The sequence below is a fragment of the Actinoplanes subtropicus genome, from assembly GCF_000721705.1.
In the GTDB taxonomy this organism is placed as follows: domain Bacteria; phylum Actinomycetota; class Actinomycetes; order Mycobacteriales; family Micromonosporaceae; genus Actinoplanes; species Actinoplanes subtropicus.
The window spans coordinates 461,372-516,196 of record NZ_JOJL01000002.1 but is presented as its reverse complement, the minus strand read 5'-3'; the positions used below and the strand labels follow the sequence as shown (position 1 = coordinate 516,196).

The 54,825-nt window shown below is 69.4% G+C and carries 62 protein-coding genes and 2 pseudogenes (1 of these 64 running past the window's edge); 30 read left to right on the top strand and 34 right to left on the bottom strand.

The genetic code is table 11. The annotated features are described in order from the left end of the window. Positions 1-353: 353 nt before the first annotated feature. From IH26_RS0104340 to IH26_RS0104325, 4 genes are all read left to right on the top strand, one after another. Positions 354-1,232 (top strand): nitroreductase, encoded by an 879-nt coding sequence (locus tag IH26_RS0104340; protein ID WP_157437041.1) that lies wholly within the window; start codon positions 354-356, stop codon positions 1,230-1,232. 317 nt (positions 1,233-1,549) lie between these two features. Then, a complete protein-coding gene (locus tag IH26_RS0104335; RefSeq protein WP_051807465.1) occupies positions 1,550-2,479 on the top strand; it encodes an acyl-CoA desaturase in 930 nt (309 codons plus the stop codon). A 413-nt stretch (positions 2,480-2,892) separates the two neighbouring features. Further along, positions 2,893-3,093 carry a cold-shock protein gene (locus tag IH26_RS0104330; protein ID WP_030434780.1) on the top strand — a complete coding sequence of 67 codons (201 nt, stop codon included), beginning with the start codon at positions 2,893-2,895 and terminating at the stop codon, positions 3,091-3,093. Between the two features lie 158 nt (positions 3,094-3,251). Beyond that, on the top strand, positions 3,252-3,764 hold the full coding sequence (locus IH26_RS0104325) for a hypothetical protein (protein WP_030434779.1): 513 nt from the start codon (positions 3,252-3,254) through the stop codon (positions 3,762-3,764). 13 nt (positions 3,765-3,777) lie between these two features. On the opposite strand, the gene IH26_RS0104320 is transcribed toward IH26_RS0104325, so the two are convergent. Beyond that, positions 3,778-4,728 carry an RNA polymerase sigma factor gene (locus tag IH26_RS0104320; RefSeq protein ID WP_030434778.1) on the bottom strand — a complete coding sequence of 317 codons (951 nt, stop codon included), beginning with the start codon at positions 4,726-4,728 and terminating at the stop codon, positions 3,778-3,780. A 518-nt stretch (positions 4,729-5,246) separates the two neighbouring features. Here IH26_RS0104320 and cspE point away from each other — a divergent pair. Continuing rightward, positions 5,247-5,450, top strand: coding sequence for a transcription antiterminator/RNA stability regulator CspE (cspE, locus tag IH26_RS0104315; protein WP_030434777.1), 204 nt, complete (start codon positions 5,247-5,249; stop codon positions 5,448-5,450). Between the two features lie 90 nt (positions 5,451-5,540). On the opposite strand, the gene IH26_RS0104310 is transcribed toward cspE, so the two are convergent. Continuing rightward, positions 5,541-6,719, bottom strand: coding sequence for a SpoIIE family protein phosphatase (locus IH26_RS0104310; RefSeq protein WP_245664901.1), 1,179 nt, complete (start codon positions 6,717-6,719; stop codon positions 5,541-5,543). A gap of 445 nt (positions 6,720-7,164) precedes the next feature. Here IH26_RS0104310 and IH26_RS0104305 point away from each other — a divergent pair, with 445 nt between their 5' ends. From IH26_RS0104305 to IH26_RS0104295, 3 genes are all read left to right on the top strand, one after another. Beyond that, a complete protein-coding gene (locus IH26_RS0104305; protein WP_030434775.1) occupies positions 7,165-7,890 on the top strand; it encodes a GAF and ANTAR domain-containing protein in 726 nt (241 codons plus the stop codon). A 1,014-nt stretch (positions 7,891-8,904) separates the two neighbouring features. Beyond that, on the top strand, positions 8,905-10,041 hold the full coding sequence (locus tag IH26_RS0104300; RefSeq protein ID WP_030434774.1) for a glycosyltransferase: 1,137 nt from the start codon (positions 8,905-8,907) through the stop codon (positions 10,039-10,041). Then, positions 10,038-11,105 carry a hypothetical protein gene (locus tag IH26_RS0104295; protein ID WP_051807463.1) on the top strand — a complete coding sequence of 356 codons (1,068 nt, stop codon included), beginning with the start codon at positions 10,038-10,040 and terminating at the stop codon, positions 11,103-11,105. The genes IH26_RS0104300 and IH26_RS0104295 overlap by 4 nt, the downstream gene beginning before the upstream one ends. A gap of 268 nt (positions 11,106-11,373) precedes the next feature. Here the strand turns inward: IH26_RS0104295 and IH26_RS0104290 are convergent, their stop codons facing one another. The 5 genes from IH26_RS0104290 to groL form a co-directional block, all read right to left on the bottom strand. Further along, positions 11,374-11,598: a hypothetical protein gene (locus tag IH26_RS0104290; protein ID WP_030434772.1), complete on the bottom strand. Its 225-nt coding sequence runs from the start codon at positions 11,596-11,598 to the stop codon at positions 11,374-11,376. 85 nt (positions 11,599-11,683) lie between these two features. Beyond that, positions 11,684-12,481: a SigB/SigF/SigG family RNA polymerase sigma factor gene (locus tag IH26_RS0104285; protein ID WP_030434771.1), complete on the bottom strand. Its 798-nt coding sequence runs from the start codon at positions 12,479-12,481 to the stop codon at positions 11,684-11,686. A gap of 184 nt (positions 12,482-12,665) precedes the next feature. Continuing rightward, the gene (locus IH26_RS0104280; RefSeq protein ID WP_051807462.1) at positions 12,666-13,106 is read right to left on the bottom strand and encodes a DUF5994 family protein; all 441 of its coding nucleotides are present in this window, start codon (positions 13,104-13,106) and stop codon (positions 12,666-12,668) included. Positions 13,107-13,138: 32 nt separating this feature from the next. Then, positions 13,139-13,417 carry a hypothetical protein gene (locus IH26_RS0104275; RefSeq protein ID WP_030434769.1) on the bottom strand — a complete coding sequence of 93 codons (279 nt, stop codon included), beginning with the start codon at positions 13,415-13,417 and terminating at the stop codon, positions 13,139-13,141. A gap of 301 nt (positions 13,418-13,718) precedes the next feature. Further along, positions 13,719-15,290, bottom strand: a complete 1,572-nt coding sequence (groL, locus tag IH26_RS0104270) for a chaperonin GroEL (RefSeq protein WP_030434768.1) — start codon at positions 15,288-15,290, stop codon at positions 13,719-13,721. Between the two features lie 580 nt (positions 15,291-15,870). On the opposite strand from groL, the gene IH26_RS0104265 reads away from it, so the two are divergent. After that, positions 15,871-16,620, top strand: a complete 750-nt coding sequence (locus tag IH26_RS0104265) for a GAF and ANTAR domain-containing protein (RefSeq protein WP_030434767.1) — start codon at positions 15,871-15,873, stop codon at positions 16,618-16,620. A 37-nt stretch (positions 16,621-16,657) separates the two neighbouring features. Here IH26_RS0104265 and IH26_RS0104260 read toward each other — a convergent pair whose 3' ends face one another. Continuing rightward, a complete protein-coding gene (locus tag IH26_RS0104260) occupies positions 16,658-17,482 on the bottom strand; it encodes an ATP-binding protein (protein WP_051807460.1) in 825 nt (274 codons plus the stop codon). A gap of 336 nt (positions 17,483-17,818) precedes the next feature. Between IH26_RS0104260 and IH26_RS61155 the strand changes: the two genes are divergently transcribed. From IH26_RS61155 to IH26_RS0104220, 7 genes and pseudogenes are all read left to right on the top strand, one after another. Next, a complete protein-coding gene (locus IH26_RS61155; RefSeq protein WP_034213688.1) occupies positions 17,819-17,977 on the top strand; it encodes a hypothetical protein in 159 nt (52 codons plus the stop codon). Positions 17,978-18,258: 281 nt separating this feature from the next. After that, the gene (locus IH26_RS0104250; protein ID WP_051807458.1) at positions 18,259-19,077 is read left to right on the top strand and encodes a SigB/SigF/SigG family RNA polymerase sigma factor; all 819 of its coding nucleotides are present in this window, start codon (positions 18,259-18,261) and stop codon (positions 19,075-19,077) included. Positions 19,078-19,488: 411 nt separating this feature from the next. Further along, positions 19,489-21,600: pseudogene (gene tkt, locus IH26_RS0104245) on the top strand (transketolase); the annotation flags it as partial. A 373-nt stretch (positions 21,601-21,973) separates the two neighbouring features. Next, positions 21,974-22,435: a hemerythrin domain-containing protein gene (locus IH26_RS0104235; protein WP_051807456.1), complete on the top strand. Its 462-nt coding sequence runs from the start codon at positions 21,974-21,976 to the stop codon at positions 22,433-22,435. Positions 22,436-22,562: 127 nt separating this feature from the next. Further along, positions 22,563-22,955 carry a PRC-barrel domain-containing protein gene (locus IH26_RS0104230; protein WP_051807455.1) on the top strand — a complete coding sequence of 131 codons (393 nt, stop codon included), beginning with the start codon at positions 22,563-22,565 and terminating at the stop codon, positions 22,953-22,955. A 76-nt stretch (positions 22,956-23,031) separates the two neighbouring features. Continuing rightward, positions 23,032-23,181 (top strand): hypothetical protein, encoded by a 150-nt coding sequence (locus tag IH26_RS59505; RefSeq protein ID WP_157437040.1) that lies wholly within the window; start codon positions 23,032-23,034, stop codon positions 23,179-23,181. A 555-nt stretch (positions 23,182-23,736) separates the two neighbouring features. Next, positions 23,737-24,183, top strand: a complete 447-nt coding sequence (locus tag IH26_RS0104220; RefSeq protein ID WP_051807453.1) for an STAS domain-containing protein — start codon at positions 23,737-23,739, stop codon at positions 24,181-24,183. Between the two features lie 19 nt (positions 24,184-24,202). Here the strand turns inward: IH26_RS0104220 and IH26_RS0104215 are convergent, their stop codons facing one another. Beyond that, positions 24,203-25,237: a fatty acid desaturase family protein gene (locus IH26_RS0104215; RefSeq protein ID WP_030434760.1), complete on the bottom strand. Its 1,035-nt coding sequence runs from the start codon at positions 25,235-25,237 to the stop codon at positions 24,203-24,205. Between the two features lie 122 nt (positions 25,238-25,359). On the opposite strand from IH26_RS0104215, the gene IH26_RS0104210 reads away from it, so the two are divergent. From IH26_RS0104210 to IH26_RS0104200, 3 genes are all read left to right on the top strand, one after another. Further along, positions 25,360-26,625, top strand: a complete 1,266-nt coding sequence (locus IH26_RS0104210) for a sensor histidine kinase (RefSeq protein WP_030434759.1) — start codon at positions 25,360-25,362, stop codon at positions 26,623-26,625. Next, positions 26,598-27,233, top strand: coding sequence for a LuxR C-terminal-related transcriptional regulator (locus IH26_RS0104205; RefSeq protein WP_030434758.1), 636 nt, complete (start codon positions 26,598-26,600; stop codon positions 27,231-27,233). Before IH26_RS0104210 ends, IH26_RS0104205 begins: the two co-directional genes overlap by 28 nt. A 189-nt stretch (positions 27,234-27,422) precedes the next feature. Further along, complete coding sequence (locus IH26_RS0104200) at positions 27,423-28,007, top strand: GAF domain-containing protein (RefSeq protein ID WP_157437039.1); 585 nt, start codon at positions 27,423-27,425, stop codon at positions 28,005-28,007. 57 nt (positions 28,008-28,064) lie between these two features. Here the strand turns inward: IH26_RS0104200 and IH26_RS53115 are convergent, their stop codons facing one another. The 3 genes from IH26_RS53115 to IH26_RS63795 form a co-directional block, all read right to left on the bottom strand. Beyond that, positions 28,065-29,432: an AI-2E family transporter gene (locus tag IH26_RS53115; RefSeq protein ID WP_084598603.1), complete on the bottom strand. Its 1,368-nt coding sequence runs from the start codon at positions 29,430-29,432 to the stop codon at positions 28,065-28,067. A 185-nt stretch (positions 29,433-29,617) separates the two neighbouring features. Then, complete coding sequence (locus IH26_RS0104190) at positions 29,618-30,526, bottom strand: YihY/virulence factor BrkB family protein (RefSeq protein ID WP_051807451.1); 909 nt, start codon at positions 30,524-30,526, stop codon at positions 29,618-29,620. 156 nt (positions 30,527-30,682) lie between these two features. Further along, entirely contained in the window at positions 30,683-30,817 is a 135-nt protein-coding gene (locus tag IH26_RS63795) for a hypothetical protein (RefSeq protein ID WP_281179683.1), read from the bottom strand. 205 nt (positions 30,818-31,022) lie between these two features. Here IH26_RS63795 and IH26_RS0104180 point away from each other — a divergent pair, with 205 nt between their 5' ends. Next, on the top strand, positions 31,023-31,310 hold the full coding sequence (locus tag IH26_RS0104180) for a hypothetical protein (RefSeq protein ID WP_030434754.1): 288 nt from the start codon (positions 31,023-31,025) through the stop codon (positions 31,308-31,310). Positions 31,311-31,363: 53 nt separating this feature from the next. Here IH26_RS0104180 and IH26_RS55455 read toward each other — a convergent pair whose 3' ends face one another. The 3 genes from IH26_RS55455 to IH26_RS0104165 all read right to left on the bottom strand — a co-directional run bounded on the left by IH26_RS55455 (position 31,364) and on the right by IH26_RS0104165 (position 33,108). Further along, complete coding sequence (locus IH26_RS55455) at positions 31,364-31,804, bottom strand: DUF5994 family protein (protein WP_157437038.1); 441 nt, start codon at positions 31,802-31,804, stop codon at positions 31,364-31,366. 371 nt (positions 31,805-32,175) lie between these two features. Next, complete coding sequence (locus IH26_RS0104170) at positions 32,176-32,367, bottom strand: cold-shock protein (RefSeq protein WP_030434752.1); 192 nt, start codon at positions 32,365-32,367, stop codon at positions 32,176-32,178. Positions 32,368-32,529: 162 nt separating this feature from the next. Further along, positions 32,530-33,108 carry a hypothetical protein gene (locus tag IH26_RS0104165; protein ID WP_157437037.1) on the bottom strand — a complete coding sequence of 193 codons (579 nt, stop codon included), beginning with the start codon at positions 33,106-33,108 and terminating at the stop codon, positions 32,530-32,532. 157 nt (positions 33,109-33,265) lie between these two features. Between IH26_RS0104165 and IH26_RS59500 the strand changes: the two genes are divergently transcribed. Then, the gene (locus tag IH26_RS59500; protein ID WP_157437036.1) at positions 33,266-33,502 is read left to right on the top strand and encodes a hypothetical protein; all 237 of its coding nucleotides are present in this window, start codon (positions 33,266-33,268) and stop codon (positions 33,500-33,502) included. Between the two features lie 105 nt (positions 33,503-33,607). On the opposite strand, the gene IH26_RS0104160 is transcribed toward IH26_RS59500, so the two are convergent. Continuing rightward, on the bottom strand, positions 33,608-34,333 hold the full coding sequence (locus tag IH26_RS0104160) for a GAF and ANTAR domain-containing protein (protein ID WP_030434750.1): 726 nt from the start codon (positions 34,331-34,333) through the stop codon (positions 33,608-33,610). 328 nt (positions 34,334-34,661) lie between these two features. On the opposite strand from IH26_RS0104160, the gene IH26_RS61150 reads away from it, so the two are divergent. After that, positions 34,662-35,297 carry an STAS domain-containing protein gene (locus IH26_RS61150; RefSeq protein WP_030434749.1) on the top strand — a complete coding sequence of 212 codons (636 nt, stop codon included), beginning with the start codon at positions 34,662-34,664 and terminating at the stop codon, positions 35,295-35,297. A gap of 170 nt (positions 35,298-35,467) precedes the next feature. Here the strand turns inward: IH26_RS61150 and IH26_RS0104145 are convergent, their stop codons facing one another. The 4 genes from IH26_RS0104145 to IH26_RS0104125 form a co-directional block, all read right to left on the bottom strand. Continuing rightward, a complete protein-coding gene (locus tag IH26_RS0104145) occupies positions 35,468-35,872 on the bottom strand; it encodes a hypothetical protein (RefSeq protein WP_030434748.1) in 405 nt (134 codons plus the stop codon). Positions 35,873-35,888: 16 nt separating this feature from the next. Next, positions 35,889-37,070 (bottom strand): hypothetical protein, encoded by a 1,182-nt coding sequence (locus IH26_RS0104140; RefSeq protein ID WP_157437033.1) that lies wholly within the window; start codon positions 37,068-37,070, stop codon positions 35,889-35,891. A gap of 96 nt (positions 37,071-37,166) precedes the next feature. Continuing rightward, complete coding sequence (locus tag IH26_RS0104135) at positions 37,167-38,189, bottom strand: helix-turn-helix transcriptional regulator (RefSeq protein ID WP_157437032.1); 1,023 nt, start codon at positions 38,187-38,189, stop codon at positions 37,167-37,169. 108 nt (positions 38,190-38,297) lie between these two features. Continuing rightward, entirely contained in the window at positions 38,298-38,705 is a 408-nt protein-coding gene (locus IH26_RS0104125) for a hypothetical protein (RefSeq protein WP_030434744.1), read from the bottom strand. A 137-nt stretch (positions 38,706-38,842) separates the two neighbouring features. On the opposite strand from IH26_RS0104125, the gene IH26_RS0104120 reads away from it, so the two are divergent. The 3 genes from IH26_RS0104120 to IH26_RS0104110 all read left to right on the top strand — a co-directional run bounded on the left by IH26_RS0104120 (position 38,843) and on the right by IH26_RS0104110 (position 41,343). Continuing rightward, positions 38,843-39,553 carry an NADP-dependent oxidoreductase gene (locus tag IH26_RS0104120; protein ID WP_030434743.1) on the top strand — a complete coding sequence of 237 codons (711 nt, stop codon included), beginning with the start codon at positions 38,843-38,845 and terminating at the stop codon, positions 39,551-39,553. 261 nt (positions 39,554-39,814) lie between these two features. Then, positions 39,815-39,952 (top strand): hypothetical protein, encoded by a 138-nt coding sequence (locus tag IH26_RS59485; protein WP_157437031.1) that lies wholly within the window; start codon positions 39,815-39,817, stop codon positions 39,950-39,952. A gap of 647 nt (positions 39,953-40,599) precedes the next feature. Beyond that, positions 40,600-41,343 (top strand): ATP-binding protein, encoded by a 744-nt coding sequence (locus IH26_RS0104110; protein WP_051807448.1) that lies wholly within the window; start codon positions 40,600-40,602, stop codon positions 41,341-41,343. 28 nt (positions 41,344-41,371) lie between these two features. On the opposite strand, the gene IH26_RS0104105 is transcribed toward IH26_RS0104110, so the two are convergent. The 4 genes from IH26_RS0104105 to IH26_RS53110 all read right to left on the bottom strand — a co-directional run bounded on the left by IH26_RS0104105 (position 41,372) and on the right by IH26_RS53110 (position 44,345). After that, on the bottom strand, positions 41,372-42,115 hold the full coding sequence (locus IH26_RS0104105; RefSeq protein WP_030434741.1) for an ATP-binding protein: 744 nt from the start codon (positions 42,113-42,115) through the stop codon (positions 41,372-41,374). Positions 42,116-42,305: 190 nt separating this feature from the next. Next, a complete protein-coding gene (locus IH26_RS0104100) occupies positions 42,306-42,653 on the bottom strand; it encodes an STAS domain-containing protein (RefSeq protein WP_157437030.1) in 348 nt (115 codons plus the stop codon). A 166-nt stretch (positions 42,654-42,819) separates the two neighbouring features. Further along, on the bottom strand, positions 42,820-43,449 hold the full coding sequence (locus tag IH26_RS0104095; protein WP_030434739.1) for a LuxR C-terminal-related transcriptional regulator: 630 nt from the start codon (positions 43,447-43,449) through the stop codon (positions 42,820-42,822). Then, complete coding sequence (locus IH26_RS53110; RefSeq protein ID WP_051807446.1) at positions 43,434-44,345, bottom strand: sensor histidine kinase; 912 nt, start codon at positions 44,343-44,345, stop codon at positions 43,434-43,436. The genes IH26_RS0104095 and IH26_RS53110 overlap by 16 nt, the downstream gene beginning before the upstream one ends. Positions 44,346-44,460: 115 nt before the next feature. On the opposite strand from IH26_RS53110, the gene IH26_RS0104085 reads away from it, so the two are divergent. Further along, positions 44,461-45,513, top strand: coding sequence for a fatty acid desaturase family protein (locus IH26_RS0104085; protein ID WP_051807445.1), 1,053 nt, complete (start codon positions 44,461-44,463; stop codon positions 45,511-45,513). A gap of 600 nt (positions 45,514-46,113) precedes the next feature. On the opposite strand, the gene IH26_RS0104080 is transcribed toward IH26_RS0104085, so the two are convergent. From IH26_RS0104080 to IH26_RS61140, 8 genes are all read right to left on the bottom strand, one after another. Then, the gene (locus IH26_RS0104080) at positions 46,114-46,317 is read right to left on the bottom strand and encodes a cold-shock protein (RefSeq protein ID WP_030434738.1); all 204 of its coding nucleotides are present in this window, start codon (positions 46,315-46,317) and stop codon (positions 46,114-46,116) included. A 251-nt stretch (positions 46,318-46,568) separates the two neighbouring features. Further along, complete coding sequence (locus tag IH26_RS0104075; RefSeq protein ID WP_051807444.1) at positions 46,569-47,621, bottom strand: glycosyl transferase; 1,053 nt, start codon at positions 47,619-47,621, stop codon at positions 46,569-46,571. Next, positions 47,618-48,760, bottom strand: a complete 1,143-nt coding sequence (locus IH26_RS0104070; RefSeq protein WP_030434736.1) for a glycosyltransferase — start codon at positions 48,758-48,760, stop codon at positions 47,618-47,620. The genes IH26_RS0104075 and IH26_RS0104070 overlap by 4 nt, the downstream gene beginning before the upstream one ends. A gap of 144 nt (positions 48,761-48,904) precedes the next feature. Continuing rightward, positions 48,905-49,312, bottom strand: a complete 408-nt coding sequence (locus tag IH26_RS55450) for a glycosyltransferase (protein ID WP_342668245.1) — start codon at positions 49,310-49,312, stop codon at positions 48,905-48,907. Continuing rightward, positions 49,248-49,421: a hypothetical protein gene (locus tag IH26_RS61145; RefSeq protein WP_169789713.1), complete on the bottom strand. Its 174-nt coding sequence runs from the start codon at positions 49,419-49,421 to the stop codon at positions 49,248-49,250. The genes IH26_RS55450 and IH26_RS61145 overlap by 65 nt, the downstream gene beginning before the upstream one ends. Positions 49,422-49,528: 107 nt before the next feature. Beyond that, positions 49,529-49,915, bottom strand: coding sequence for an RNA polymerase sigma factor (locus IH26_RS53105; protein WP_084598602.1), 387 nt, complete (start codon positions 49,913-49,915; stop codon positions 49,529-49,531). Positions 49,916-50,142: 227 nt separating this feature from the next. After that, the gene (locus IH26_RS0104050; RefSeq protein WP_157437029.1) at positions 50,143-50,547 is read right to left on the bottom strand and encodes an RNA polymerase sigma factor; all 405 of its coding nucleotides are present in this window, start codon (positions 50,545-50,547) and stop codon (positions 50,143-50,145) included. Between the two features lie 139 nt (positions 50,548-50,686). Further along, positions 50,687-50,845, bottom strand: coding sequence for a hypothetical protein (locus tag IH26_RS61140; protein WP_169789703.1), 159 nt, complete (start codon positions 50,843-50,845; stop codon positions 50,687-50,689). A 277-nt stretch (positions 50,846-51,122) separates the two neighbouring features. Here IH26_RS61140 and IH26_RS53100 point away from each other — a divergent pair. Continuing rightward, positions 51,123-52,085, top strand: a pseudogene (locus IH26_RS53100) (RNA polymerase sigma factor); the annotation flags it as partial. Positions 52,086-52,483: 398 nt separating this feature from the next. Here IH26_RS53100 and IH26_RS57550 read toward each other — a convergent pair. After that, positions 52,484-52,762, bottom strand: a complete 279-nt coding sequence (locus tag IH26_RS57550) for a hypothetical protein (protein WP_084598601.1) — start codon at positions 52,760-52,762, stop codon at positions 52,484-52,486. 108 nt (positions 52,763-52,870) lie between these two features. Next, complete coding sequence (locus IH26_RS0104035; RefSeq protein WP_034213453.1) at positions 52,871-53,524, bottom strand: DivIVA domain-containing protein; 654 nt, start codon at positions 53,522-53,524, stop codon at positions 52,871-52,873. A 447-nt stretch (positions 53,525-53,971) separates the two neighbouring features. Between IH26_RS0104035 and IH26_RS59480 the strand changes: the two genes are divergently transcribed. The 3 genes in view from IH26_RS59480 to IH26_RS0104020 are tightly spaced (at most 60 nt apart) and all read left to right on the top strand, a layout consistent with a single transcriptional unit that may run on beyond the window. Continuing rightward, positions 53,972-54,139: a hypothetical protein gene (locus tag IH26_RS59480; protein WP_157437028.1), complete on the top strand. Its 168-nt coding sequence runs from the start codon at positions 53,972-53,974 to the stop codon at positions 54,137-54,139. A gap of 60 nt (positions 54,140-54,199) precedes the next feature. After that, complete coding sequence (locus IH26_RS0104025; protein ID WP_030434729.1) at positions 54,200-54,508, top strand: hypothetical protein; 309 nt, start codon at positions 54,200-54,202, stop codon at positions 54,506-54,508. A gap of 44 nt (positions 54,509-54,552) precedes the next feature. After that, positions 54,553-54,825: the start of a hypothetical protein gene (locus IH26_RS0104020; RefSeq protein ID WP_030434728.1), read on the top strand. Its footprint extends 1,428 nt past the window's final position; only the first 273 of its 1,701 coding nucleotides appear in the window; the start codon lies at positions 54,553-54,555; its stop codon lies beyond the right edge, outside the window.

Sequence of the window (54,825 nt, the reverse complement as noted above, 5' to 3'; positions counted from 1 at the left end):
CCGACCCGTGGCGGCAAAGTGGTCTGGGCCACGCTCACCTGACCACGGAACGCGGACGTTCAGCTCATGCGTTCTCCGTGAGGATCACCTGCCGCGGCCGAACCGGTCGCGGCGCCGACGCGTACGGTGGGGTCGACCCAATGGTGCCGTTCTCGGCGCCAGGCCTCGTCCCCGCCCTCATCGATGGGCTCGGCCCCGCGCCCGCATTGGCCTGACGACGGGAACGACCCATAGCAACCACGAAACCCGGCTCCCGGTCCCCTGCAGCGGTCAACGGCGGCGCGGCCGCGCGGCTGGCCGGTACTGCTCGCCCGATCACTCATCGCATCGCCAATGAGGACTACTACCGGGCCGTGGTCGCGGCCGGACTGGCGCCATCGGCTCACCATTCGCAGCCGTGGCGATGGCAGGTCACCGGTGGAGTTCTGGACCTCTTCGCCGCGCACCAGCGGATGTCCCGGTTCCCCGACCCGGACGGCCGGCTTGTCACGATCAGCTGTGGCGCCGCCCTGCACCACGCACGCCTGACGCTCGCCGCGCGAGCCTGGTCGGTGTCAGTGAGCCGGCGGCCGGTGACCGGCGACCCGGCCCACCTGGCCCGCCTGCTCATCGCGGGAAGGGCGCCGGTGAATCCGGACACCGCCGGCCTGGCCCGCTCCATCGACCTGCCTCGCGCGGACGAGCGGCCGCTCACCGGCGACCCGGTCGAGCCGGCGACTCTGCGGGCCGTCAGCGCGGCCGCCGAGGCTCAGGACGTCCGCGTCGGCGTGCTGACGCCGGCGCAGATTCTCGAACTGCCGGCGGCGACCGGCCACGACGCGGCGACCGGCTCCGGGCGGAGTGCGGAATCGGCATCGTGGTCCGGCCCGGAATCGACCGCGGACCCGCTCGGCCCGCAGCTTCCCGGGACGCTCGGCGTTCACGACGAGACGGCGACCGTCGCTGTGTTGCACGGCCCGCACGATCACGACATCGATTGGTTGCGCGCCGGCGAGGCCCTCTCCGCGGCCTCCCTCGCCGCGGTCCGCGCCGGGTTGTCGCTCCGGCCGATCGGCGCCCCGGTCGAACATGCCGCGACCTGGACGGTCCTCCGGACGATGCCAGAGCTCGGTCATCCGTACCTGATCGTGCGCCTGGGCCGGGAGGTGAACGAGACCGACGTACCGCACCTGTCGCGACCGAAGTCCATCCAGACCATCGACCTCCTGTCGTTGGTGGCGGAGCCGGACTGAGGCGGTCACACAGCGGGCACATCAAGGCTTCGGATTGCCGCCCGACGTTTCAGCGGGCCAGGACCGGGGTATACCGACCCAGGACCGGGGTATACCGACCCAGGACCGGGGTATACCGACCCTTCGAGTTCAAGTCGCTTTCGCCCACGACGGCGCGATCGCGGCAGCCGCCCAGACTCCCGCGGCTCCCTTCCAACGGTGGCCACGCCCGCTCGACGCGATCTTGGATCGGCGTGACCGGGCGGCAAGTTCGAGGAGTCGCTTCCGTGAGCGCTTCCACATCAACACCGCCGGGCGCCCTGCCCGGCCGCCTGCCCATGCTCGAGACAACCCAGCAGCCGACGTACGCCGTGGTGGCGCTGTGGATTTTCGTCGTCGCGCCGTTCCTCGCCCTGCTGGCGGCCATCCCGGTCGCCTGGGGCTGGGGGCTGTCCGCCCTGGACGCCACGATGGCGGTGACCGGCTATCTGATCGCCGGCGCCGGCGTCACGGTCGGCTTCCACCGATACCTCACCCACGGTTCTTTCAAGGCCCGCCGTCCGCTGCGGATCGCGCTGGCGATCGCCGGAACACTCGCGGCCGAAGGTCCGCCGACCGAGTGGGTCGCCGATCACCGTCGGCACCACGCATTCGCCGATCAGGAGGGCGATCCGCACTCCCCCTGGCGCTACGGCACCGGTCTACGTGCCCTGGCCAAGGGCCTGCTGTACGCCCATTGTGGATGGTTTTTCAACAAAGAGGTGACGAACAAGGCCCGCTTCGCGCCGGACCTGGTCGACGACCGCGACATGCAGACCATCGACCGGCTGGCCCTGCCCCTGTTCGCCGTCTCGCTGCTGCTCCCAGCGCTGGTCGGCGGGCTGCTCACGGCCGGCTGGACCGGGGCGCTGACCGCCTTCTTCTGGGCCGGCGTGGTACGCATGGCCCTGCTGCACCACGTCACCTGGTCGGTCAACTCGATCTGCCACGTCGTCGGTGAGCGTCCCTTCCGCAGCCGGGACAAAGCCGCGAACTTCTGGCCGCTGGCGATCCTCTCGTTCGGCGAAAGCTGGCACAACAGTCATCACGCCGACCCGACCGGCGCCCGACACGGCGTCCTACGCGGCCAGATCGACCCCGGCGCCCGCCTCATCTGGGCCTTCGAAAAGCTCGGCTGGGCCCACGACGTACGCTGGCCCGACCCGGTGCGACTCGCCGCAAAACGCCTCGGCGACGCCGCGACGGCGCCGCAAGGTGCCGGCCGCTGACCGCGGTCGCCTTGTCGCCGGAGCTGCTCGGCCCGCGGTTCTCGCTCTGATCGCCGCGGGCCGGCCGCGCGGGTGCCGGCGTCGATCTCCATGGCCCGGCGTTCGAAGGAGGGCGTTCGACCGCGTCAGCCAACCGAATGGCACCGTTGACGCCGGACGGCGATGTTTGTGCATGTCGGCCAATGTCAACGGGATACGCGGGTAGGCCTCGGTATCGCTCGGCGCCGAGCCGGCGAGGCTCGCTTTTGTGCTGCTGCGGGGTTAGGTTGTGGTGGCTACTGTTTGGATTTCTGTCAATGTTCTTGACGTCTGCTGGTTGGGAGATTTCCCGGCAGGCGTTCTCTTTTGGTTCAGTACCCGAGAAGACCGACGCGGCGACGCGAGGTGAACCTCCGATTCGAAGGGGACCAGTCATGGCCACCGGTACCTTCAAATGGTTCAACGGCGCCAAGAGATTCTGTTTCATCACGCGGGACGATGGCGGCGCGGCCGTATTCGTGCATTTCTCCGCCATCACCGCCGGTTTCCGCACTCCCGGCGAAAAACGGCGGGTCGCGTCGGGCGTCCCGCAGGGCGCCGCGGTCGGGCAAGCGGAGAATATTCGTCCGCTGTGACCGGTCGGCAACCGGCCGGCCGCCGGTCCCGCAAGCCTCTCTGCCGCCTGATGCTGCTGGTGGGAGTCGCGGCGGGGTCCGCTTCCGCCGGCCGGGGCAGGGACTCCGGCAGCCGGCCACCTGCCACTGACAGTGCCGTGGCCGTTCCGGATCGAGCGATGCTTCAGACCATCGAACTGCACGCCGCCACGAGGACCACGGTCGGTGACGACAGTTGGGCGTGGTTGCGGCCGCCCGAGCCGTGCGCCGAGGGTGCCTATCCCAGTGCCGGGATGCGTTTGGGCTCGCGCACCATCTCGGCAGTGGTGCGTTCGCCCGGGCCGCCCGCGCTGACCGTGGAGTATGTTGCCCTCTACCTGCCCAACGGGGCCCGCCGATACGTCCGCGACCTGCACCGGGCAATGGACAGGTGTCGCGGTATCGACGCAGAGGGGCGCTGGGACATCCTCGATGCCGGGGTGGCCGGCCGCGATTCGCTGCTGCTGCGGCTCCGCCACGACGTCACGCACGCCGATCGGACCGCCGCCCGGAACACTTACCTCGCGGTAGCGCGGGTTGGGCGCGTGCTTGTGGTGGTAGCCGATGTCGGCGGGGCAGCCGGCGACGGGCGCCGCGAGCTGGTGGAACAGTTGATCAACCCGGCCCTGCGTCGTACGTATTTCCTGCTCTGACCACCGACCGAGCTCACAGAAAGTCGCGCAGCCGCCGCGACCGGGCCGGATGCTGCAACTTCGACAAGGTCCGCGCCTCGATCTGCCGTATTCTCTCGCGGGTGACGCCGTAGACGATACCGATCTCCTCCAGCGTTCGCGGGACACCGCAGTCCAGCCCGAACCGCAGGCGCACCACCCCGGCCTCACGCTCGGTGAGGGTGGCCAGGACCGCGTCGACTTCGTCACGCAGCAGGGCGTGGCTGACAGCTTCGAGCGCCACGATCGCATGTTCGTCCTGAATGAATTCCCCGAGCACCGCCATGTCGCTCCCCGGGCCGGTCGGCTGATCGAGCGACAGCACCTCCCGGCCATGCTGCCGAATCTCCACGACCTTTTCCGGCGCGATGTCCATGCAGCCGGCCAGTTCGGCGACCGTGGGATCCCGGCCGTATTCCAGAATCAAATCGCGCTGGGCCCGCCTCAGCCTGTTGATCAGTTCGACGACGTGCGCCGGGATACGAACGACCCGCGCCTGATCGGCCACCGCGCGCGAGACGGCCTGGCGTATCCACCACGTAGCGTAGGTGGAGAATTTGAAGCCCATGCGATAGTCGAACTTCTCGACGGCCCTGATCAGGCCGACATTGCCCTCCTGGATGAGGTCCAGAAAGGGCAGGTTTCGACCCATATAACGCTTTGCGATGCTGACCACGAGGCGCAGGTTGGCCTCCACCAGATCGGCCTTCGCACACTCACCTTCCCGAGAGATGATCCGCAGGTCGCGCGCCAGTTCCGCGCCGAGCCGCCCCTCCGCCTCGTCGTGGGCGCGCAGAAGCTCGGTCGCGTACAGCCCGGCCTCGATGCGCCTGCCGATGTCAGCCTCCTGCTCGCCGGTGAGCAGCGCCGACCGGGCTATCTGCGCCAGATACGCGCGGACCGGATCCAGAACGGCGGCACGGGTTCCGTCAGCTGTCGCTGTCATCGGCTGATCACTCCCAGGACGGTCTCGCGGGGCACCGGGCGACGTGGCCCGGAGGTGCCGCGGTAGCCGGCGTGACCTCGAATACGACGCGCTGGTTCTCTTCCAGGCTCCGGATAAAACCCCACCGGGCGGAGTCTGAACTGCAGCGTGTCGAACCGTAGCACGGTATCGAGATCACGGCGCCCGGCCCGCGACGGGATTCTGCGCCGCACGATGGGGCGGATTTCGGCCGGCGTCGCGCGGCTCCGAAATTCGGCCCCCCTTTTCGCCGCTCGGGCATTGGCCGACGTTCGCCCCTTCCGGCGGTTGCCGCCAGGACGGCGACCCGGCGGTCTCGCTTTTGCGGGGACGCTGCGTTACGCTTCGTCCGTTGCAGTTTTGATTTCCTTGGACGTTCTTGACGCCTGCCGGGTTATCCGATGCCCGCAGGCGTTCTTTATTTCGTCGGTGTCCGGGATGATCAACGCGGCGACGGCGAGCTCCGTAAGGTGCGGAGCTCCAAGCCGGCAGGGAGAAACATGGCAACCGGTACGGTCAAATGGTTCAACGGGGACAAGGGATTCGGCTTCATCACCCAGGACGACGGCGGCAAGGACGTGTTTGCGCACTTCTCGGCCATCGTCACCTCCGGTTACCGCACCCTCGAGGAAAACCAGCGGGTGGAGTTCGACGTCACCCAAGGCGCCAAGGGCCCACAGGCGGAGAACATCCGCCCGCTGTGACACGCGCTCCCGGCGCCTCGCCTGCGAATCGCCGGGCACTACGGCGGCCGATCGTCCATGGTTGCTGATCCGCACATCCGCGTGCCGGCGTCAGCCCGGCGGCGCGTCGGCGTCGATCTCCCGATTCAGGGTCAGTGCTATCACCGCGACGTCGTCGTCGACCTCGGCGAACGAGGTGAGCAGGCCGGCGAGCGCGTCGACGACCGCCGCGGCGCTGGTCGGACCCAGATCCTGCGCGAACTCACGTAACGCCTCATCGCCGTAGCGCCCACCGGCCCGGGTCTTCGCCTCGGTCAGCCCATCGCTGTACAGGATCAACGTGTCGCCCGCTCGGAGGGATATCGTCCGGGTCACCAAGCGCGGTTCGGCCAGGATGCCGATCAACGTCCCGCCTTCCGTGGGGTGGTAGGCGGCGGAACCGTCGGCGCGGACCACCAGAGCCGGCGGGTGACCACCGGAGGCGACTGTCGCGCGGTAAGTGCTCCCCCGGCGCTCGAGAATGCCGAAGATGACGGTGCAGTGCCGATGCCCCGCCGCTGCGTACTCCTGGTACAGGACGGTATTGAGATTCCGCAGCACGGCACCCGGCTCGGGGTCGTAAACGGCGGCCGCGCGCAACGTGTAGCGGGCGGCAGCGGTCACCGCGGCCGCAGCCACCCCCTTCCCCCGGACGTCGCCGAGGAAGAAGCCCCACCGGCCGGCGGAGAGCGGGAAGAGGTCGTAGAAGTCTCCGCCGACCTCGTCGGCCGAGGCCATGTGGTAGTGCGAAGCCGTGGTCATACCGGGCGGAACCGCCAAGGTGGCGGGCAGCAGGCTGCGCTGGAGACCGCCGACGAGCAGTCGCAGCCGGTCCCGTTCCCGGTCGGCCGCCTGGCGTGCCAGCAGCAGCTTGTTCTCGTACGCGCGTCGCTCGCGGGCGTCGAAGACCGTGGTACGAACCATGGCGGGCACACCGTTGTGGCCGGTCTTGACCGTAGATGTGACGAGGACCGGCAGCACCGGACCGTTGCTGGTGCGCATTTCCAGCGCGACGCCCTTGGCCTCGCCTTCCAGCCGCAGAAGCGGCGCGCAGTGCGACTCGTAGAGGAGGCGGCTGCCCGGTGCGAGCAGATCGACGAAGCGGCGGCCGACCAGGTCCGCGCGGGCGTGTCCCAGCCAGGCGAGGAGGGTGGCGTTGACCTTGGCAATCGTGCCGTCCGGCAGCGTGGAGACGAAGCCGCACGGTGCGTTGTCGTACAGGTCGTCGAGGTCGTCCTCCACCAGATCCACCGGCTCGCTCCGGCGACCGGGCCGCCGCACTAGGCCGGGACGCAGTCGGCCGCCGGACGCTCTGCTCGCTTCACGATCCGAGTCTCTCATCCCCGATGCGAGGCGTCACCGCGGCCAGTTGATCCTGCCCGGACGCGGTGGCTCACCGCCCGAGGGCGCTCACGGACAGGGCAGTTCGACGCGCGGACGCTGCCCGGGGCACCGGCCGACGGGCTGAACGAGGTGATGGGCCGGCGAGCGGAGCTGTTCCAGGCCGAGGGGTTGTTGTCGGTGCAGCTGGGCGTCTCGTGGCCGACGCGCTGGCCCGGCTACGCGCCTACGCCTGCGCCGAGGACAGGGCATTGGGAGAAGTAGCACGCGACGTGGTCGCGCGTAGGCTTTCGTTCGATAGCGGCCGCCCGTGACCGCCGTCGGCCCGGCACCCGGAGAAAGGCGGTAGGCCGCTGTGACCACCGTTTCGGCCGAGCGGCTCGCGACGTTGTTCGTCGAGGTAGCCGATACGCTCGTCGACGAATTCGACGTGGTCGAGTTCCTGCAGATGCTCACACAACGCGTGGCCGATCTGTTCGACACCGGCGAGGTCGGCTTGATGCTCGCCGACCACCGGGGGCGGTTGACGTTCATGGCCGCCTCCAACGAGAGCGCTCGGCTGCTGGAACTGTTCCAGCTGCAATACGGCGACGGTCCCTGTCTCGATGCGTTCCGCACCGCCCGCCCGGTGACCAACGTGAACCTGGACGCCGCAACCGACAAGTGGCCCCGATTCGCACCACAGGCCGCCCGCGCCGGCTTCCAATCCGTGCATGCATTCCCCCTCCGACTGCGCAAGGAGGTGCTCGGCGCCATGGGCGTTTTCGGCAGCACCGCCGAGCTCGACGACTCGGACACCCTCATCGTGCAATCCCTCGCCGACGTCGCCGTGATCGGCCTCCTGCAAGAACGCGCCATCCGGCGCGGCGAAATCCTCACCAGCCAACTACAGGGCGCACTCAACAGCCGCATCATCATCGAACAAGCGAAAGGCATCGTCGCCCAGGCCCGCGGCGTAAGTCCCGACGACGCCTTCACCCTGATCCGCGACTTCGCCCGCCGCCACAACCGGCGCCTCGGCGAAGTCGCCGGCAGCATCGTCACCGGCCTCCCCGCCCTGCCGGACCTGGGAAACCCCTAACCGCGGCGAGGACGGCGCCGATAGGGACCGTGAGTCACGTGGCGCCGGCCACGTGGGCCGCGATCGGTACCCCGCGGTCCGATCCCGCTCAGCGGGCCGGGTATACTCCGACTTGACGGCGATGCTGAGACCAGCTCTGCCCGTCAACGGTCCGAAGCCCGCCCGTCACGCGGCGGCGACGTTCGGGCTACTCCAACGGCCGGCCGGTCGCCCCATCAGTGCGAAGAGTTCGCACCACTGCCGCGACCGCGGATGTAGAACATCGCGCCGTGCCGCTGCCGTTCCACCATTGCCGTTGAACTGTCACCGGCCAACCATGCGACTCGCCAGAGGCCTGTGCCGGGACCATTCAACGAACCGAAATCAAGGACGTTCATGACACCGAACCACGACCATGCCACTTTGTTTGTAGCGCCGCCCGCAACCCCCGGTACCAAAGCCGTCGGCAGACCACAGTCGAGCGTCGATCGCGGAGCCGAGGCGATGCACTGGCTTCGCCACCCGTTCGCGGCTCCCGCAGCCCCGGCGCCCGGCTCGGCCCGCTGAACCGCGGACGTGTCCGGCAAGACCTGACGACCACGGTCACGGCCGGAACAGGTCCGGGAGGCTGACGAAATCGGTGACGACGCCGCAGGCGAGTCGATGAGATACCGCCCCGCGACCGGGTGATCACCCGGCGTCCGATCATCGTGGGCCGCCCGACCGGCGGTCACTTGCGCTGCCCTCCACCGCCGAGGCGGGTATGGTGGGGTCCGCACGGCCGCGCATCGGAGCTGCGCGCCCCGATCAAGCACAGCGGCTGACACCGCGCCGGCTGCACCACATGCGGTCGGCACGTCCAGAACATCGGCTGAGACCCCGCCGTTCGAGCCCGGGTGCGACTTCGCCCGTTTGCGGCATCGTCCGAGGTGCCGGTCCGTTCGCCCGCCATACACGCTGGCCGGCCGACGCTCTCGCCGCGTGAGGTCCGCCGACGCGTCACCCCGGCGAGCCGATGACCGGAAGGCACGGCTCATGACCATCAAATTCGGTTTCCTCAGCACCCACCCGCCCACGCGATGCGGGTTGGCGACCTTCAACTCCGCCCTGGCCGCCCATCTTGGCGAGGCCGGCATCGCGGGCGGCGTGGTCCGGGTGGGCGCGAGCGGCGATGACCCGGCGGCGGAGCCCGGCGTGGTGCACACCTGGGACGCCACGGCGACGGCCGGCTGGCGCGAAAGCGCGGAGGTGCTGAACGGTTTCGACATCGCCGTCATCCAGCACGAGTACGGCATCTACCCCGGCCGCGACGGCGGAGAGGTCCTGGCCCTGCTGCACCGCCTCACCGTGCCGAGCATCGTCGTCCTGCACACCGTGCTGACCCATCCCTCCCCCGGGCAGAAGTCGTTGCTGGAACGGATCGTCGCCGCTGCCGGCGCGGTCGTCACCATCACCGCGGCCGCTCACGACCGCTTGCTCCTCGGCTACGCCGTCGATGCCGGAAAAGTCTCCGTGATACCGCACGGCGCATCCGCCTACGCCGGAGCGCCCTCCCCGCGGCGCCCTCAGCCGCACCTGCTCACCTGGGGTCTGCTCGGACCCGGCAAGGGCATCGAGTGGGCGCTGCGTGGACTCGCCCGGTTGCAGGAGCTCAGACCGGCGCCGGTCTACACCGTCGCCGGCCGGACCCACCCCAAGGTGATCGAGCTCCACGGCGAGGCGTACCGGTCCGGACTGCACCGGCTCGGCGCCACCCTGGGCATCGCGCACCAGGTGAACTATCAGTCGGCCTACCTCGACGACGCGGCTCTCGGGCAGCTGATCCATTCCGCCGATGTCGTCGTGCTGCCGTACGACTCCACCGAACAGGTCACCTCTGGCGTCCTGGTGGAGGCCGTGGCGGCCCGGATCCCCGTCGTCGCCACCACCTTCCCGCACGCGGTGGAACTGCTCACCGACGGCCCCGGCCTGCTCGTGCCGCACAAGAACCCGGCCGCCCTCGCGACAGCCATCAGGCGGATCCTCACCACGCCCGGTCTGGCCGCCACCCTGCGCGGACGCACCAGCCTCGCCGAACCCACCCTGCGATGGCCGGCCGTCGCCCGGCGATACCGGGCACTCGCGGAGTCGCTCCTCGCCGATGTCCGCCCGGTCGCGGCGCTCCGCTCGTGACCGCTGCGGAGGCGACCGTCACCACGCCGGACGCCAATGACGCTCCACCACCCCTCTTCACGCACCTCGCCCGCCTCACCGACGACACCGGGCTGTTCGAGCATGCCCGGCATGCCACCCCCCGCCGCGAGCACGGCTATTGCACGGACGACGTCGCCCGCGGTCTCGTCGTCACCAGCCGTGCGGCCGGGCGGTCGCCGGAGGCGCTCCGGCTGTCCGAGTGCTACCTGGCATTCCTCACCCACGCGCAGGACCGCGACGGCGCGTTCCACAACCGGCTCGGATTCCATCGGAGCTGGACCGACCAGACCGGGCTCGGCGACTGGTGGGGCCGAGCCCTGTGGGCCCTGGGAACCGCCGCCGCTCGCCATCCGGCGCCCTGGATCCGCGCCGACGCCGCCCTGGCCTTCACTCGCGGGGCTACTCGCCGATCCGCCGCTCCACGGGCCATGGCGTTCGCCGCGCTCGGCGCCGGCGAACTACTGCGCGCCGATCCGGGCAACCGGGCGGCCGCCGCTCTGCTCGCCGACGCTGTCACCGCAATCGGGCAACCCGGTGAAGATCCCGGCTGGTGCTGGCCACACGAGCGGCTGACCTATGCCAATGCCGCCCTCGCCGAGGCCCTCATCACCGCCGGCGACCTGCTCGGCGAGGCGGCGACATTCGCCGCCGGCCTCCGGATGCTCCAGTGGCTGCTGGACATCCAGACCACCGGCGACCATTTGTCGGTCGTCCCGTCGGTGGGCTGGCGACGCGGCGGGCCCCGGCCCCGGCACGATCAGCAGCCGATCGAGGTGGCCACGCTGGCCGACGCCTGCGCCACCGCCGCCGCCGTCACCGGTGATCACGTCTGGTGGCGGGGGTTGGAGCGCTGCATCGGCTGGTTCCTCGGCGAGAACGACCTGCGCGCCGTCATGTGGGACCGGGCAACCGGCGGCGGCTACGACGGGCTGACCCCGCGCGGGCCGAACCTGAACCAGGGAGCCGAGTCCACCCTCGCTCTCATCGCCACCCTCCAGCACCGCCGCTCGTCGAGCACCGCACCCCCGGCCGTCGCGGCCTGACCGGGGCCGGCCGTATTTCGCCGTGCGTGGGCCGAACGCCCGGCGTCTCGCGTCTGTCGGGGCGTTCGGGCATCGACTACTGTCGTGGGCAGCAGCCCCCGCTGGACGGGTGGCGCCGCCCTGGACCCCGGCGATCATCGCTACGTGCCGTTGGGCGGGGACTCGATGCCGTCGAGCCGCGGCGATCGGGAAGACTCAGTCCTTCATACGGGAAGGGCGGAACCGGCGCGAACGCGCCTGACTCGATCGGCGGCGGGCGGGTGCTCCGTCACAGCACCGCGCCCCGCGGCGCGACCTCGACGGCGGCGACACCTCGGCCGTAGAGCACCACGAGACGATCACCGTGCTTCCCGCGCAGCACGCCCGTGTCCTGGGCCAGCGTCGAGATGACCTTTTCCACGACTTGGCCCTGGTCGGAAGCGTCCGGTTCATCGTACGAGATATCCATGCGGTCGCCGCCGACGAGCCTGACCCGCAACACCGTAGTCGCCATGTCGTCGAAAGTAGCTCGGCCCGCCGTTTCGCGCAGGTCACCTCGTCCGGATCGGGATGCGGCCGGCTGGACCGGACCGGACGGGTCAGCCGCCACTGTCGATCTTGGCGCGCAGCTTGGCCAGTGATCTGCCGAGCAGCCGGGACACATGCATCTGCGAGACGCCTACCTGCCGGGCGATCTCGGACTGGGTCAGATTGCCGTAAAAACGCAGGCAGACGATCTTCTGTTCGCGTTCGTCCAGGCTGGCGAGCGCGGGTCCGAGCGCGATGCGCAGCTCGGCCAGCTCGAAGCCGGCGTCCTCGCCGCCGAGCGTGTCGCCGAGGGTCGTGCTGCCCTCGTCGTTCGCGGGCGTTGACAGGCTGGTGGCGGTGTAGGCACGAGCACCCTCCAGTCCTTCCAGGACCTCCTCCTCGCTGAGGTTCAGGTGCGCGGCGATGTCCGCCACCGTCGGAGAGCGGCCAAGACTGTGCGTGAGGTGGCTGTTCGCGCCGGTGATGGCCAGCCGCAGTTCCTGCAGGCGGCGAGGAACGCGGATCGACCAGGTGCGGTCGCGGAAGTGCCGCTTGAGCTCGCCGATGACAGTGGGGATGGCGAAGGCGACGAATTCGACGCCACGGCCGACCTCGAAACGGTCGACCGCCTTGATGAGGCCCATCACCGCGACCTGGTACAGGTCGTCGGCGGGCTCGCCACGACCCGCGTACCGCCTGGCGAGATGACCGGCCAGCGGGAACCATGCCGCGATCACCCTGTCCCGCAACGCGGGACGGGACGGGTGCCCCGCGGGCAGGGCTGCCAGCGCGGCGATCAACTCAGCAGCCGTACGGGTCGTGGCAAATGATGCCTTGGCGGCAACGGTGGAATCGGCGACGGCAGTCATCGGGCTCCCTACGTGGCGCCGACGACCGCCGGCTCCGGGTTGAGTGGCACGTCACGCTCGGGCCGGCGCGTCGTGTTCTACCTGCCCGCGTCGCATGCCGGGCAAACGTGGGGATCGGCGGGAACCGCACGCGTCGTGGGCGTCGCAGGTGGACGAACCGCGCGTCCCCAGCGGCGGCAACCGGTCAGACTGCCCGTTCGATCCTGTCCAGGAGCTCGGCGGGACGGTTCCGGTCGTCGGCGTCCGCCGCTGCGGACATCGCCATCTCGGCGGCCGCCGAGGTCGCATCAGGTGGCACCACCAGCAGGTCGAAACGGTCCTCGCCGAACTCGGTCACCAGGGTGAGAAGGCTGGCCGGCTGGGAGGTGAACCAGCCGAGCCGGACCATGGTCGGCCCGGCCGCCAGCCGGCGTGGATGAGGCAGGTCCCAATCGGCGGCGCCGAGCAGCACATGGGTGATCTCGCCGCGGACGCCGCGGAGAACCTCGAGCAACGGTGGGAGCTCCGCGGCGGCGTCCGTCGTCCGGGGCCACCAGGCCCCGTCGAATGCGGCCTTGCGGGACGGGCCGCCGTTCAGCTTCATCCGCACGGCGGACGACGCGGGTCTTTTCGTGGCGACGGTCATGATGACTTCTTCCTCGCCGGCGAGGCCGGCGGTCAGTAGCGTTCGATGATCTGGTCGGTGGGGAGGCGTGGCGCACCAGGGGCGACCGGCTCGGCGCCGCAGCTCACCGTGGCCAACCGGCCGTCGAGATCGGAGACCCGCCGCATCCGGCTGCGGACCAGATGCAGGTCGAGCGTGTCGCCGGTGAGCCGCCAGCGCCAGGGCTGGGTGTTGCCGATCGAGGGGGCGTATCCGGCGGCCTCGGCCGCTGCGACCAGGGCCTCGGCAGCGGCCAGGGAGTCGATGGTGCGGGTCGGAGCCTGGATGTTCATGGTGGCCGTCCTCGCGGTTGTCGGTCATGCCGTCGGCCGGGTTGGTGCCGCGCGCCTCGGGGGCTTCGACGGCTGGCCTGTACGGGCGCACCACTCCATGCGTTCTCGACCGTCAGCCGGCACACCGGCCGGATGGGGCACACCGGCCGGATGGAAAGTAGTGGGCGACACGTCAGATGAAGCGCCGGAGGTCGGGTCATAGCCGCGGGGTCCAGGCGGAAGAGAAATGCGTCAGGATGCACGCTGACCGGCTGTGTGTGCGGACGCCGATCCTCCTCCAGCGTACGCCGATTCGGCTCGATCAGGGCTTTCCGGCGACGAGCACCTCGGTGGTGAGGAACATGGCGGCGATCGAGGCGGCATTCTGCAGCGCGCAGCGGGTCACCTTGGCCGGTTCGACGATCCCGTCCTTGATCATGTCGACGTACTCGCCGGTGGCGGCGTTGAGACCGTGACCGGCAGGGAGAGATTTGACCTTGCCGCTGACGACGCCGCCTTCGAGGCCGGCGTTCTCGGCGATCTGCCGCAACGGCGCGGTCAGCGCGACCCGCACGATGTTCGCACCGGTGGCCTCGTCGCCGGTGAGGTCGAGCTTGTCGAATGCGGTGTCGGCGGCGTTGGCCAGCGCCACGCCGCCCCCGGGCAGCAGACCCTCCTCGATGGCGGCCTTGGCGTTGCGCACGGCGTCCTCGATGCGGTGTTTGCGCTCCTTCAGCTCCACCTCGGTGGACGCCCCGACCTTGATCACCGCGACCCCGCCGGCCAATTTCGCCAGCCGCTCCCGGAGCTTGTCCCGGTCGTAGTCGGAGTCGCTGCCGTCGATCTCGGCACGGAGCTGGGCGACCCGCCCGTTGATCTCGGCGACGACCCCGCCACCGTCCACGATGGTGGTCTCGTCCTCGGTGACCACGATCCTGCGGGCCCGGCCGAGCACATCGAGGCCGGCGTTCTCCAGGGTTATGCCGACCGTTTCACTGACCACCTGGCCTCCGCTGAGCACGGCAAGGTCGGCCAGCATGGCGGTGCGCCGGTCACCGAACCCGGGTGCCTTGATCGCCACCGAAGTGAGGGTGCCCCGGATGTTGTTGACGACCAGGGTCGCCAAGGCCTCGTCCGCCACATCCTCCGCGACGACGGCGAGCGGCCTGCCCGCCCGCACGACCTTCTCCATGATCGGCAGCAGGTCGTTCAGGTTCGCTATCCGGTCGTCGACGATCAGCAGGTACGGCTCTTCGAGGACCGCTTCCGACCGCTCGGCGTCGGTGATGAAGTACGGAGAGATGTAGCCCTTGTCGAAACGCATGCCCTCGGTGAGCTCGAGCTCGAGACCGAAGGTGTTGCCCTCCTCGACGGTGACGACGCCGTCCTTGCCGACCTTGTCCATCGCGTCGGCGATCATCTCGCCGACCGCCGGGTCGGCGGCCGAGATCGACGCGGTGGCCGCTATCTGCGCCCTGGTCTCGACCTCCTGGGCCTGATTGCCCAACGCCTCGGTCACCGCGGCGACGGCCTGCTCGATGCCGCGCTTGAGCGCGATCGGACTGGCCCCGGCCGCGACGTTCCGCAACCCCTCGTGGACCAGCGCCTGGGCGAGCACCGTCGCCGTGGTCGTTCCGTCGCCGGCTGTCTCGTCGGTCTTCTTCGCGACCTCCTTGACGAGTTCGGCGCCGAGCCTCTCGTACGGGTCGTCGAGCTCTATCTCCCGGGCGATGCTCACGCCGTCGTTGGTGATCGTGGGCGGACCCCACGGAGTGCCCAGCACGACGTTGCGCCCCTTCGGGCCCAGGGTCACCTTCACCGTGTCAGCGAGGACATTCATGCCCCGCTCCAAGCCACGGCGGGCCTCTTGTCCGAATGCGATCAACTTGGCCATCTGCGGAATCCTCACCATCGTCGTGCCCACGTGCAGCACCTGCTCGGGCCGACCTGCGATGACCGCTGCTACGGCCCCCCTCCCGGGGGTTCCATCCCATTCGGTTGGCACTCACACCAGGCGAGTGCTAGCTACAGTGCAGCACCCATCCCCCGAAAGCACAAGGCGACGCGGCCTGGCGCAGGTCCGGAGTCGCCGGGATAGGGTCGGGTCGAGATTGCGGGCCGGCGGTTCGCGGCTGCTCCGGACCACGGCAACACCCGTCTCCCCACTCGGTTCCTGCCATTTCTGTCGAGGCGGTGGTGAACCGGTGGCCGACCTCCTTTCCGCGGCGCACGATGAGGGGGTGCGCGCAGTCCTCGCGGTCCTGCTGCAGGTCAGCGCGGCCAGGCTCGGAGTGCTCGACATGTTTCGCGCCCGAGCGGGCCGGTTGTCCGGGGACGAACCGCGCCAGGCAATCGTCTTCACCGATCTGACGATCCACACGCACGGCTCCGGGGACGACGTCGTGCAAGATCGGCGGCCCACCGACTCGACGAGGCGATCGCGCCCCCGCATGCCGGCCAGGCTAGGAGCACACATGACCACCATTTCCCCGCAGCGACTGGCGTCGATCTTCGTCGAGGTCGCCGACACTCTCGTCGACGAGTTCGACCTGATCGACTTCCTGCACATGCTCACCGATCGGATAGCGAACCTGGTCGGCGTGTCGACGGTCGGGCTGCTGCTTGCCGACGAACACGGCCGACTGCAGTTCATGGCGGCCTCCGACGAGAACACCAAACTCCTCGAACTGTTCCAGGTCCAGCACCATGAGGGTCCCTGCCTGGAGGCCTACCACACCGCCCGGTCGGTGATCAACGCGGACCTGAGCCGGGCCCAGGCCCGGTGGCCGCGTTTCGCCCCCCGCGCCACGGCGGCCGGGTTCCGCGCGGTGCACGCCTTCCCGCTCCGCCTGCGCAAGGAGGTGATCGGCGCGTTGAACGTCTTCGGCACCGAGATCGGCGGCGGCTTCGACGACGGCGACGTCCAGATCATTCAGGCACTCGCCGACGTCGCCGCGATCGGGCTGCTGCAGGAACGGGCCATCAGCCGGAGCGAAATTCTCACCCAGCAGCTCCAAGGCGCACTCAACAGCCGGATCGTCATCGAGCAAGCGAAAGGCGTGATCGCCCAGGTCCTCGGCCTCAGCGTCGACGAGGCTTTCCGGATCATCCGCGACTATGCCCGCAGCCACAACCGGCGGCTCGGCGACGTCGCCCACGCCATCGTCAACGACCCGGCCGGCTCGGCCGTCATCGCCGGCCCCGGCCACCCCCGTGCTGACTGAACCGGCGCTCCCCCACCCGGATCCGATCAGAACATGGTCAGCTTGGTGCGGCCACCGTGGCCCACACCACCTTGCCGTCACGCGTCGGCAGGGCACCCCACACGACCGCGGTGGTATGCACCAGCCGCAGTCCGCGCCCGCGTTCGTCGAGCGAGGCCTGCGGAACAACGAGTTCACGCTCATCCGGGTGCGGGAACCGTCCGACGCAGTCATGAACCGAGACGTGGATTCGTACGCCACCGCGTGACACGGTCACGATGAAGTCGGTGCCGGCGTGCTCCACCGCGTTGGCCGCCAGCTCGGAGACGATCAGCCGGGCGTCCGACAGCAGCGCCGGCAGCCGCCACGCGTGACATGCCTGCATGACGAGGTCGCGGGCAGATCTGACGGACCCCGGCTGGGGATCCAGGCGAGCCTGCAGGCGGTCGGCTTGCGGCGTCCGCTTGCCGATCGCCGTCCGCGCCTCGAGCACGGAGGCGAAGACCCGCGGTTGCGGACCTTGGAGAAACCGGACTCGGCGGCTGAACACGGTCGCGCGGGGGAGGCAGAACGTCATTCTCACCGGCGCGGTTCCGAGCCGTGCCCGCCTCCAGAGCATCAACCAGTAGGACACGCTCACCCCATCGGGATCCCCCAGATCGCTCAGGTCGACGATGATCGAAGTGGAGGGCCCGGCCAGGCACAAGCGGAGGGCGGCGGAAGCCTGCTCGGCCAGGGATGGCGACCATTGGCCGCGCACCGCCAGTTCGACCATTGCCAGATCGGCGTCAGCGGCGACGGCCACCCCCACGCCCGGACCATCGGTGACCGCATCGAGCAGGTGCGAGCGCTCCGCCCGCTCGGGCCGGCTCGCGGAGGTCACAGTGAACCGTCCGGGCGGGCGACACGCCGGCTCGGTCGCACGATCAAGGAACGCTTCGACGGACGGCTCTTGACGGACACAACAGCTCCCGGGCGTCGTTCCAGAACTGGGACGCCACCGGGGACTGGGGCAGCTTGAGCGGGGAAGAACCTCATCCCCGACCCGACGACGATACCCCGTGCGGCCGACAAGACTGGTCACCGTGAGGGTGAAGACGAGTCACATACGCGGTCGCGGCGCGGCGCGGCGCGGGGGCGTACGGTTGCAGCATCGCCCCAGACCCCGGCTGCCGGATATCGGCGCTGCACATGCGCCGGTGTGGAGACGGAGGCCGTCGTGCTCGTACTTCTGATCGTCCTGCTCGTGCTCTGGCTCATTCTGACGATCGTCGGCTTCGCCATCAACGGCCTGCTGTGGCTGGCGATCATCGGCATCGTGCTGTTCGTCGGGACCGTCGCGATCGGCATGGTCCGGCGTCGAGCGCTCCGTCGCTAGTTGTCCCGACCCGCGGACCGGCACGACCGCGACGGATCAGCGGTGTCGCGCGGCGAAGGTGGGTGCGCTCCGGGTGGCGACATCAGGCCGCGAGCAGAACCGCGTACCGCCGCGCCGCGACGGGCGACGCGGAGCGAAACGGCGTACTGTGACGTTGTCACTCCGGTCCCTGGTGGCGCAGTCCTGAAGACATCGGACTCACTGCCGCCCGAGGGGTCGACCATGCCGGGAAGCACGCCTTCGTCGATCGTCGTTCGCCTGCGTGGCGATCCGGTGTCGTCATGACGGCGGCTGCCACATCGCCGACCACCGATGCCTTGCTGGTCCGGCTGCACAGACTGGCGCCCGGCGATGCGGGTCGGGCGGCGACGCGGGCCCAGGTGATCGACGAATATCCGCCGATGTCCGTGTGGGTGGCTCGCCGCTTCGGCGGCCGTGGTGAACCGATGGCCGATCTCACCCAGGTCGCCGCGATCGGGTTGATCAATGCGGTCGACCGCTTCGATCCCGCGCGTGGCGTGGCGTTCTCCAGTTACGCGATCCCCACGATGGTCGGGGAGATCAAGCGATACTTCCGCGACGCCGGATGGACCGCCCACGTGCCCCGCCACCTGCAGGAGCTCGCTCCGCGCCGGTCCGCGGCCGTCGACCATCTGACGCAGGCGCTGCACCGCTCGCCGACGACGCGGGAGGTGGCCCCCCGGCTCGGGGTCAGTCCCGACCAGGTATTCGACAGCCGCCGGAGCGCTCATGCCTATCGGCCGTGGTCGTTGGAACAACCGGTGCACGGCACACGGGACATGCGTCTGATCGACCTGCTGAGCGAAGCCGACTCCGCGCTCGAGGCCGTGGATCGGCGCGAGACGTTGCGGCGGGCGCTGGCCAGTTTGCCGGCGCGGGAGCGGCGGGTCGTCGGCTTACGGTTCGTCGGCGAGATGAGCCGGGCGCAGATCGCCGCGCGGGTCGGCGTGTCGCAGATGCAGGTCTCGCGATTGCTGACCCGTTCGCTGATCAGGCTGCGGGCCGTCATGGAGGTCGACGAGGTCGCCGCTTCCGGCGCCGGCCACGTCGTCGATGCGAGTTGTCCGGGTGATCGTTGATCTCGAGTCGTTTCTGGGGGGCCGGGGGAAGGTGGTGTCCCGGGGGTGGGAACGCCCGGGACACCACCACACCTGACCTTGGACCAGGATGTCCGATCCGTCGTGAGTGCTCCCCGGCCGTGAGTACGCGTGGCCGGCCACCGTTTCGTGCCGGCCGCTCGGGGTACACCGACGGGGACGGACATGGCGGCGTCGCGCGTCGGCGCACACCTGCATCGAGCGTGCCGTCCGTTCCCTTTCTCCGGCACCGGCCACATCGTCAGGCCGCAAACGCCGGCTCACGGCATATCGACGACACCGATCGCACGTGGAGCTCGCGCCGAGCCGGTTACGGCATCGCCGGGACACACCGCGAGCTTCCGGTCGTGACCGTTCACGGTCCCAGGCACGAGTCCCACCGAGGAGATCATCATGACCCAGCCCCCTCGTACGCCGGCACCGCTTCATCGACAGGTATCGTCGCCGGTCGCGGACACCGTGGGCTGGATCGCCACCGACGTCCGAGCCGTGGACACCGCCCGGCTGTTGGCCGCCGACGCGGTGGAGCGCGCCGGGAGCGGCCATCCGGGCACCGCGATGAGCCTGGCTCCGCTCGCCCACCTGCTCTTTCACGACGTGCTGCGGCACGACCCGAACGACGATCAGTGGCTCGGCCGGGACCGGCTCGTGCTGTCCGCCGGGCACACCAGCCTCACCCTTTACGTCCAGCTCTACCTCAGCGGCTACGGCCTGGAGCTCGACGACCTGCGTGCCCTCCGCACCTGGGGTTCCGCCACCCCGGGGCACCCCGAGCACCGGCACACGCGCGGCATCGAGATCACGACCGGGCCGCTCGGCCAAGGTCTCGCGAGTGCCGTCGGCATGGCCATGGCCGCGCGCCGCGAGCGCGGGCTGCTCGACCCCGACGCCGCACCCGGCGACAGCCCGTTCGACCACCACGTGTACGTCATCGCGTCCGACGGCGACCTCATGGAGGGCCTCACCGCCGAGGCCAGCTCCCTCGCCGGCCACCAGCGTCTCGGTAACCTCATCGTCTTCTACGACGCCAACCACATCTCCATCGAGGACGACACCGGCATCTCCGTCAGCGAAGACGTTCCCGCACGATACGCCTCGTACGGCTGGCATGTCCGGACCGTCGACTGGACCCGCACCGGCGCGTACGTCGAGGACGTCGACGCGCTGAGCGCCGCGATCACGGCGGCAAGGGCGGAGACCGGCCGGCCATCCTTTATCGAGCTACGCACCGTCATCGGCTGGCCCGCCCCTACCAAACGGAACACCGGTCAGGCACACGGTGCCGCATTGGGCGTCGGAGAGGTCGCCGCGACCAAGCGGATACTCGGCTTCAACCCGGCCGCCACGTTCGCCGTCGAGGATGACGTGCTGACCCGAACCCGGGAAGCCGTCGCGCGTGGAACCCGCCTACACCGGGAATGGCTTCCGCGCTTCCAAGCATGGCGCAGAAACCACCCGCAGCGGGCCGCTCTGCTGGACCGGCTGCAGGAACGACAGCTGCCCGACGGCTGGAGCACGGCACTGCCCACCTTCGAGCCGGATCCCCAAGGCATATCCACCCGTGCGGCGTCCGGCGAGGTGCTTTCGGCCTTGGCGCCGCTGCTGCCCGAGCTCTGGGGCGGTTCGGCCGACCTCGCCGAGAGCAACAACACCACCATGACCGGCCAATCCTCCTTCATTCCGGCCGACCGCCAGACCCGTCAATGGCCCGGCGGTCCCTACGGCCGGACCCTGCACTTCGGCATCCGCGAGCACGCCATGGGCGCCATCCTCAACGGCATCGCTCTGCAAAGCCTCACCCGCCCGTACGGCGGCACGTTCCTGGTGTTCAGCGACTACATGCGGCCGGCAGTCCGATTGGCGGCTCTCATGCAACTGCCGGTCACCTACATCTGGACCCACGACTCCATCGGCCTCGGCGAGGACGGGCCGACCCACCAGCCGGTCGAACACCTCGCCGCGCTACGCGCCATCCCCGGCCTCGACGTCGTCCGTCCCGGCGACGCCAACGAGACCACAGCCTGCTGGCGCGCCATCCTCGAACACAGCGACCGGCCGGCCGGCCTGATCCTCACCCGCCAGAACCTGCCCGTGCTCGAGCGCGGCGCGCGGGCGTACACCTCCGCGGACGGCGCCGCTCGGGGTGGTTATCTCCTGGCCGGCGCCGGGGAGGACGCGGACGTCCTGCTGATCGGCACCGGCTCGGAGGTACAGATCGCGCTCGAGGCCCGCGCGTTGCTCGCCGACGATGGCGTCACCGCCCGCGTGATCTCGATGCCCTGCCGGGAATGGTTCGCCCAGCAACCGTCCGCCTACCGCGACGAGGTGCTGCCGCCGGCCGTGCGGGCGCGAGTCAGTGTCGAGGCTGGCATCGGGCAGGGCTGGCGCGACATAGTCGGCGACGCCGGCCGCATCATCAGCCTCGAGCATTTCGGCGCCTCCGCCGACTACCAACGCCTCTTCCGCGAATTCGGCATCACGGCGCAAGCAGTCGCAGCGGCAGCTTGCGACTCCATCCGCGACACCCGTGGTCCGGTGCGCCCCGGCGGCTTCCAGCCCACCGCCGCCCCCACCATCGGCGGCACCGGCGACCGACCCGTCACCACCGGCAAAGAGGAACTGGCTTCATGAATGAGCCAGCGTCACCCGGCCCGCCACCATCCCGAGCGCTGCGCTCGAGGCTCTCGGCCGCGACCAGTTGCCGGAGCTGGGCGCCCGCATGAACGACATGCGGGAGAAGGCGCCGCGCGGCCCGGCTCAGCCCTCGGCGCTGAAGAAGGCGGTCGACGCGATCACGGCGTGACAGCCGGCCGGCCGCGTACTGTTGAGATGTCATCGCCCCGGACCACGGCGTCTTCCGGACACGCCAGAGGCCGCCATGGAAACGTTCCAGGTAATCATCTCGCCCGATGTCGTCGAGGTCCTGCACCGCGAGCATGAGCAGATCCGACAGCTGTGCACGGATGTGCGAACCGCTGAACGCGAGCGGAAGAAGTATCGGCTCGCGGTCCTGCGGCGCGCCGTCCACCTGCACGAGCTCGGGGAGCTCGCGGTCGCTCACCCGGCCGCCCGCGGCAGCGGCCCGACCGGCGACGCCATCGCTCTCGCCTGTCAGGCGGAGGGCGAACGGCTCGAACGCCTGCTCACCGAGCTCGGCCGGCTCGGCGTCGAGCACCCCGCCTTCGACGCCAGGTTCATGGCCGTGTCCAGCGCGCTGCTCGACCACGCCACGCAGGAGGAGCGAGAAGAGTTCCCGCTGCTGCGCCGCTACGTACCCGTGCAACGGCTGCACATGATGGCCGGCGAGATGCAGGACATCCGGCTGATGGCCGTCGACTGAGACACCCAGGCCCGGTGGCGATCCACCGGCCACCTCCGTCCGGCGCATGTTTGCCCCGGCCGGGTGTGGGGCACCCCATCAGGAAGATGCTCTCGGGCTGCGCGCCGGGCCCACCGGAAGGAATCCGATGATCGCCCAGGCCGACCTGCAGCATGTGAACGGCGTCGACGTCTATGCCGCCGACGGCCAGAAGATCGGCTCAGCCGGCCGGCTCTATCTCGACGACCGGACCGGCGAACCGAAATGGATCAGCGTCCGATCCGGCATGGCGGGGGCCACCGAGTCCTTCGTGCCCGTGGACGAGGCCACCCTCGGCGACGATCGGCTCGTGATCCCGTTCGACAAGGATCGGGTCGACGGCGCACCGCGGATCCCGGCCGGCGGGGATCTCCACCCGGCCGACGAGGACATGCTCCGCGCCTACTACGACTCCCGACGACGAGGCGTGGAGACCCACGACCACGAAGAGAACCATCTGCGGACGTACTCGGTAACCGAGCAGCGCTCGATCTCACCCTGAGGGTCCGGCCGGGGCGAAGGGGAGCTCGGCCACGAATCTCGCAGGTCCGATTCACCCCACCCGAAGGAGCACCGCCATGAACGACCGCCACACCACGATCCGTACTTTGCACGACATCGGCGCCGCCGTCTGGATGGGCGGTTCGCTGATGGGCGCCGTCGGCCTCAACGGCGCCTCGCAGGACATCGCCGACTCCAGCGTCCGCGCCAGGTGTGGGGCGGCGTAGCCGGCAGACTGTCCCGTTTGGTCGGCCGCTGACGGCCGCACCTATGGCAGCCCGCGGGTGTGCGGCTCCGGCCGGCACACCCGTCTCGTCATTCGGCCGCCGTCGCGCGGATCACCCGTGGCTCGGCCGGTTGGTGTCGACCTTCGGCTCGACCCTCCGCGGCGTCGTGGTGATCCGGCCGGGCAGACCGGGTCCGTCACATAGCCGGCCATACCGTGCCGCGGCTTGCGCACCGTCTTCAGCGGCACGTCGACCTGGAACGTGAGCTTGGCCACCCTACGCGCATCCGGGCTGGAGGCGCCGCGCGGAGCGCCCGTCCACCCGGTCCGGGCGAAGTCTGCGATCATGAGCCGGCGAGGTGGCGCCATTTCCCCGGCACCGCGAGGCTCCGGGAGCGACGTTCGGCGCGTAGTCTGTAGCTGCTTACCGTGCCGACGCACGCACCTTGTCGAGCCTGCAGCACCCGCGATATTCGGTTGTTGCATCCCGGCCGCGGGTCCAGACCCTGCCCGCCCACCACGCGCTCCGTGAAGAAGTCGCTGGGCTGGAGGATCCATGTACACCTCATCCTGGCCGGTCGCACCGCCGGCACAGCTGGCCATCGACGCCGACTGCCCCGCGCCGGGGACCGCCCGGGTCGTTGCGACCGGTGAAATCGACCTGTCGAGCTCCGACGTGCTGCACGTCAGACTCCTCGACGTCCTCGCCACGCAGCACCCCCGCCGCATCGAGGTCGACCTCGCCGGGGTCACTTTCCTGGACTGCAGCGGACTCACCGTCCTGGTCGACGCGGGTCAGGCCGCCGCCCGCGCCGGTTGCTGCTTGCGGATCACCAACCCGCGCCGCCTCGTGCGCCGAATTCTGGACCTGACCGGGCTTCTCGACCCGCTCACCGCGGGGTGCGGCCAGCCGCCGCCGGTGGCCACGGGCGCGACCGTGACGGCCGGCGCCCTGCTCGCCGGCCGTCGGGAACTGCCGCCCCTGGCCGGGTGGGACCGCTGACCGGCGCGGGGTCGACGACCTACCGCGCGGCGCGGGCCGCCGCGCGCAGCGGGGCACCGACCTCGTGCAGATGCCGCAGCGCCTGGCGGTACGACTCGACCAGCCCGGTCTCCTCGTACGGCACGCCGACCTCGGCACAGTACCGCCGCACGATCGGCTGGACCTTACGCAGGTTCGGGGTGGGCATGCTGGGGAACAGATGGTGCTCGATCTGGTAGTTGAGGCCGCCCAGGGCGATGTCGGTGAACCGGCCACCGCGGACGTTGCGGGAGGTCACCACCTGTTTGCGCAGGAAGTCCTCGTCGCCGGTCGGGTGCGGCATGCCCTTGTGGTTGGGCGCGAAAGTCATGCCCAGGTAGACGCCGAACAGCGCTTGGTGCACGACCAGGAAGGCGACGGCCTGCAGCGGCGAGAGCACGAGGAAGAGCGCCGAAAGGTACGAGATCGCGTGCACCAGCAGCAGCACCGACTCGAGGAGCGGCCGTTTGACAACCCCCGCGCGCAACGCCTTGACACTGGACACCTTCAGGTCGGTGCTGAGCAAGGTCAACAGCGGGAAGAAGAGACCCGCCTGATGACGAGTGACGAAGCCGGCCAGGCCACGCCGGCCCAGTGCCGACCTGGTGGCCCAGATCAGCACCTCGGGCGCGACATCCGGGTCGAGGTCGTCGTGGTTGGGATTGTTGTGGTGACGAGTGTGCTTGTCCATCCACCAGCCGTAACTCATGCCCACGCCGAGGTTGGCAGCGATCCGGCCGGTGATCTCGCTGGGCCGCTTGGTCCGAAAGACCTGCCGGTGGGCCAGGTCGTGCGCGACGAGCCCTACCTGGGTGAAAACCACCGCGAGGAACGCCGCTACCAGCAGCGTCCACCAGGAGGAGCCGATCAGGAAGAAGGCAGCCCAGCCGCCGGCGAGCAGCACGCTCACGATCGTCAGCCGCAGGGCGTAGTAGGCCGGTCGCCGCTGCTGCAGGCCGGCCGCGTTGACCAGCCGGTTCAAGCCCGCGAAATCGCTTCCGGCGGTGGCCCGCGGTCGCGTTGTGGTTGCCGTCATGTTCTCAGTCTGGGCGTTCCAGGCCCCAAGGTCAGGAGTGCCGGACCCCACCCCGCAGGGGTGCCAGCACCCTTGTCTTTGCGTTTTCCCGTTCCGGCTCGCCGTCGCGCCATGATGGTGTCATGAGAGTCGCGCACCGGTTCCGCACCGGGCTGAGCGCCATGGCGGACGCGTTGTTCGCGATCGGCCTCGCCTTGCTCAACCCGGGGGTGCTGGCGCTCTGGCTGGCGGGGCTGGTGCTCAGCCCGGTACCGGTGCTCGGGCCCGAGCTTCTCGGCGTGACCACCACCGTGGTGCGATGGCGCGCTGACCTCGAGCGGGGCCTCAGCACGCGGGCCGGCGTGCCGATCCGCCGGCCCTACCTCCCGCAGCCGGCCGGCGCGGAGGTGGGCAGCCGGCGCTGGCTGAAATGGGTCGTCACCGACCCGGCCACCTGGCGCGACGCGTCCTGGCTGGTTCCCGGCGCCATCGTCGGGGCGGTTCTGGGCGTGATCACGATCGCCGTCGTCGGGTACGCCCTGATCGGTGTCCTTCTGGTGCCGCTGTGGCTGTTCCTGGGCGATATCTGGTTCGGGTACGGCGTGTTCTGGCCGACCGCGGACCTCGGCGAGGCATGGCTGGCCCTCCCCCAGGGGATGGCGATTCTTGCCGCCGGATTGGCGTTGGCGCCGCTGCTGCGAGCGACAAACCTTCGCTTCGGACGGCTCCTGCTCGCCCCCACCCACTCGGCGGAACTCCGGCTGCGGGTCGCCCACTTGACCGTAACCAGGGCCGACGCCGTCGACGCTCAGGCCGCGGAGCTGCGCCGCATCGAGCGCGACCTGCACGACGGCGCGCAGGCCCGGATGGTCTCCGTGGGCATGACGATCGGGCTCGCCGAACGCCTGGTACGCCGGGATCCCGCCGCCGCGCTCAAGCTGCTCGCCGAGGCCCGCGCGGCCAGCACCACCGCGCTGGTCGAGCTGCGCCATCTCGTCCGCGGCATCCATCCGCCGGTCCTGGCCGAACGTGGCCTCGAGGGCGCCGTCCAGGCGCTCGTCATGAGCCTGCCGATCCGCACCGACGTCACGTCCCACCTGCCCGGACGCCTCGACACACCGGTCGAGTCCGCGGTCTATTTCGCGGTGGCCGAGGCGCTGGCCAACATGAGCCGGCACAGCAACGCCCGGTCGGGCTGGGTGCTGCTGCGGCACGCGGACGGCGTGCTGTTCGTCCAGGTCGGCGACGACGGCGACGGCGGCGCCGACCCCGAGCGTGGCACCGGCTTACACGGCATCGAGCGGCGGTTGGACGTGTTCGATGGAACAGTGTCGGTCACGTCCCCGCCGGGCGGCCCGACCGTCGTCACTATGGAGCTGCCGTGCGCGTTGTCATCGCCGAGGACCTGACGCTGCTGCGGGACGGGCTCACCCGCTTGCTGGAGGCCTTCGACTTCGAGGTGGTCGAGGCGGTCGACAACGGCCCGGCACTGTTGCCCGCGTTGCTACGGCACCGGCCGGACGTGGCCGTCGTGGACGTACGGCTGCCGCCTACCCAGACCGACGAAGGTCTGAAGGCAGCCATCGCCGCGCGCGTGGCGATACCCGGTCTTCCCGTGCTCGTCCTGTCCCAGCACGTCGAGCCGCTTTATGCACGGGAGCTGCTCACCGACCGCGCCGGCGGCATCGGCTACCTGCTCAAGGAGCGCGTCTCCGATGTCGAGCAATTCGTCAGCACGGTCAACCAGGTGGCCGCCGGCGGCACCGCCTTCGATCCGGAGGTGGTTGCCCAGCTGCTGGCCCGCCGGGGGCCGCTGGACGGGCTGACCGCGCGCGAACACGACGTGCTGCGGCACATCGCCGAGGGCCGGTCCAACGCGGCCATAGCGGGACGGCTGTTCATCACCGAGAAGGTGGTCAGCAAACACATCAACAGTATCTTCGCCAAGCTCGGAATGCCGCCGTCCGATGACGACAACCGCCGGGTACTGGCCGTGTTGATGTTCCTGGACGCTTGAGCCGGTGATCATATGACCGGCGCCCGAATGGCACAGAACTCGTCTTGCCGCCGGGCAGGTCGCGGCGAACAATTGGGATGCTGACGTGGCTCGAGACCCCGGTCACACTAACGTGATCGGAGTCGTCATGGGGAGTTTCGTGGGCGGGCCCAGCAGGGGTCGGCCGGTGCGCCACCCGGATTCACGGTCATGACCGCCCCACTACCGGTCCTAACCGTCGGTGCGGCGTTGTCCTCGCTGGCCGACACCCGCGGGGAGGACTTCCATCTCCCCGGTTTTCTCGATCGGCTCACCGGATACTGCGTGAACCTGCTCGACGTCTCCGGCGCGGGAGTGATGCTCGCCGGCGCCGACGGCGGCCTGAGTCTCCTGGCCACCTCCGGCGAGGAGACGCGGCGGCTCGAGCTGAACGAGCTCGACCGGAACGACGGACCCTGTGTGGACGCCTATCGTCGTGGGCACGCCATCACCCACCACCGGTTCGAGCCGGACGGGTCCCGGTGGGCGGACCTCGCACGGACCGCGAACAGCGCCGGGTTCCGCGGCTCGCACGCCATCACCATGCGCCACGGTCACCAGATCATCGGGGTGCTCAACCTGTTCAGGTCCACCGGCGAGGCCCTGCCCTACGGCGAACAGCTGCTCGGCCGGATGCTTGCCGACGTCGCCACCGCCGGCCTGTTGCAGAACGAGACATTTTCGGCGTACCGCTCCACCCCGCTACCGGGCGCGGTCTTCCTTCCCCACCGCCTCCGGCTGGTGCCACCGCGCTGAAGGCCGGGGCCGCAGCAGGGAAAACTCATCCGACTTATCGCGAGCGAAGCGTGCGAGTCACCGGTCGGACCCGGCACGTGGTGTGACTGCGGGATGATCATCGTTCGAGTTCAGCGAGGTTTCCGCCGGCGGGACTGCCGACGCCGCATGTCCGGCGGCCCCGGAGCCGGCCGGATCGTCCGGCTCGTCGGCGGGCCGGGTGCCCGGCGGCTCCCGATCCGGGGTGGGTTCGCCGCCCGGGTGGCTGGACAGATAACGGATGGCGGTGTTGAGCACGGCGAGCAGCGGGACGGCGACCAGTCCGCCGACGATGCCGGCGACCACGACGCCGGTCGCGATGGACAGGATGACGGCCAGGGGGTGCAGCGCCACGGCCCGGCCCATGATCAGTGGCTGCAGGACGTGCCCCTCGAGTTGTTGCACCGCGATGACGACGCCGAGCACGATCAGTGCCTTGACCGGTCCGACGGTTACGAGGGCGACCAGGACGGCGATCGCGCCGGTGAGGGTGGCGCCGACGACCGGGATGAACGCGCCGAGGAAGACCAGCGCGGCCAGCGGCAGCGCGAGCGGGACCCGGAGCACCGCCAGCCCGATGCCGATCCCGGCGGCGTCGACGAAGGCCACCAGCACGGTGGCACGCACGTAGGAGACCAGGGTGTGCCAGGAGTAGTGCCCGGCCCGGGCGACCGGGATGCGGGCTCCGTGCGGGAGCAGCCGGCACACGAACGACCAGATCTGACCGCCGTCGCGCAGGTAGAAGAAGAGCGTGAACAGCACCAGGAAGAAGCCGGCGACGACCTCGCCGAGAGTGGCCGCGGTGCTCAGCGCGCCCGAGGTGAGCGCGCTCTGGTTGTCGGTGATGGACTTCTGCAGACGATCGAGGCCATCGCTGAGCTGGGTCTGCGACAGGTGCATCGGGCCCCGCACGAGCCAGTTCTGCACCTCGTCGAGACCGTCGGCGACCTGAGCGCTCAGATCGTCGAGTTGGAAGAGAAACGTCTGCACGATCAACGTGAGCCCGCCGAACACCGCGACCAGGCCGGTGACCAGCACCAGCCCGGCCGCGAGCGAGCGGTTCACACCGCGTCTGCGCAGCGCGGCGGCGATCGGCTCGAGCATCGCGGCCAGCAGCAACGCGACCACGACCGGGATCACCACCACCCTCAGCACGCCGACGACCCGGATCAGCAGATAGGCGGCCGCGACGAACAAGATGAGCCGCCACGACCAGGCGCCGGCCGTACGCACACCACGGGGAAGCCCGTCGTCGACGGACGGACTCCGCTCCACGACCATCAGCCGGGAAGCCGCCTCGCCGAGCTCCGGGCCGGCGACGAACGGCGGCGGTGTCAGGCCGCTCCGGGCGGCCGCCAGTCGTGCTCGCGCCCGTTGCTGAGCGGTGTCGACCCAAACCAGGGGCATGGTGGCTCCTCGCTTCTTGCCGCCCGGCGCAGGTGACAGTTCCTAGAGGGTCGCGCGGACGGCAGCGGTGGGGGAAACGGGGCCGCAGGGTCCGGGCGGCAGCCGCGAGCCGCCATCACGGCAGCCCCGGCATCGGGAACGCAGGTACGCGGATACCCCACCCAGGATGGCGCAAACCGTGGCGCTCACCCGGTCTCGGCCGGACTACGGTCCTCGCCTTCGGCGGCGAGATCGGACGGATGCCCGGCCGTGCTCGTCGCCGTGAGCGCCGCGGCGAACAGCAGCAACTGATTGATCGCGTTCAGAAAGACGAGCAGTCCGACCGAGCCGGCGACGACCTGATAGGTCGGATTGGCCTCAGTGTGCCGCACATACAGCCGGCCGAGGGTCTTGAGCAGCTCCAAGCCGATCGCGACCAGCGCCGCCGGGCCGAGCAGGCGACGCAGCGGCATCCGTACGCGGGGAAGTCCGGTCAGCGCGCCGCACGCGAGAACCGTGTTCAAGCCGAGGCCCACCAGCAGGCCGACGGAGCTGAGCAGCCACCGCGAGAGGCTGCCGCCGGTGTTCGCCACGTCGACCAAGCGGTTCGCAGCCACGTTGGTCGCGTACGCCACCGCCAGCGAAGCGATCAGCAGCAGCCCCAGCCCGGCCAGCACAAGGAGGTCCAGCAGCACCCGGATGACGAGACTGCCCGGATATTCGCCGAGGTGCCAGATCCGGCGGATCGACGAGCGCAACGCGTCCACCCAGAACCACCCGGTGATGGGCAAGCCGACGAACGCGATGACGCCGACCGCGCCCCGGGCATTGCGCAGCGCCTGCACGTCAAGGTGCGGCAGATCCTCGGCGACGTAACGCTGGACCGACTGGAGCACCGCCGGGTCGTCGAGGAGGAATCCGAAGATCGCGACGCCCAGCAACCCCAGCGCGAAGGTGGCGAAAAAGGCGTAGTAGGTCACCGCGGCAGCAAGCCGGCCACCGTCGGCCTCGTCGTAACGGATCCCGGCCCGGATCAGATGATCGACCCAACCGACCCGGCGACGCAACCGCCGTACGGCGCCCTCGATCCACCGCACGGAACGCTGAGCCGTCACGTGGATGGTATACCCGCCGGCCGGGCGGCTGAAGCAACAGCCGGCATTCGCGAATGCCGGCAGCGCATCCTGGGACCGGCCGGCCAGGTGGTCCGCCGGCCTGGCAGGTGAACCGGCACGCTCGACGCCGGCGGCGAGCGAAGCCCTGGACCCCGGTCAGTGCCCGGTGGGCGGGATGTTCGAGTTGTGACCGTTCTCCTTGTCGCGCCTCAAGCGCTTCGCCGTCTGCTTCTCTTTGATCGTCTTGCCCTTCTTCTTGATGTTCGCCTTGGTCCTCGAGTCCTTGGACATGATCGAACCTCCCTGAAACGGGTCGGTGGAGTGCGGCAACGTATCCGCTGATCGCGGCCTTCCGGCGATGGGAAAAGGGGCGCGTGGCGTTCGTGAGGTCGATTCGGCAGGCCGAGCCTACGCTCATTCCGGCTCGAAAGATGATCGAGAAGTACGGCACAACGGGAGCGAGCGAACGTGCGCGTTCCGCGATAGCCTTGCTGCAATGCCGACTTTTCGCAGTGCCTCAACGCTTCTCTCCTCGGATGGAACCAGGACTCGGGGTACGGTCGCGCTGTTCACCGAGCCCGCTCGCAAGGGCGGCGTCGCGCCGTGGGCGGCCGACTTCCGACCGGCCAACGACGCCGGCGACCGCCCCCGGAACGCGGTCGGCAAGACTTTCACCTTGGAACTGCCCGACGGTAGGTCGGGCCAGGTTGTGGTGCAGAGCCTCAAGACCGGCAAGGGTGGCGTCACCCTGGCGCTGATGGGCGAGGGCGCGCCGCCTTTCTGATTATTTGGAAATCGCCAGGGTCTCTGCCGACATTTCGCGCTCAGCTGACACAGTCATCGGACGGCCTGGCTCCGCAGCAAGCGGAGGCCACCGCCCTCGTCCTCCCATATCGCCTCGCCGGGGCCGTCGTCCGGCGGATCCGGCACGCCCGAAGCCGACCCGGGCAAAGCGACGCGCATGGTGAAGGAACCGCCGTCCACACAGAACACTTTGATCATCGCCGAGGACTGGCCGGCCGCGTAGCCGATGCTGACGGTACGGTCGCGGGCGTTGATCCGGCTGGGCCGGGCTTTCCAGCCGCCCACGCCGAGCAGGAGCCGTTTCACCGGGCCCCGGACCTGGTCGAGGGCGGGAAGCAAAACGGACAGCTCCACACCGAGGTCGGTCGAGCGTGGCCACCAACTGCCGTTGAGCAGCGGACGGGGGACTCGGACCGGCTCGGGCAGCACCCGAGGCGGATCCGACGAGGCAGGTGGTTCCGGCGGATAACTCATTGATGCCACGGGGTGTTCCTGTCGTCCGGGACCAACGCAGGCGCGGGTCCGGCCCTGAGACAAGGGCGAGACGAGGTCCACCGAGGCCGGTGAAAGCGCGACAGCCGGAGGGTACCGCGCCGCGCACGCCGGCCGGGGGCCGGCACCGATGACGGAGCCATCGTTCACTATCCACCGTACGCGCCCTGGTGGTCTACGGCACGCGGGCCACGTCGCGCGTGGCTTGGTCAGCGCCGACGCTCACTGGGCGGCCCCGGCGACGCCGACCGATTTCCTCGTGGCGATGCCGGTCACGACAGCCGGAAGTCCGGTGTCGACATGCCGAACGGCGCCCCGCTGAACCAGTCGGGTCGCCGTTCGACAGGTCTGGGTCAGAGCGGGCGAATGTTCTCCGCCTGCGGGCCCTTCTGCCCCGGGGTGACATCGAATTCCACGCGCTGCTGGTTCTCGTCGAGGCTTCGGAAGCCACTCACCGAGATGGCGGAGAAGTGGGCGGAAACGTCTGGCCCACCGTCGTCCTGGCTGAGGAAGCCAAAGCCCTTGTCGGCGTTGAACCATTTCACTCTACCGGTAGCGGTGTTTGCTCCTCAGCGGGCTGCTCAAGTCCGTATCGAGCGGACTTCCCAATCCCACCGCGTTGATCGTGAACGGTGATCCCGCAACGGAAAACGAAAGGCGCACGCATGGTTGAGACACCCATGAGGCGCTGGAAACGTCCACGGAAATCAAAACCGTAATGCCGCCACCGTGGCACAGAAATTTCGTAAACCACGGCCGAAGCCGACGGCTTCGAATGGTGACGAAACTGCGGCGATCGGCGTCAGCCGGCAGGCTGTCGACGCGGCGCAGAGCGTGGGGCTGCGGCACACCGATCGGCGGCCCGTCACCGCGATCCGCTCGGTCCGGCGGATCTGGGCGCGCTCCGGACGGCCGTCGAATTCGAAGGTGGGCACCTGCACGTACTGCGCTCGGACGAGATCCTGAGACTCGTCCTCGCGGCCGATCCGGCGGACGGTCGCGAGCCGGACGAGGCCCAATGGTACGGGGAGATGGCACGGTGGGCCGGCCGCGGCCGGGCTGGCGGTGCGTATCGGCGGCCGGCCCGGCAGCAAGATCCGCATCGGCGGGCGGCGACGTTCGCTGTGCTGTACGGTCCCGGCGACAAGCGGTTGGACTGGTTGCGCGCCGGAGAGGCGCTCGCGGCGGCGTGGCTGGCCGCGACGCGGCGGCAGGTACCTGTGCTGCGGTTCAGCGCGCCGGTCGACCGGCCGGCCGCTCGGGCCGTGCTGCTCCGCGTTTTCCATGGGCACGGCCATCCTTACCTGGTGGTGCGCCTGGGCCGGCATTCGCGTCCGGTGTACACCCGTGCAGTACGCGTCTGCCGGTCGACCAGATCTTCCTGGCCGGAAAATACAGGTCGGCGTGGCCTCCCGATGAACCTCCGACAGGAAAGGATGTCTGTTGCGCTATCTCAGCGATGTGAATCTGCGAGCTGTTCTGATCGTTCTCATCGAGCGCGCGGGCGGAAAACTTGATACCACCAACGCGCAGCTGTACGACGCGATGCTGCGCGGCGAAGGAGAACCCGACGGATTCCTGGTGGAGGAAACGGAAAGCGGCTGCGTCTTTCGGTCTCGTCGAGCACCAGGTGAGCCCCGGGGGCTACGGAGACGACACCTTCGTCAGAACTGGCCCTGACGGCTTCTCCCGCCGAGTTGATCGCGCGGCGCGGGGCGGCATCCCTGTGCCGATGGCATTGACAGGCAAGGCCCGACGCGGCGCGACCGCCCTCCGCGCCGGGCGTCACGAGGGCCCGCCGTCGAAGCTGAGCCTACGCGCCACGACGTCGCGGGCGACCGCGGCCAGCGGCCGGTCCATGGCGAACGCGTGCGCGCGCAGCCGCGCCAGCGCGTCGGACAACGAGACGCCCAGTTGCACGGCCACCATTCCTTGCGCCTGGAACACTTCCGCGCGGTGCTCCATCACGTCATCGAGGCCGTCGGCGATCGCTCCCGGGATCGCGTGTTCCTGACCGTCGAGCAACGTCGAGACCGCGACGTCGGCGAAGCTCAACGCGAGCCGCAACTGCTCGCTCGACAACTCACCCGGGCGGATTCGGAACACGTCGAGGACCCCGAGCCGCGCCGCGCCTATCTGCAGCGGGAACGCGAACACCGCCCGCATTCCCCGGCTGTGCGCCGCCGGCGCGTAACCAGGCCAGCGCTGTGCCGCCGCGTCGGCCAGGTCCGGGACGAGTACGGGCCGGCGGGTCGTGAACGCGTCCAGGCAAGGACCCTCACCCAGGGTGAACTGCAACTCTTCGATGGCTTCATAGGCCGGCTCGGACACAGCCGCCACGCCGCGCATCCCGCTTTCGGCGATCACGCTCACGCCGACCCCGGAGGCGGTCAGCGACCGACCGGCCGCGCTGCACAAGCGCCGCAACGTACCCACTACACCCGAGCCGTCGCCGGGCCGCGCCAACTCGCCCGCGACCAGCCTGGCCACAGCGGCGTCGGGCTCATCCACGGCCGACAGCCGATACGCGATACGGGTGAATGTTCATGGCCACACGATCTCCTGATCCGGTGAACTGCCGAGGACCAGGGCAGCGGCGTGTCTGATACGTCGAGTCTAGCGGTGGAGCTCGCCGTTCCTCACGGCAACGGCCGGCGTCTTGCTGCCCGGTCGGCGAAAATGACGGCCTTGGTGACGCGGCCGGTGGCGCCGACCACGGGCGCGTTCTGGACCGGCGAAACGGTCGGATGACCGTCGCTGCCCCGGACCACGGCAGCTTCACCCGCCTCTACGCTGCTCAATGGGTGGAAGCCGTGGCTGCGATATCGGCAGATCGTGCGTGGTGTCGGTCCGGGTCCTTCCGGACGAGGACGCGATCCGGATTCGTCTCATCGGTGCCGTGGACCTGGGCTCGGCGCTGACGCTCCACCAGGCCGTCGACCGCATCCAAGAGGTGCTGCCACGCACCGTGCTCATCGACCTGGCCGGTGTCACCTTCGCCGGCTCCGTACTCGCCCATTTCCTGCTCGGAATCCACGCGGCGGGCCGCCACCGGATCTGCCTGCTACGGGCCGGCCCGACGATCCGGATGATCGTCACCGCGACCGGGATCGACCAATCCTCACCCTTGCTGAAGGCCTTCCCGGCTGGCTCGCCGATTGAACCCCGCCAGCGCCGCAAACAGACCCGTAACCCGGTGCTGCCCGTCCACGATGAGCGTGCCCGTCGAAGAACTGCCGCGATACCTACCTGCCTTCGGCCGCTTACGCTCTTCCAGCTGCCAGCACAGCGACGCACTCAGCGAGATACCACGATGCAGCGAATCCAACAGCTCCGCACACCATTTACTGCCCCGGCTGAACAGCCGCTGGATCTCAGGAACATCCAGCACGCCCTACGACCCCATCTGCAACAACGACTCCACCCGGAACGCCTTCGGCTTTTCCTGCACTCTCCTCCCCGTCACTCGAAATGAACCATGCACTTTCGAGCCGACGATAAATGGCGGGTCCGACAAGAATAGGAACGGACAGGCTGGCAGAAACAGGGCGGGCCGTGTGTTCTCGGTACGGCACGGCATCAAAGCTGATCCCAAGACTCTCGGGGATCCCAGAAGCCTCAATATTAAATTCCGCCCCACAAGAGTCACGTCGGGACTGATCGTGAGGAGCTCACCGAGGGATTCACCGACGAGGCGTCCAGCTCAGGTCGGGTCGCGTCGAACGCAGCCAAATGTAGGAGCAGTGCGGTGCGTGCCGCCGGAGCCATGGTCCGGCTGTGCAACGGGGCATACAGGTCGAGACGACGCGGCGCGGCATGGGTTGTGTATCGCCGAACAGCAGTGACAACGGTCGCGAATTGGTACTCGGTGAGGTGGGTGAGGATTTCGTTCATCCGCGCGATGGACGCCTGAACCACCTGCGCCCGGGCGAAGAGCGTCAGCGCCACAACCCAGGTTCGGCAGGCAAGCGAGTCGTCGAGGGGGCCCTCCTGCTTCTGCCACCAGGAGTTGTCCTCGTTCGGGCGCCGATCGCGTCGGCGCCCGAGCACGACGGAGACGGTGACCTCACTGCCGGCAGATCACGTTCGGCAGCCGCGGCTTTCCGGACGTCCAACCCACCGCCCAGACCGCGCCGGACGCCGCGTCGGCGGCGGCCGCGGCGAGCGGGATCATCGAGGCGATCCCGCCCCGTGGACTGACCACCCCGCCCGAGTCGTCGGCGAGCTGGATCGTGTTGTCGGTCGCGAACGCCTGCCCGTTCCAGTGTTCGATGTGGCTGGCCAGCACGTTCGATGCGACGGCCTTGGAGTAGCCGAAGGTCCAGACCTCCGAACCGACAGCCGCGATCGCGGTCACGGCCGAGCCTCCTGCGGTCTTCTTGGCCTTCCACCCCAGCGACGTGCGGTGCAGGACCGCCGGCACGCAGACGATGTTCGCGAGGCATTCGGCTCCGCCGATCCAGACGGCGGTCGAGGTGGCCGCCACCCCGGTGAGTTTGGCCCCGAGCGGGGCCGGGACGGTGACGCGGGTCCAGCTCGCGCCGTCCCAATGCAGCACCAGAGCGCTCCCGTCGGCGGTTGCGCCGCCGACCGCCCAGGCGTCGTCGCCCGCGGTGGCGACCACCGAGTCGAGGCTGCCGCCGGGCAACTTCGGCGTCGGCGCCGTGACCCAGGCGGAGCCCTGCCAGTGCAGGATGTACGGCTCCGTATCCCCGGCCGCGACCGTGTAGCCGACCGCCCAGCCGTCGTCCGGGGTACGCATGTCGACGGCGTACAGGTCGGTCTCCCAGCCGGTCGGCACGGCCGGAGTAGGCACCGTGTTCCAGGCGGCGCCGTCGAAGTGCAGGATCGTCGCGGTGTTCGGCGTCGACGTGGGAACGGCGTCGTCGTCCCCACTGCCGACCGCCCAGACATTGCCGGGCGTGCGAGCGTCCACCCCGGTCAGGTAGGTGGGCTGCGCGAGGTTCGGCAGCCAGGCGGTCTCCCAGCTCGAGCCGTCCCAGTGCACGGCGAACGGGTTCACGTCATCGCCGACCCACCAAGTGCCGACCGCCCAGACGTCGTCCGGCGCGTGCATCGAAACGCCCTGCAGAATGGTGTCGGCGCTCGGGTTCGGCGGGCGCGGCACGGGTTTGGGGATTTGCCAGGCCGCCGGCGAGCCCGCGCTCGCGTCGGCCGCGGGGAGCACGGTTCCGGCAACGACGAGTCCGGCGGCCGCTACGATGGCGCCGAGACGGTACATACGCATTCCGGGCAGTCCTTTCCTCCATACGTGGCACTCCTATCGTGCGGACCGCGGGCCCGACGACGCATGACGGCCGGCTACCACCCTTGTGCGTGCCGGCTACCCAGATTTCGGCGCGAAGGCGGCCAGGCCGCTGCGACGGTCGGCGCCGGTCTTGGCCAGCAGGCTGGCGACGTGCTTCCCCGCGGTCCGCGACGAGAGGAACAGCCGGATGCCGATCTGGTGGTTGGTCAGGCCGGCCGCGACCAGGTCCAGCACCTCGTACTCGCGGACCGTCACGCCGCGGCGGCGCAATTGGGCCGGCAACTCCGCGCTGCCCCGCCGGTGTTGCGGCACCGGCGCACCGGCCTGGCGCATCAGCGCCCGGCACGCCCGGGCCACCTCAGGCGCGGCGTCATGGAAATACCCGTCGGCGGTGCGCAGCCAGGCGACCGGGTCGCCCCAGCCCGCCGCCAAGGCCTCCTGCGCGATGATTCGCAGCCCGAGGTGGTGTGCCAGCGGATACGGCGCGGACACCTGCGCGAACCGGGCCAGCGCCCGGTCCGCGTCGGCCACTCGGCCGGCCCGGCCGGCAACGACGGCCTCGGCGAGCACCAGGAATTGCCGGTTCCAGGCGGCCTGGTTCCGGGGCGAGGAGGCGAAGGCGGCGCACTCGGCCTTCCCGGCCTGGCCGACGCGGACGCTCAGCAGCAGGTGCGGCCCATGAATGAGCGAAAGGTACGGCGTCGGGTGCCGGGCCTCCCGTTCGCTCGCGGCGTCCAGCTCGGCCAGCGCCGCCTCCGGCTCCTCGTGCAGCAGGTGGCAGAAGGCCAGCCCAAGCCCGTGCGCACCCGAGTAGCAGTCGTTGTCCTCCCCGCCCAACTCGGCCAAGCGCGCCATCAGCGCGGCGACGTCGGACCGCCGGGCCCGGTGTCCGGCCACGATGACCCGTACGCAGACCGCGATCTGCTGGGCGAGGGTGAGCCACAGGCGGGCCGCGTCTCCTCGCAGTGCCGGGCGCCCGCCTCGGCCGCCTCGAACTCGCCCCGGCACGGCGACCACTACCGACTTGTCGAAACCCGCGCCAACCACCAGCCCGCCCTCGCCATCTACCGCACCGACCCCCACGCGGCCATCCAGCACGCCACGGGATTACTGGTCATCACCCTCGCCGGCACCCACATCAGCACCATGACGCTCTTCCCACCAGACGTCCTCCGCCGATTCGGGCTACCTCGAACGCTGTCACCGTCAGGGGCCGGTCAATGACTCCACGTGCCCGACGCCGAAGTAGTAGACAGCGTGGCCGCCGTTGCCGGCCATCAGATCGCCGACAGCGACCCGGTCCGGAGACGACGCCGGCACTACGATCATCGACTCACCCTTGCGCAGGCCCTCGTCCCAGAGCTTGATGATCTCGTACTGGTAGCCCCAGCTCTCGAAGAACTTGAGGACACGCTGCCCGATCCCATGCGGCTCAGGGTCGAGAATGCGCAGACCGTCGGCGCCGTGCAGGATGCCGACGATGTCCGTCTCGATGCCCAGCCCGGGCAGGGCCGCCATGATCGGCACACAGTGCCGGCCGCCGGGGACGAGCCCCGCGACCGCCTCCACCGGGCGAAGCCCGAAAATCTTGACGTTCTCCTGAGGTCCGGTCATGGCACGCCGAGTCCGATCTGTCGAGTTTGGCCAACGTCTCTTCTCAGGTCCAAGGCACCCGCGAGCGTAGCGTGGGGAACTGCCCATACCCTGCGACATTTCCACCAACGAGACAAAATTAGGAGGGGACAATTCGGATGAAAGCAATCGTGGTGACGGATCAGGCGGCGGGAACGGCCGGGATGACGCTGGTGGAGCGGCCCGAGCCACCGGCCGCGATAAACGACGTCGTCGTCGAGGTTCACGCGTCGGGGTTCGTCCCGACCGAGATGGAGTGGCCGTCGACGTGGACCGATCGCGGCGGCCGTGACCGGGCACCGTCGATCCTCGGGCATGAGCTGGCCGGAGTGGTCAGCGCCCTCGGCTACGGCACGACGGGACTGTCGGTGGGACAGCGGGTGTTCGGCCTCACCGACTGGCATCGCGACGGCACCCTGGCGGAATTTGTGGCCGTCGAGGCGCGCAACCTCGCGCCGCTGCCGGGCGACGTGGACTTCACGGTGGGCGCGAGCCTGCCGATTTCGGGTCTGACCGCCGAGGTCGGCGGCGTCGACCTAGTGTTCGACGTCATCGGCGGAGAAGTCCAGAAAAGGTCCGCGGGTCTGGTCCGAGCCGGCGGAACGTTGGTATCGATCGTCGGTCCGTCCGTGGCGCGGCCCGCCGACGGCCGGGCGGTCGACTTCGTCGTCGAGGCCGACCGTGCCCAGCTGAGCGAGGTCGTCCAGCGCGTGCGCGACGGACGGCTGCGCACCAACATCGGCAACGTCACGACACTCGACGATGCCGTCGCCGCCCTCAACCCGACCGAGCGGCTCCGGGGAAAGACCATCATCCGCGTACGGCCGTAGCCGGATCGCGGCGGCTGCCACGGTGCTCGTCACCGGAGCCGCGGTCACCACCGGGGTTGCCTTCGCGCACGAAACCCCACAGCAGCCTGCAAGGTACGGCGCGGGGAACGCGGCCGACCGTGGCGGTATGGTCTTCGGTCGCCGGGCGCCGGCCCGACGGACGCGAAGCGGTCGCCGGGCGCCGGCCCGACGGACGCGAAGCGGTCGCCGGGCGCCGGCCCGATCGATCTGGCCGCCACGGCTGACGGCTCGCTGCTCTACGTGCAGAACACCCTCGCCGGCACGGTCGTGGGCTTCCGGGTGGCGGGCAACGGATCGCTGACCCTGGTGACGACCCTGAACAAGGGTCTGCCGGTCTTCGCCGACGGCTCCGGCATGGAGGCCCTCGTGGTCTGGTGACCCTCCGGGCGAAACCGTGGGACGAATTGTTCACGCCCGGGAGCCGGTCGACACCCGGGCGTGTCCTCGTCGGGCCGGCGGAACCCAGCACCACGGTCGCGGCCAGGATCGCGACGAGCTGCGGGAAAGCCGGCCGAGCCGGTCGTCAGTGGATCGTTAGAACGCGAGGCGGCTCGAGCAAGCGTTCTCCTGGCGGCGTTGTTCTCGGGAAGGGCCGTTCTCCCCCAGGCGCAGGCGACCGACATCTACCTCACGATGGCGGCCAGGGACCGCATCGGGGGCGGTGAGCTGGTCGAGCAGGGCGTCCGGGTGGGACCTCGCCGTCGCAGTCCAAGATGACACGCCGTCCAGCGTCGCTTCCTCGCCTTTCGGCGGAGGCGATACCTGGGGGCGCATCTGCGCCGTGTGGGTATATGGTCGGGCTACGCGAAGAATATTCCTTCACTCGCCAGCTGCTCCGGCCCCGGCAGTGCACCCGCTCTGACCAGAGGCTCGGGAGCAGCCATGATTGAAGTTCATCGTCTCGTCCGGCGAGCTTCGCCCTCACCGATCACGAACAGTTCGCGATGAGTGCCGCCGGCGACGGGGCGCGGGCGCGACCGTCGGGGCCTCCTTACCTGCTGACCGCTCTCACCGATGGACGTGGGGTGGCGGTGGCGGTCGTTGGCGACGCGACCACCGCGGTCGTCGAGATGGCGGTCCACGGTGAATGGTCGCCACAGTTCGGGGACCGATTCTCCGCGGGCCTGCGTCTCTGCCTGGCCAGCCCTTGCGTCTCCATCATCATCGATCTGCATCACTTGAAGGATCGGTCCGGGCTCAGCATGCCGTTCTGGATGGCGGCGTGGCGTCAGGCTCGGCTCGCACCGTCGCCGGTCCGCTTGGTGTTCTGTCTGTCCACCGCGAGCGCATTGGGCCGCCGGTTGTGCGGTTCCGACGGGCCGCAACCGCCGATGTTCGCCAGCGCGCCGGAGGCGCGCATTGCGGTTGCGGTGCGGAGTCTCCAGGCGGACCGGCTGCAGGCTCGGCTACCACCCCGGCCGGATCGCGTACGCGACGTCCGTGAGCTGGCCGGGCACGCCTGTCACCGGTGGCGCCTGCCCCACCTCCTCGACGACACCGCACTGGTTGCGTCCGAGTTGGCCAGCAACGCGATCGAGCACGCCGGCACGGACTTCGTCGTCACCATGTCCCGCGATGCCGGTCGCCTGCACGTGGCAGTGCAGGACGGCGCTCCCGCCTTTCCGCGTCCACATCGGGCATCATCCGCCGGACTGCCCGCACCCGCGCAGGCTCGCGGGCGCGGCCTGCTGGTTGTGCAGGCGATCTGCGTGGCGTGGGGCGCCATGCCGACACGCGGCGGCAAGGTGGTGTGGGCCACGCTGACGTGACCGGCGACCACCTTGAGCTGTTCGAAGCTCAGTGAATGGCGGGCCGGGCCAGTGCCGACCACACCACCTTGCCGGTCGGCAGGGACGTCGAGCCCCAGGCCGCGGAGACGGCGTCAACCAACTGCAGCCCGCGGCCGCCCTCATGGGCCGGCCTGGAGTCACGCATCACGGCGTGGGCCGCCGAGCCGTCGAAAACGCCGACATACAGGTGGCACGGCCGCAGCCGGACCTGCATCGTCACCATCGTGTTCGCGTGGATCGCCGCGTTGGTCACCAGCTCACTCGCCACCAGCGCCGCGGGACCGACCAGGCCGGGTTCGTCCCACCGCAGGCAGGCCCCGGTGACCACGTTACGGGCCCACCGCGCCGCGCCGGCGACAGGAAGCAATTCCTCGGTGACCGGCGAGAACTCCACCAACCCGGCCGCCCGCCCCTCGGCAAGACTGCCGAACAGCAACCTCGGATCCAGCACCTCCGCGTCCAGCAGAGCCGTCAGGTCGGCGGTGGGCGCACAGATCAGGACCAGCACGTCAGGCCACCGCAGCGCCTCCGCCATGAGGCCCGTGAACACGGCAACCGCGGCACCCTCGGTCACCACCAAAGCCGACACGTCGATCAACATCGCAGCCTGGTTGCGCCGCCGAGCCCGCGCCACCGCCTCGTGCAGCAACCCGTCGGCCGCCATGGTCAACGTGCCGCTCAGCGTCAGGACCGGCAAACCGTCCTGAACGCCGTAATCCCAGGTGAACGGCGCATTACCAGCTGTTGACATCACTTCTTCCCTCCGCCGGGCACCTGCGCGGAGTCACAAGCTGGATGACCTGCAAGCCGAACTGCTCGGCCGAGTCCGAAATCTCCGAGACCGAGCGTATTCCCGTGGTGATCCCGAACAAACACCGGATCTTGGCAATTGGTCGCGTCAGGCGAAAGGACGGCTGGCGTCGACCGCGGTTGAGACCACGCTAACCGCCGAGCGCCGCAGACCCTTTCGCCGGGGGGCGGCCGAGGAGGTCCAGCAATCCCATGATCTTCAGAACCTCGAGCACGTAGCCGTGGACTTCGGTGAGGCACAGTGCCACACCGTGTTCGCCGGCAATACGTCGCGCGGTCAACAGGGCCCGGATACCGGCAGAGCCCAGGAACGTCACCCCTGAGAAGTCGACCTGGATCGCGCCGAGGGCATCGCCACCCAATACCTTCTCCACCGCCTGCACGACCTGATCGGCAGTATCGCCGTCGATCTCACCAGCCACTTCGAGCCTGGCCAAGCCGCGACCATCAAAATAGGTGTTGATATCGAGACGAATCATCAAAGCCTCCCGCACAGCGCGCACGGCCCGCAACACGCTCTACCGGCAGAACAACCTCCCTACATCGCGATGGTAGGTAAGACCGCCCATCCCCATCAACGGAACGGGCGATACCTCGCCATGGGCATCGGCCGCCCACAAGCAGCTGACATGACGTGCGCCGCGATCACGTTCCGGCATCGAGGAACATCAGTACCGCCAGGACCCGGCGGTTGACGTCCTCGGACGGAGGCAGGCCGAGCTTCGCGAAGATGTTGTTGATGTACTTGCTGACCACTTTCTCGGTGATGAACAGCCGACCAGCGATGGCCGCGTTGGACCGGCCTTCCGCGATGTGTTCGAGGACGTCCCGCTCCCGCTGGGTCAGGCCGGCGAGCGGCGCCTGGCGGGCCATCAGCTGCGCGATGACCTCGGGGTCGAAGGCCGTACCGCCGGCGGCGACCCGGTGCACCGCCTGCACGAACTGCTCCACGTCGGAGACGCGCTCCTTCAGCAGATAGCCGACGCCGCCGCGGCTGCCGGTGAGCAGCTCGCGCGCGTACAGGGGCTCGACGTGCTGGGAAAGCACCAGCACCGGGAGACCGGGAATCGAGGTTCGGGCGGCGACGGCCGCCTTCAGACCCTCGTCGGTGTAGGTGGGCGGCAGCCGTACGTCGATGATGGCGACGTCCGGTCGATGACGCAGCAGGGCCGGGAGCAGCGCCGGGCCGTTGTCGACGCCCTCGACCACGTCGAAGTCGAACGCCTCCAGGAGGCGGGTGAGGCCGTCCCGCAGCAGCGTCAGGTCTTCGGCGATGACAACTCGCGCGGCACCTCCATGGTCACGACGGTCGGTCCGTTCGCCGGCGACGAGACCGTGACGGTTCCGTCGAAGGCACTGAGCCGGCGCTCGATGCCCTGCAGCCCCGTACCGCGGCCGGGGTCAGCGCCGCCGATCCCGTCGTCACCGACCTCGACGACAGGCCGGCCGTCGTCGTGCCGCATGCTCACCCAGGCGGTACGGGCCCGGCTGTGCCGTCCCGTGTTGGCCAGCGCCTCGGCGACCGCGAAGTAGACCGCCGACTCGACCGGCGTCTCCAACCGGCCGGACAGCCGCGACGTCACCTCGGTGCGCAGCGGCAGGTGCAGCACGAGCGCCCGGACCGCGCCCTCCAGGCCACGCTCGGCGAGCACCGGTGGGTGGATTCCTTGCACCAACTGCCGCAGGTCGGCCAGCGCGGCCTTGCTCGACGCGCGCGCCTCGGCCAGGAGTTTCAGGGCCGCGGCCGGATCCCGCCGGACGAGACGCTCGGCGAGCCCGATCGTCATGCCGACCGACACCATCCGGGCCTGAGCCCCGTCGTGCAGGTCGCGCTCGATGCGTCGCAGCTCAGCGGCCTGCGCGTCGATCGCGTCGGTCCTGGTCGTCGTCAGATGGGCCACCCGCAGCCGGAGCTCGGCCGCCGAGGTCGGCGCCAGGAAGAGCCGGGCGAACAGGGCATCGGTGCGGCGCAGCAGCGGAGCCACGGCCAGCCCGGTCACGAGGATCGCGAGCCCCTGGGGCAAGGCCAGCCAGGCCTCACCAAGATTCGCGGTCGGCCGGAAGGCGCCGTACCCGAACCAGACGTGCCCGAGGAACAACCAGAGCGGCAGCAACCCGACCCCGGCCAGACCGTAGGCCGGAACCAAGACGGTGATCAGGCCGAGCGCCATTCCGATCAACCCGCCGGGGGACAGCCAAGACGCGTCGCGCCAGGTCGCCGGGTCGGTGATGATCCCACCTCACCCACTGGTGGCTACCCAGCGCCGCCCGATCCGGCGCGGGTAAATATGGCCGGCGGATCGAGATACCCACCCATCCGCCGAGCCGCCGCTCGAGGTCGGCACGCGGATCAACGCCCTCGGGCTCATGCGCCGGCGACCTATCTATTACGTCCTTCGCCTCGTGCTCGTCGGGCTGCTGGTGTCCGGCGGCTGGACCGCCTTCGTCCTGGTCGGCTCGTCCTGGTGGACGCTGGCCGTCGCGGTGCTCCTTGCCGTGGCGTTCGCCCAACTGGCATTGGTCGCGCATGACCTGGCCCATCGCCAGGTCTTCCGCACCAAAGGATCCAGCGCGATCGCCCGTCGCATCGCCGGCAACCTCGGCATCGGCATGAGCTACGGGTGGTGGATGGACAAGCACACCCGGCACCACAACAACCCGAATCACGACGACCTCGACCCGGACGTGGCTCCGGAGGTGCTGATCTGGGCCACCTCGTCGGCCGCCGGCCGTCGCGGGCTGGCCGGCTTCGTCACCCGCCACCAGGCCAGGCTCTTCTTCCCGCTGCTGACACTGCTCAGCATCGATCTCAAGGTGTCGAGCATCAAGGCCCTGCGGGCAGGCGTCGTCAAGCGCCGGGGCCTCGAGACGACGCTGCTGATCGTGCACGCGGCCGGCTATCTCGCGGCGCTGCCCCTGGTGCTGTCCCCGCTGCGGGCGCTGGCCTTTCTGATCGTCCACCAGGCGCTCTTCGGCGTCTATCTGGGCATGACCTTCGCCCCCAACCACAAGGGGATGCCGCATCCGACGGGAGCTGAGGACTACCTCCGCAAACAGGTGCTGACGTCCCGAAACGTACGCCGCGGCTGGTTCGTCGACGTCGCTCTCGGCGGCCTCAACCACCAGATCGAGCACCACCTCTTCCCGGCCATGCCCAGCGCCAACCTCCGCCGAGCCCAACCGGTCGTCCGGCGATACTGCGCAGAGATCGGCATACCGTACGAACAAACCGGTCTGATCATGTCCTACCGCCAGGCACTGCGGCACCTGCACGAGGTCGGGGCGCCGCTGCGGACCGCCCGAAAGCCGCGAAATATCCAACCCCGTCGCGCGGAATAGGAATTCACATCCAAGTTCGCGACCAGAATTCCGACCGCTCATCCGGCTGCTGATCTCAATATCGTGCTACTGTTCAGGCGTTGCAGCTTTGGTCTCCGTGGACGTCGCGGTGCTGACGTATTCGCTCACCACTTCACCATCGGTTCTCCCGTATTCCGTGATCTGGCGGAGAACCGATAGGTCTAGTTCGACTTAACCCCGGGACCGAAGGGCTCGCAGGCGGTAAACGTCCGCCCGCTCTGATCGGTCTCCGCGAGGCGGCCAGCCGGTTCGGCCGGCCGCCTCCAGCGGTCTGCACAAGACCGGCAGCGGCAGGTACCGCCACGTATCAAACAAACATGCCGGAAGACTAATCCCCTCCCGCGACGGAAATACGGACACGCGCCGCAACACCTCGTCCGCGGCAGCATGCGCCTGGCAGGCCCGGCGATCAGTTATCGATACACGCGGCCGACTGCCAGCGGATCCACCCTCATCGGCAACGTACGGAGACGGCCGGCCGCCCTGGGAGATCACGCCGAAGTCACGGATCATCGACCATAGGTAGCCGGCCGCCACCACGCCCGACGGCTCTGCAAGCAGACGCCGGGCCGCACTTTTTTACAGCGGACGAATGTTCGCCGCCTGCAGACCCTTGGCGCCCTGCTCGATGTCGAACTCGACCCGCTGATTTTCCTCGAGGCTACGGAAGCCGGACGATGCGATCGCCGAGAAATGCGCGAAGACGTCGGCACCACCTCCGTCCTGGGCGATGAAGCCGAACCCCTTGTCGCCGTTGAACCATTTGACCGTTCCGGTGGCCATCTTTTCTCCCTTTCGACTGCTGCGGAGACGCACTCGCGTCACCGCGCGTCGCGGCGATGATCACCATAATCCGACGAAACAAAGCCGCCTGAACGGCCGAGACACTCACGAGGCGTGAAAACGTCAGAGGAAACCAGAACTGCAACTCGGTCAACCTAGCACGGAATGTCGCTCCGAACGGGTGCAAGCCCGTGCCACATCGCGGCTGTTCGAAGTGCTGTCTGCCACGTCCGCCAACCGTTGCGCAGTCGTCACAGTCGCCCCTGAGTATTTCGGTGTTGGAGGGTGGCGATGAGGGCGAGGGTGGACTCGGCGCCCTGGTTCAGGTTGGGTCCCCGCAGTGTCAGCCCGTCGTAGCCGCCGCCGGTTTCCCGGTCCCACATGACGCTGTTGACGTCGTTGTCGCCGAGGAACCAGGCGATGCATCGGTGCACTCCCCGCTGCCAGAGGTGATCGCCGGTGATTCTGCCGGCGGTTGCGCAGGCGTCGGCCAGAGTGGCCACCTCGATCGGTTGCTGGTCGTGCCGTAGCCGGGGGCCGCCGCGTTGCCAGCCCGCCGAGGGCAGGACCGACAGGTGGTCGTTGTCGATCTGAATGTCCAGCAACCAGGTGAGCATCCGTAGACCGGCGTCGAGGACCGGCGGCCGATCCAGGAGATCGCCGGCGGCGATGACGGCTTCGGCGAGGGCGGCGTTGGCGTACGTCAGCCGCTCGTGCGGCCACGGCCAGTGCGGGTCCTTGTCTGGCTGCCCGATGGCGCTGACGGCATCGGCCAGGAGATCGGCGGCCGGCTCGTTGTCCGGCTCGGCGCGGAGCAGTTCGGCGGCGCCGAGCGCGGCGAACGCCATCGCCCGCGGCGCGGCGGATCGGCAGGACGCGCCGCGGGCGAACGCCAGGTGGGCCTCCTCGCGGATCCAGGGCGCCGGGTTGCGGGCCGCTGCGGTTCCCAGGCCCCAGAGCGCTCGTCCCCACCAATCTCCGAGTCCGGGTTGGTCGGTCCAGCTTCGATGGAAGCCGAGCCGGTTGTGGAAGGCACCACCGATGTCTTGCGCGTGGGTCAGGAAGGCCAGATAGCGTTCCGCGAGCCGGCGAACCTCCGGCGACGGGTCGGCCTCGCGGCTGGTGACGACCAGGCCGCGGGCGACGTCGTCGGTGCAGTAGCCGTGCTCGCGGCGGGGAATGGCGTTTCGGGCGTGTTCGAAGAGCCCGGCGTCGTCGGTGAGGCGAGCGAGGTGCGTGAAGGTGGGGGCCGGAACGGCTCGGGCGGGAGTCGGCACGGCGATGGTCGCCCCGTGCGCGGTCACGACCGCACCATTGCGGCCGGGAGGGTGCCGGCGGCGGCGAGCGTCTCGGCGAGTGCGTGGTATCGCTGGGCGACGGCGGGCCACCGCAGCGTGGGCGCGGCGGGACTGGCGTGTTCGCGTAGGTCGGCGGCCAGGCCTGGATTGGTGAGGATCCGGCGGATGGCGGTCGCGAGGGCGGCCGGGTTCTTGTGGGGTACGAGGAGGCCGGGTCCGTCGGTGAGCAGCTCCACCGCATGCGGGAACGTGGTCGCGACGACCGGGATCCGGGCGGCTACCGCCTCGACGAGGACGCCGGAGGTGACCTGCTCGGTGGAGTCGTACGGCAGCACCACGACATCGGCGGAGCGGATGAGCGCCCCGAGCGCCGCGTCGTCGAGATAGGCCGGCTCGTAGAACACCCGATGCCCGATGCCGAGAGTCGCGCCGAGTTGGTGCAGGCTCGCCCGGTACGCCTCGCCGTGCAGCTCGACCACCTTGGGATGGGTGCGGCCGGCGACGGTGTAGACCGGCGCGGGCTTGAGTTTCTGCAGCCGGGCGAGGCCACGCAGCGCCCATTCGATGCCCTTGCCGGGTCCGAGCAGACCCCAGGTGAGCAGGTGTGGCTGGGGGCGGGGCGAGGCGGGCACGCCGGCGAAGTCGGAAGCACCGTGCGGGATCACCGTGATCTTCGCGGCGTCTACGGCATAGCCGAGCAGCAGACGGTCGTGCGCGGCTGTGGTGCTGGTGACGACCCCACCGGCAGCGGCGACGATCTGTTCGAGCAGCGACTTCTGTCGAGGGGATGGTCGGGTCAGCACGGTGTGCAGGACGACGATGCTCGGCACGGTGAGCCTCCGCAGCAGGGACAGGACCTCTCCGCCGTCGCGGCCGGGGTAGATGCCGTACTCGTGCTGAATGACGGCGACGTCGAAGGTGTTGAGGACCTCGGCACTGTCGCGCCAGCCGGCCGGCGTCGTGGCCGCCCACGTGTGCACCACACCGGGCAACGGGCGCGGGTCATCGCCGCTCGCGGCGACGACGCGGACGATGCCACCCACGGTGCCTGCCCTGCCAAGATGGGCGGCGAGCGCGGAGTTGAACGTCGCCAGCCCGCATCGGGTGGGCGGGTGAGTGCTGAGGAATCCGTACCTGATGGTCATGTTTGCCTTCCGGTCGTCGGCCGGCCACAGCGCGAAACGCCGGGCAAACCTCACGCGCGGTACGGCGTCGACCCGCCAGCGTGTGTGGCGGGCGAACGGGCCGGCGCCTCGATCGGGCCGGCCGTGCTGAGAAACGGAACGGGCTCAGTCCCCGTGGCCGCCGATGAGCCGCTCGTAGACGGCCAGGTAGTCGGCGACCATCCGGCCCGCGCCGAAGCGCCTGCGGGCGTGCGCCCGGCAACCGGATCGGTCGATCGCCCGGTGCGCGCCGACCCCCGCGACGGCTTGGCCGACGTCGCGTACCAGGTAGCCGGTGACGCCTTCGTCGACGACCTCCGGCATGGAACCGCGCTCGTACGCCACGACCGGCGTGCCGCAGATCATCGATTCCACGACCGACAGGCCGAACGGCTCATCGAAGTCGATCGGATGCAGCAGCGCCGCCGCTCGGCCGAGGATCTCGCCAGCGGCCCCAGCAGGCCGACCCTCACTCGGATGCCGCGTCGGCCAACTCGGCCAGATCGAGGCGGAGCGTGGCCAACAGCCCGCCATGCTGGGCAGAGTCGATACGCTCGGGAAGCTCGCGGTCCACGAAATCGGCTCTGACGTGCTGGCCGCGCTGCCGGAGAACGGCGACGACAACTGCCTTTGAGATGATCATGGCCTGCTCTCTGGGTTCTCCCGCCGGCGGCGGATTCGGCCACCGAGGTCTGGAGCGGCGTCGCCAGTCTACGCATGCCATCGCACCGCATCGCTATCAGTGGCCGTTCAGTCGACGGCGTCGAGCACGTCCAGCCACGTGTGCCAGGGATCAGCCGGGTCGGCCATCGGTGCGCCCACGGCCTCACCGTTGTATCGACGGCGGATCGCCTGGTAGGTCGACTGCGCTCGATCAGTCGCAAGGCCGTGCAGCCAGGTGCGGAACGCGGGCCGGCCGTGGAACTTCCCGATGCCGACGGCCACCGCCCACAGCGTGTCCTGGCACGCTTCCTCCGCGTCCTCCCGGTTCGCCAGGAGCCGCCGGCACCGTTGGAGCGTCTCCGGCCCCACCGCGACCAGCAGCGAGTTCAGCGCGACCCGGTTGCCCGCCGACGCCTCTCGCGCCAGCGTTTCGATGTGGATTCCATCGAGTTCGAGAACCGTGGGATGCGCCATTCACCGAGCATGCGCTCGTTCATCACCGCCAGAGGTCATTCGGTATGCCACTCCGCCGAATACCTGATATCAGGTAAATCCGACATACCCGGCCGAGTTCCGGCACTGACACCCGCCGCCGCACGCTTGACGTCCGATCCGGGCACATAGTCAGGAACGGTGCAGTTCCGGGAGGCTCGCGAGGTCGGTGACGATCGTCCAGCCACGGCCAAGCCGATCGGCGGTCCTCAATTAGGCCGCATCCGCCGGGCCGGCCGTCCGAGCAGGGCTGCCAGTTCCAATTCGGCGTAGCTGGGCCGTGGATCCACGGCCGGCTCCGGAGCCGCCGACGGCATCCGCGAATGCTGCCTCGCGTTCGGGTCCAGGTCGGCGATGCGCCGACGCAGAATCTGCGTGATCCACTCCACGGCGTCGAATCCCGGACCGCTGTGGCAGCCAGCAAGCCACCACACCTCCACGTAGGTGGCCGCGAACACGAGGACCGCCTGGTCCCCATCCGGAAGACGTGACGCGAGCTCGGCACCGATGGCACCGGAGGTGCGATCGAACAACGAAACGAATGCTTCGCGGCTGCCGCGTGAGATCGCCGCCAAGGTTGGCTGATCATGGACGTTCATCGCACGCCCGATCACAGGCATCGCTCCCGGCGCGTGCCCGGAAGCTCTTGCATCCACGGACAGATGTTCGCATTGTGAGCTCCAAGGGCGAGCGTCGAAGGGCTGCCGCCGGGGTCTGGAGCGACCTGCAAATGAAGTCGAGCCGACGGGAACACTACGGTGGGCCACACCGAAACCACAGGGGCTCCCCCGCCCGGGTGACCAACCTGCTCAGCCGGCGGTCCTGAGCCACCCCGGTGTACGCCACCGAGGTCGGGAACGGAGCCACCAGCGCCATGCCGGTCAGGACGACCGCGAACGCCAGCACCGCCATCGCCGGCAATCCCGCCGAAGAAAGGCGGCGACTGGCGCTGGAAGCAGCCCGGCGCCACGAATTTCGGAGACCACCCGCCGCCCGGGGTCCGCCCGGCAGGCGGACCTCCGCGTGCGGCATTGAACAGCTACAATCGTCGGGATTCGGTCATCCTGCCGAAAGCCAAACGGTTTCTCCGCGATGTGTCTTCCGCCTGCGAAGCCCACGAGACCATCCCGGAAGCGGTGATCCGATGACAGGCCCGCCAGGCGGCACGCGTTCCGGCAATCTCACACCGGAGGAGGCCGCGCAGGCACCCCGGCAGGGGCAGGACGCCGGCGCCGTCGATCCGGTGCGGGCCTATCTGCGGCAGATCGGCCGGGTCCCGCTGCTCAGCGCCGAGCAAGAGGTCTCCATCGCCAAGCGCATCGAGGCCGGGGTGTACGCGACCGAGCTGTTGCGCGCCCACCGTCGCGGCGAGCAGATGCTGGCCTCGGAGCTGGAGCGGGAGTTGCGCTACGTCTCCCGTGACGGCGAGCAGGCAAAGACCCACCTGCTCGAGGCCAACCTGCGTCTGGTGGTCAGCATCGCGAAACGCTATGCCGGACGTAGCATGCCGTTCCTCGATCTCATACAGGAAGGCAACATCGGCCTGATTCGCGCTGTTCAGAAGTTCGACTACCTCAAAGGCTTCAAGTTCTCCACCTACGCCACCTGGTGGATCCGGCAAGCCATCACCCGAGCGACGGCCGACCAGGCACGGGTCGTACGGCTGCCCGTTCACATGGTCGAACTCATCAACCACCTGACCCGGGTCGAACGCGAGTTGCTCCGCACGTCCGGCCGGGACCCGACAGTCGCCGAACTGGCCGAAGCGCTGGCCGTCAGCCCCACGAAAGTAGTGGAGATCCGCCTGCACGCGCGCGAAGCGATCTCCCTGGACCAGCCGATCGGCGACGAAGGCGATACCGCGCAACTCGGCGACTTCATCAAGGACGACAACGCCGACACAGCGCTCGATGTCGTCAGCCAGTCCCTCTTGCGCGACGAGATCGACGCGCTCCTGGCCACCCTCACCGACCGTGAAGCCGGCGTCATGCGCCTGCGATTCGGATTGCACGACGGCAACCCGAAAACGCTCGACGAAATCGGAAAGGTCTACGGCGTCACCCGGGAACGGATCCGGCAGATCGAGGCGCGAACAATGTCCAAAATGCGACATCCGGCCCGATCTCAGCTGCTCCGCGACTTCCTGGACTGATTTCGCCGGACAACTCGACCGACCGAGGCCAACCTCCGCCTGGCCGGATGCCGCCGGTCAGGACCACACGGCGGGACCGGCCGCCGGCGGTAGCACCAACTCGCGCCAGTCGGCATCAGAGCCACGCCACGCATCGGCGATGATCACGGCGGCGCTGCCGCTCGAGCACTCCTGAACCCGGTAGGCTCCCGCCCTCCCGCCGATCTGGACCAGGACATCCCACTGAACTCCGTCGCTACGGATGTAGACGTCGCGACGCAAGCGTGCCGTACTTCTGCCGTTCCACCAGTGCCGCTGAACCATCACCGGGCCAACCGTACCCGCCCGGGCGGCCGCGCCGGTTGCCCTGCGAGCTCGCTGGCCGATCCCATGACGAGGCACGCCAGCCCGGCAGGAGTTCAGAACGGTGCGGGTCCGCGGCCAACCAGCGACACGAGAACCTGGGTCGCGAGAAGACGACGGACATTCGTCACGGCCACGGGCCCAGCCTCCTCGGAAGGCAACTCCAATTCCAGTCCGTCGGTGGCGTTGCGAAGATCGTCGCCGCCCCGGTCCGGGCGGAAGGAGCCGCTCCAGCCCTGAGGACCGCCACGTTCGTCGCTACGCAGCGAAGCCACACCGACCACCCGCGCCCCGTCGCTGAGAACCAGTGTTGCCGGGCCCGAGTAGGTCGTCATAGTCCTGAACCGTAGCCGCAGTTCGGCGACAATACCCACACTGTGTACGGTGGGAACACCGGTTCGAGGGCGAAAAGGGGCCCCGCCAAGACCGCCGTGAAATGGGCGTCAGAACTGGCCCTGGCGGCGTACGTGATCCATCAGCGCGGTGCGATAACTTCCGGCGAAGCCCGCCAGCTCATCAACTTCCCGCGCCAGGGCGGCACACCGGCGCTCAAGATCCGCCTCCGCGTCGTCGTCACGGCGACGGGAACTCTCCACGATGCCCTGCGCCGTCGACCGCGCCCCCTCGGCGATCCGCTCCGACCGCTCACGCGCGTCCAGCAGCAGTGCGTCAGCCTCCAGGCAGGCATCGCGCACCTGTCGATCCGCAGTGCGCCGCGCCATGTCCAGGACGCCATCGGCGTCCGCCCCGGGCTTGCCGACCACCGCCGCGGTGGCCGCACGGCGCACGCGATCTAGCTGATTCCGCAGCTTCCGTGCGTTCTCTTCGGCCCGGTCACTGGCGAGGCGCGCCCGGTACAGCACGTCATTGGCGGCGCTCAGCTGCATGACGGCGGGGTCGGGTGGAGTCCTGTCCGCGACGGCGGAACCCGCACGACGTGCTTGCCCACGCAGCACCTCGTTCTCCTCCAGCAACTCGATCATCTCGAGCGTCACAGCGTCCAGAAGCGCGTCGACCTGTTCCCCGTCGTAGCCACGCCGGCCGAGCGCGGCCTTCTTGAAGGTCATGTTGTGGATATCGGCCGGTGTCAGCCGCATGCGAACTCCTCGTCGGGCGGCCGACGCCAGCGCCGGGAGAGATGAGAATCAAATTCACACTGTACGCTCGCGACCCGCTCGCCAGTGACGCTCGACGACGGGCGCACGGCATAGATATGAGCCTGTCCGCTAACACGACCGAACCGATCCCCCGTCCGGGCTGGGTTGGCGCACACCGGCGGCCGTACGAGGTATATCGTCACGGCCACCGAGGAAGGCCTTCTCTTCGCCAGCTGCTCCAGCCCTCGACTGCGCCCTCTTCCGGCAAGGGGCTTGGGAGCGGCCGTGCATGCCCCGTGAGGATCACCTGCCGCGGACGAACCTGTCGCTGCGCCCACGCGTACGGTGGGGTTGACCCAATGGCGCCGTCTCGGCGCCCGGCCTCGTCCCTCGCCCTCGTCAATGGGCCCGGCCCCGCGCGCATTGGCCCGACGACGGCAACGACCCATGGCAACAGCGACACCCTGGTCCGAGTCCCCCGCCACCATCAACGGCCACCCGGATGCGGTTCCGGGTACCGCGCGCCCGATCAACCATCGCATCGCCAACGAGGATTACTACCAGGCCGTCGTCGCGGCCGGTCTGGCGCCGTCGGCTCCCGATTCGCAGGCGTAGCGTTGGATTTCGTCGTCGCGCCGTTCATCGCCATGCTCGCGGCTATTCCGATCGCGTGGGTTGGGGCTGTCCGGCCTTGACGCCACGATGATGGTGGTCGGCTACCTGATCGCCGGCGTCACAGTCGGGTTCCATCGCTACCGCACCCACGGCTCGTTCAAGGCCCGGCGGTCGCTGCGGATCTCGCCGGGCACCGCCCTGATGCCTTTCCGGATGCGCCGGCAACAACGGCTGAGCGAGGTGCCACAACGCATCCGGGCAGTACTTCTGCACGTCGTCCACACCCGGTCAACGAATGACCTTGAACTTCAACAACCCCAGACGACACACGGTCTTAAGCGCAGTCAAAGGCTCGCGGTGATCCTGTGACCTGCACCGCCGGGTAGCCGGTGCGGGCAGACAGGAGGAATGCGATGGACTCAGTCAGCTGGCGCGGCCGGGCCGCCCGGCCGGCCCGGGCGCGGGTGGCGGCGGTCATGGTGGTCGCCATGCTCGCCGCGGCCGCGGTCGTGACCGGGCCGGGCCGGGCGGCGTACGCCATCATCACCCGCGCCGACACCTGGGCGAGCGGACTGGTCGCCGGGGTGGAGGTGGCCTCCAACCTGAACACCACGCTGGTCGCCGCCGTCAACGCGGCCGACGGCAGGGTGGTCGTCCGGAACGTGGACACGGGGGTGACCAACCCC

Bases quoted from the DNA above. Each gene is read 5' to 3' on its own strand.
- IH26_RS53110 (WP_051807446.1), bottom strand. From the start codon at position 44,345: ATGGCGCTCGGCCTGATCACCGTCTTGGTTCCGGCCTACGGTCTGGCC.
- IH26_RS0104290 (WP_030434772.1), bottom strand. From the start codon at position 11,598: ATGGCGACTACGGTGTTGCGGGTCAGGCTCGTCGGCGGCGACCGCATG.
- IH26_RS0104265 (WP_030434767.1), top strand. From the start codon at position 15,871: ATGACCACCATTTCCCCGCAGCGACTGGCGTCGATCTTCGTCGAGGTC.
- IH26_RS59480 (WP_157437028.1), top strand. From the start codon at position 53,972: ATGGCAACAGCGACACCCTGGTCCGAGTCCCCCGCCACCATCAACGGC.
- IH26_RS0104165 (WP_157437037.1), bottom strand. From the start codon at position 33,108: ATGGAAAACGCGGAGCAGCACGGCCCGAGCGGCCGGCCGGTCGACCGG.
- IH26_RS61145 (WP_169789713.1), bottom strand. From the start codon at position 49,421: ATGATCATCTCAAAGGCAGTTGTCGTCGCCGTTCTCCGGCAGCGCGGC.
- IH26_RS0104100 (WP_157437030.1), bottom strand. From the start codon at position 42,653: ATGATTCGTCTCGATATCAACACCTATTTTGATGGTCGCGGCTTGGCC.
- IH26_RS0104080 (WP_030434738.1), bottom strand. From the start codon at position 46,317: ATGGCCACCGGAACGGTCAAATGGTTCAACGGCGACAAGGGGTTCGGC.
- IH26_RS0104210 (WP_030434759.1), top strand. From the start codon at position 25,360: ATGAGAGTCGCGCACCGGTTCCGCACCGGGCTGAGCGCCATGGCGGAC.
- IH26_RS0104330 (WP_030434780.1), top strand. From the start codon at position 2,893: ATGGCCACCGGTACCTTCAAATGGTTCAACGGCGCCAAGAGATTCTGT.
- IH26_RS63795 (WP_281179683.1), bottom strand. From the start codon at position 30,817: ATGTCCAAGGACTCGAGGACCAAGGCGAACATCAAGAAGAAGGGCAAG.
- IH26_RS55450 (WP_342668245.1), bottom strand. From the start codon at position 49,312: ATGGCGGGCTGTTGGCCACGCTCCGCCTCGATCTGGCCGAGTTGGCCG.
- IH26_RS0104300 (WP_030434774.1), top strand. From the start codon at position 8,905: ATGACCATCAAATTCGGTTTCCTCAGCACCCACCCGCCCACGCGATGC.
- cspE (WP_030434777.1), top strand. From the start codon at position 5,247: ATGGCAACCGGTACGGTCAAATGGTTCAACGGGGACAAGGGATTCGGC.
- IH26_RS0104215 (WP_030434760.1), bottom strand. From the start codon at position 25,237: ATGACGGCAACCACAACGCGACCGCGGGCCACCGCCGGAAGCGATTTC.
- IH26_RS0104335 (WP_051807465.1), top strand. From the start codon at position 1,550: ATGCTCGAGACAACCCAGCAGCCGACGTACGCCGTGGTGGCGCTGTGG.
- IH26_RS55455 (WP_157437038.1), bottom strand. From the start codon at position 31,804: ATGAGTTATCCGCCGGAACCACCTGCCTCGTCGGATCCGCCTCGGGTG.
- IH26_RS0104070 (WP_030434736.1), bottom strand. From the start codon at position 48,760: ATGACCATCAGGTACGGATTCCTCAGCACTCACCCGCCCACCCGATGC.
- IH26_RS59505 (WP_157437040.1), top strand. From the start codon at position 23,032: ATGAACGACCGCCACACCACGATCCGTACTTTGCACGACATCGGCGCC.
- IH26_RS0104325 (WP_030434779.1), top strand. From the start codon at position 3,252: ATGCTTCAGACCATCGAACTGCACGCCGCCACGAGGACCACGGTCGGT.
- IH26_RS0104320 (WP_030434778.1), bottom strand. From the start codon at position 4,728: ATGACAGCGACAGCTGACGGAACCCGTGCCGCCGTTCTGGATCCGGTC.
- IH26_RS0104140 (WP_157437033.1), bottom strand. From the start codon at position 37,070: ATGCGTATGTACCGTCTCGGCGCCATCGTAGCGGCCGCCGGACTCGTC.
- IH26_RS0104125 (WP_030434744.1), bottom strand. From the start codon at position 38,705: ATGACCGGACCTCAGGAGAACGTCAAGATTTTCGGGCTTCGCCCGGTG.
- IH26_RS0104250 (WP_051807458.1), top strand. From the start codon at position 18,259: ATGACGGCGGCTGCCACATCGCCGACCACCGATGCCTTGCTGGTCCGG.
- IH26_RS0104285 (WP_030434771.1), bottom strand. From the start codon at position 12,481: ATGACTGCCGTCGCCGATTCCACCGTTGCCGCCAAGGCATCATTTGCC.
- IH26_RS0104105 (WP_030434741.1), bottom strand. From the start codon at position 42,115: ATGTCAACAGCTGGTAATGCGCCGTTCACCTGGGATTACGGCGTTCAG.
- IH26_RS57550 (WP_084598601.1), bottom strand. From the start codon at position 52,762: ATGACGACCTACTCGGGCCCGGCAACACTGGTTCTCAGCGACGGGGCG.
- IH26_RS53115 (WP_084598603.1), bottom strand. From the start codon at position 29,432: ATGCCCCTGGTTTGGGTCGACACCGCTCAGCAACGGGCGCGAGCACGA.
- IH26_RS0104235 (WP_051807456.1), top strand. From the start codon at position 21,974: ATGGAAACGTTCCAGGTAATCATCTCGCCCGATGTCGTCGAGGTCCTG.
- IH26_RS0104120 (WP_030434743.1), top strand. From the start codon at position 38,843: ATGAAAGCAATCGTGGTGACGGATCAGGCGGCGGGAACGGCCGGGATG.
- IH26_RS0104275 (WP_030434769.1), bottom strand. From the start codon at position 13,417: ATGAACATCCAGGCTCCGACCCGCACCATCGACTCCCTGGCCGCTGCC.
- IH26_RS0104230 (WP_051807455.1), top strand. From the start codon at position 22,563: ATGATCGCCCAGGCCGACCTGCAGCATGTGAACGGCGTCGACGTCTAT.
- IH26_RS53105 (WP_084598602.1), bottom strand. From the start codon at position 49,915: ATGGCGCATCCCACGGTTCTCGAACTCGATGGAATCCACATCGAAACG.
- IH26_RS0104280 (WP_051807462.1), bottom strand. From the start codon at position 13,106: ATGACCGTCGCCACGAAAAGACCCGCGTCGTCCGCCGTGCGGATGAAG.
- IH26_RS61140 (WP_169789703.1), bottom strand. From the start codon at position 50,845: ATGGCGGTGCTGGCGTTCGCGGTCGTCCTGACCGGCATGGCGCTGGTG.
- IH26_RS0104200 (WP_157437039.1), top strand. From the start codon at position 27,423: ATGACCGCCCCACTACCGGTCCTAACCGTCGGTGCGGCGTTGTCCTCG.
- IH26_RS0104035 (WP_034213453.1), bottom strand. From the start codon at position 53,524: ATGCGGCTGACACCGGCCGATATCCACAACATGACCTTCAAGAAGGCC.
- IH26_RS0104220 (WP_051807453.1), top strand. From the start codon at position 23,737: ATGTACACCTCATCCTGGCCGGTCGCACCGCCGGCACAGCTGGCCATC.
- groL (WP_030434768.1), bottom strand. From the start codon at position 15,290: ATGGCCAAGTTGATCGCATTCGGACAAGAGGCCCGCCGTGGCTTGGAG.
- IH26_RS0104180 (WP_030434754.1), top strand. From the start codon at position 31,023: ATGCCGACTTTTCGCAGTGCCTCAACGCTTCTCTCCTCGGATGGAACC.